This is a genomic window from Cocleimonas flava (genome assembly GCF_004339015.1).
Classification (GTDB): Bacteria; Pseudomonadota; Gammaproteobacteria; order Thiotrichales; family Thiotrichaceae; genus Cocleimonas; species Cocleimonas flava.
The window spans coordinates 115,344-173,014 of record NZ_SMFQ01000004.1 but is presented as its reverse complement, the minus strand read 5'-3'; the positions used below and the strand labels follow the sequence as shown (position 1 = coordinate 173,014).

At 40.6% G+C, this 57,671-nt stretch carries 51 protein-coding genes; 24 read left to right on the top strand and 27 right to left on the bottom strand.

Annotated elements, in window-relative coordinates; genetic code table 11:
• Nucleotides 1-19 precede the first annotated feature (19 nt).
• Nucleotides 20-820 carry a siderophore-interacting protein gene (locus EV695_RS12550; RefSeq protein WP_131906332.1) on the bottom strand — a complete coding sequence of 267 codons (801 nt, stop codon included), beginning with the start codon at nucleotides 818-820 and terminating at the stop codon, nucleotides 20-22.
• A gap of 34 nt (nucleotides 821-854) precedes the next feature.
• On the bottom strand, nucleotides 855-1,379 hold the full coding sequence (locus EV695_RS12545; protein WP_131906331.1) for a DUF2798 domain-containing protein: 525 nt from the start codon (nucleotides 1,377-1,379) through the stop codon (nucleotides 855-857).
• Nucleotides 1,380-1,483: 104 nt separating this feature from the next.
• Between EV695_RS12545 and EV695_RS12540 the strand changes: the two genes are divergently transcribed.
• Nucleotides 1,484-1,912, top strand: coding sequence for a MarR family winged helix-turn-helix transcriptional regulator (locus tag EV695_RS12540; RefSeq protein ID WP_131906330.1), 429 nt, complete (start codon nucleotides 1,484-1,486; stop codon nucleotides 1,910-1,912).
• Between the two features lie 116 nt (nucleotides 1,913-2,028).
• Complete coding sequence (locus EV695_RS12535; protein WP_131906329.1) at nucleotides 2,029-2,553, top strand: YaeQ family protein; 525 nt, start codon at nucleotides 2,029-2,031, stop codon at nucleotides 2,551-2,553.
• A gap of 27 nt (nucleotides 2,554-2,580) precedes the next feature.
• On the opposite strand, the gene EV695_RS12530 is transcribed toward EV695_RS12535, so the two are convergent.
• From EV695_RS12530 to EV695_RS12515, 4 genes are read right to left on the bottom strand one after another with little or no spacing between them, the layout of a single operon-like run.
• Nucleotides 2,581-3,078, bottom strand: coding sequence for a DUF3106 domain-containing protein (locus EV695_RS12530; RefSeq protein WP_131906328.1), 498 nt, complete (start codon nucleotides 3,076-3,078; stop codon nucleotides 2,581-2,583).
• Nucleotides 3,075-3,317, bottom strand: a complete 243-nt coding sequence (locus tag EV695_RS12525; protein WP_131906327.1) for a hypothetical protein — start codon at nucleotides 3,315-3,317, stop codon at nucleotides 3,075-3,077. The genes EV695_RS12530 and EV695_RS12525 overlap by 4 nt, the downstream gene beginning before the upstream one ends.
• Nucleotides 3,307-3,654 (bottom strand): DUF3619 family protein, encoded by a 348-nt coding sequence (locus EV695_RS12520; RefSeq protein WP_131906326.1) that lies wholly within the window; start codon nucleotides 3,652-3,654, stop codon nucleotides 3,307-3,309. Before EV695_RS12520 ends, EV695_RS12525 begins: the two co-directional genes overlap by 11 nt.
• The gene (locus EV695_RS12515) at nucleotides 3,651-4,220 is read right to left on the bottom strand and encodes an RNA polymerase sigma factor (protein ID WP_131906325.1); all 570 of its coding nucleotides are present in this window, start codon (nucleotides 4,218-4,220) and stop codon (nucleotides 3,651-3,653) included. The genes EV695_RS12520 and EV695_RS12515 overlap by 4 nt, the downstream gene beginning before the upstream one ends.
• A gap of 209 nt (nucleotides 4,221-4,429) precedes the next feature.
• Between EV695_RS12515 and EV695_RS12510 the strand changes: the two genes are divergently transcribed.
• A complete protein-coding gene (locus EV695_RS12510; RefSeq protein ID WP_131906324.1) occupies nucleotides 4,430-5,041 on the top strand; it encodes a hypothetical protein in 612 nt (203 codons plus the stop codon).
• A gap of 80 nt (nucleotides 5,042-5,121) precedes the next feature.
• On the opposite strand, the gene EV695_RS12505 is transcribed toward EV695_RS12510, so the two are convergent.
• Nucleotides 5,122-5,589, bottom strand: coding sequence for a hypothetical protein (locus tag EV695_RS12505; protein ID WP_131906323.1), 468 nt, complete (start codon nucleotides 5,587-5,589; stop codon nucleotides 5,122-5,124).
• A gap of 42 nt (nucleotides 5,590-5,631) precedes the next feature.
• Nucleotides 5,632-6,033 (bottom strand): OsmC family protein, encoded by a 402-nt coding sequence (locus tag EV695_RS12500; protein WP_131906322.1) that lies wholly within the window; start codon nucleotides 6,031-6,033, stop codon nucleotides 5,632-5,634.
• 297 nt (nucleotides 6,034-6,330) lie between these two features.
• Here EV695_RS12500 and EV695_RS12495 point away from each other — a divergent pair, with 297 nt between their 5' ends.
• Both EV695_RS12495 and EV695_RS12490 read left to right on the top strand, forming a co-directional pair.
• Nucleotides 6,331-7,878: a DEAD/DEAH box helicase gene (locus tag EV695_RS12495; protein WP_131906321.1), complete on the top strand. Its 1,548-nt coding sequence runs from the start codon at nucleotides 6,331-6,333 to the stop codon at nucleotides 7,876-7,878.
• Nucleotides 7,871-8,914 (top strand): CvfB family protein, encoded by a 1,044-nt coding sequence (locus tag EV695_RS12490; RefSeq protein WP_131906320.1) that lies wholly within the window; start codon nucleotides 7,871-7,873, stop codon nucleotides 8,912-8,914. Before EV695_RS12495 ends, EV695_RS12490 begins: the two co-directional genes overlap by 8 nt.
• 73 nt (nucleotides 8,915-8,987) lie before the next feature.
• On the opposite strand, the gene EV695_RS12485 is transcribed toward EV695_RS12490, so the two are convergent.
• Nucleotides 8,988-10,187 carry a HupE/UreJ family protein gene (locus tag EV695_RS12485; protein WP_131906319.1) on the bottom strand — a complete coding sequence of 400 codons (1,200 nt, stop codon included), beginning with the start codon at nucleotides 10,185-10,187 and terminating at the stop codon, nucleotides 8,988-8,990.
• Here EV695_RS12485 and EV695_RS12480 point away from each other — a divergent pair.
• The 3 genes from EV695_RS12480 to EV695_RS12470 all read left to right on the top strand — a co-directional run bounded on the left by EV695_RS12480 (nucleotide 10,182) and on the right by EV695_RS12470 (nucleotide 12,730).
• Nucleotides 10,182-11,177, top strand: coding sequence for a DUF4198 domain-containing protein (locus EV695_RS12480; protein WP_131906318.1), 996 nt, complete (start codon nucleotides 10,182-10,184; stop codon nucleotides 11,175-11,177). The genes EV695_RS12485 and EV695_RS12480 overlap by 6 nt on opposite strands.
• A 176-nt stretch (nucleotides 11,178-11,353) precedes the next feature.
• A complete protein-coding gene (locus EV695_RS12475) occupies nucleotides 11,354-12,214 on the top strand; it encodes a hypothetical protein (RefSeq protein ID WP_131906317.1) in 861 nt (286 codons plus the stop codon).
• A gap of 135 nt (nucleotides 12,215-12,349) precedes the next feature.
• Nucleotides 12,350-12,730 (top strand): hypothetical protein, encoded by a 381-nt coding sequence (locus tag EV695_RS12470; protein ID WP_131906316.1) that lies wholly within the window; start codon nucleotides 12,350-12,352, stop codon nucleotides 12,728-12,730.
• Between the two features lie 340 nt (nucleotides 12,731-13,070).
• Here EV695_RS12470 and purL read toward each other — a convergent pair whose 3' ends face one another.
• Nucleotides 13,071-17,024: a phosphoribosylformylglycinamidine synthase gene (purL, locus tag EV695_RS12465; RefSeq protein WP_131906315.1), complete on the bottom strand. Its 3,954-nt coding sequence runs from the start codon at nucleotides 17,022-17,024 to the stop codon at nucleotides 13,071-13,073.
• 616 nt (nucleotides 17,025-17,640) lie between these two features.
• Here purL and EV695_RS12460 point away from each other — a divergent pair.
• The gene (locus EV695_RS12460; RefSeq protein ID WP_131906314.1) at nucleotides 17,641-18,348 is read left to right on the top strand and encodes an OmpA family protein; all 708 of its coding nucleotides are present in this window, start codon (nucleotides 17,641-17,643) and stop codon (nucleotides 18,346-18,348) included.
• A gap of 187 nt (nucleotides 18,349-18,535) precedes the next feature.
• On the opposite strand, the gene EV695_RS12455 is transcribed toward EV695_RS12460, so the two are convergent.
• Entirely contained in the window at nucleotides 18,536-18,736 is a 201-nt protein-coding gene (locus EV695_RS12455; protein WP_131906313.1) for a hypothetical protein, read from the bottom strand.
• Between the two features lie 264 nt (nucleotides 18,737-19,000).
• Here EV695_RS12455 and EV695_RS12450 point away from each other — a divergent pair, with 264 nt between their 5' ends.
• From EV695_RS12450 to EV695_RS12440, 3 genes are read left to right on the top strand one after another with little or no spacing between them, the layout of a single operon-like run.
• On the top strand, nucleotides 19,001-21,823 hold the full coding sequence (locus EV695_RS12450) for a DEAD/DEAH box helicase family protein (RefSeq protein WP_165874705.1): 2,823 nt from the start codon (nucleotides 19,001-19,003) through the stop codon (nucleotides 21,821-21,823).
• Between the two features lie 4 nt (nucleotides 21,824-21,827).
• Nucleotides 21,828-22,451 (top strand): DUF4178 domain-containing protein, encoded by a 624-nt coding sequence (locus tag EV695_RS12445; RefSeq protein ID WP_131906311.1) that lies wholly within the window; start codon nucleotides 21,828-21,830, stop codon nucleotides 22,449-22,451.
• 8 nt (nucleotides 22,452-22,459) lie between these two features.
• Nucleotides 22,460-23,095: a hypothetical protein gene (locus tag EV695_RS12440; protein ID WP_131906310.1), complete on the top strand. Its 636-nt coding sequence runs from the start codon at nucleotides 22,460-22,462 to the stop codon at nucleotides 23,093-23,095.
• Nucleotides 23,096-23,197: 102 nt separating this feature from the next.
• Here EV695_RS12440 and mfd read toward each other — a convergent pair whose 3' ends face one another.
• The gene (mfd, locus tag EV695_RS12435; RefSeq protein ID WP_131906309.1) at nucleotides 23,198-26,716 is read right to left on the bottom strand and encodes a transcription-repair coupling factor; all 3,519 of its coding nucleotides are present in this window, start codon (nucleotides 26,714-26,716) and stop codon (nucleotides 23,198-23,200) included.
• Nucleotides 26,717-26,865: 149 nt separating this feature from the next.
• On the opposite strand from mfd, the gene minC reads away from it, so the two are divergent.
• The 4 genes from minC (at nucleotide 26,866) to EV695_RS12415 (ending at nucleotide 29,617) form a co-directional block, all read left to right on the top strand.
• Nucleotides 26,866-27,609, top strand: coding sequence for a septum site-determining protein MinC (minC, locus tag EV695_RS12430; RefSeq protein WP_131906308.1), 744 nt, complete (start codon nucleotides 26,866-26,868; stop codon nucleotides 27,607-27,609).
• Nucleotides 27,610-27,667: 58 nt separating this feature from the next.
• On the top strand, nucleotides 27,668-28,474 hold the full coding sequence (gene minD, locus EV695_RS12425; RefSeq protein WP_131906307.1) for a septum site-determining protein MinD: 807 nt from the start codon (nucleotides 27,668-27,670) through the stop codon (nucleotides 28,472-28,474).
• Between the two features lie 24 nt (nucleotides 28,475-28,498).
• Nucleotides 28,499-28,765, top strand: coding sequence for a cell division topological specificity factor MinE (minE, locus tag EV695_RS12420; RefSeq protein ID WP_131906306.1), 267 nt, complete (start codon nucleotides 28,499-28,501; stop codon nucleotides 28,763-28,765).
• Nucleotides 28,766-28,900: 135 nt separating this feature from the next.
• A complete protein-coding gene (locus tag EV695_RS12415; protein WP_165874704.1) occupies nucleotides 28,901-29,617 on the top strand; it encodes a lipoprotein N-acyltransferase Lnb domain-containing protein in 717 nt (238 codons plus the stop codon).
• Between the two features lie 71 nt (nucleotides 29,618-29,688).
• Here EV695_RS12415 and EV695_RS12410 read toward each other — a convergent pair whose 3' ends face one another.
• From EV695_RS12410 to EV695_RS12370, 9 genes are all read right to left on the bottom strand, one after another.
• The gene (locus tag EV695_RS12410; RefSeq protein WP_131906304.1) at nucleotides 29,689-30,015 is read right to left on the bottom strand and encodes a hypothetical protein; all 327 of its coding nucleotides are present in this window, start codon (nucleotides 30,013-30,015) and stop codon (nucleotides 29,689-29,691) included.
• A 430-nt stretch (nucleotides 30,016-30,445) separates the two neighbouring features.
• Nucleotides 30,446-31,822, bottom strand: coding sequence for a chromate efflux transporter (gene chrA / locus EV695_RS12405; RefSeq protein ID WP_131906303.1), 1,377 nt, complete (start codon nucleotides 31,820-31,822; stop codon nucleotides 30,446-30,448).
• Between the two features lie 2 nt (nucleotides 31,823-31,824).
• The gene (locus EV695_RS12400) at nucleotides 31,825-32,661 is read right to left on the bottom strand and encodes a chromate resistance protein ChrB domain-containing protein (RefSeq protein ID WP_131906302.1); all 837 of its coding nucleotides are present in this window, start codon (nucleotides 32,659-32,661) and stop codon (nucleotides 31,825-31,827) included.
• Between the two features lie 198 nt (nucleotides 32,662-32,859).
• Entirely contained in the window at nucleotides 32,860-33,501 is a 642-nt protein-coding gene (locus EV695_RS12395; protein ID WP_131906301.1) for a LysE family translocator, read from the bottom strand.
• Between the two features lie 162 nt (nucleotides 33,502-33,663).
• Nucleotides 33,664-36,456, bottom strand: coding sequence for a valine--tRNA ligase (locus tag EV695_RS12390; RefSeq protein ID WP_131906300.1), 2,793 nt, complete (start codon nucleotides 36,454-36,456; stop codon nucleotides 33,664-33,666).
• 119 nt (nucleotides 36,457-36,575) lie between these two features.
• On the bottom strand, nucleotides 36,576-36,821 hold the full coding sequence (locus EV695_RS12385) for a type 2 periplasmic-binding domain-containing protein (protein WP_131906299.1): 246 nt from the start codon (nucleotides 36,819-36,821) through the stop codon (nucleotides 36,576-36,578).
• A 192-nt stretch (nucleotides 36,822-37,013) separates the two neighbouring features.
• Nucleotides 37,014-37,505 carry a hypothetical protein gene (locus tag EV695_RS12380; RefSeq protein WP_131906298.1) on the bottom strand — a complete coding sequence of 164 codons (492 nt, stop codon included), beginning with the start codon at nucleotides 37,503-37,505 and terminating at the stop codon, nucleotides 37,014-37,016.
• Nucleotides 37,506-37,914: 409 nt separating this feature from the next.
• Nucleotides 37,915-38,748: a hypothetical protein gene (locus EV695_RS12375; protein ID WP_131906297.1), complete on the bottom strand. Its 834-nt coding sequence runs from the start codon at nucleotides 38,746-38,748 to the stop codon at nucleotides 37,915-37,917.
• 73 nt (nucleotides 38,749-38,821) lie between these two features.
• Nucleotides 38,822-39,181 (bottom strand): hypothetical protein, encoded by a 360-nt coding sequence (locus EV695_RS12370; RefSeq protein ID WP_131906296.1) that lies wholly within the window; start codon nucleotides 39,179-39,181, stop codon nucleotides 38,822-38,824.
• Nucleotides 39,182-39,337: 156 nt separating this feature from the next.
• On the opposite strand from EV695_RS12370, the gene EV695_RS12365 reads away from it, so the two are divergent.
• The 3 genes from EV695_RS12365 (at nucleotide 39,338) to EV695_RS12355 (ending at nucleotide 42,906) form a co-directional block, all read left to right on the top strand.
• Nucleotides 39,338-40,030: a hypothetical protein gene (locus tag EV695_RS12365; protein ID WP_131906295.1), complete on the top strand. Its 693-nt coding sequence runs from the start codon at nucleotides 39,338-39,340 to the stop codon at nucleotides 40,028-40,030.
• Nucleotides 40,031-40,325: 295 nt separating this feature from the next.
• Nucleotides 40,326-41,552 carry an SEL1-like repeat protein gene (locus EV695_RS12360; protein WP_131906294.1) on the top strand — a complete coding sequence of 409 codons (1,227 nt, stop codon included), beginning with the start codon at nucleotides 40,326-40,328 and terminating at the stop codon, nucleotides 41,550-41,552.
• 169 nt (nucleotides 41,553-41,721) lie between these two features.
• Nucleotides 41,722-42,906 carry a DUF4124 domain-containing protein gene (locus tag EV695_RS12355; RefSeq protein WP_131906293.1) on the top strand — a complete coding sequence of 395 codons (1,185 nt, stop codon included), beginning with the start codon at nucleotides 41,722-41,724 and terminating at the stop codon, nucleotides 42,904-42,906.
• 229 nt (nucleotides 42,907-43,135) lie between these two features.
• Here EV695_RS12355 and EV695_RS12350 read toward each other — a convergent pair whose 3' ends face one another.
• The 3 genes from EV695_RS12350 to EV695_RS12340 form a co-directional block, all read right to left on the bottom strand.
• Entirely contained in the window at nucleotides 43,136-43,519 is a 384-nt protein-coding gene (locus EV695_RS12350; protein ID WP_131906292.1) for a DUF3127 domain-containing protein, read from the bottom strand.
• 611 nt (nucleotides 43,520-44,130) lie between these two features.
• Nucleotides 44,131-44,607 (bottom strand): DUF2214 domain-containing protein, encoded by a 477-nt coding sequence (locus tag EV695_RS12345; protein ID WP_131906291.1) that lies wholly within the window; start codon nucleotides 44,605-44,607, stop codon nucleotides 44,131-44,133.
• Nucleotides 44,608-44,618: 11 nt separating this feature from the next.
• On the bottom strand, nucleotides 44,619-44,978 hold the full coding sequence (locus EV695_RS12340; RefSeq protein WP_131906290.1) for a DUF6152 family protein: 360 nt from the start codon (nucleotides 44,976-44,978) through the stop codon (nucleotides 44,619-44,621).
• 503 nt (nucleotides 44,979-45,481) lie between these two features.
• Here EV695_RS12340 and EV695_RS12335 point away from each other — a divergent pair.
• Both EV695_RS12335 and EV695_RS12330 read left to right on the top strand, forming a co-directional pair.
• Nucleotides 45,482-46,552, top strand: a complete 1,071-nt coding sequence (locus tag EV695_RS12335) for a CAP domain-containing protein (protein WP_131906289.1) — start codon at nucleotides 45,482-45,484, stop codon at nucleotides 46,550-46,552.
• Between the two features lie 57 nt (nucleotides 46,553-46,609).
• Nucleotides 46,610-47,209, top strand: coding sequence for a 2-hydroxychromene-2-carboxylate isomerase (locus EV695_RS12330; protein ID WP_131906288.1), 600 nt, complete (start codon nucleotides 46,610-46,612; stop codon nucleotides 47,207-47,209).
• A 445-nt stretch (nucleotides 47,210-47,654) separates the two neighbouring features.
• Here EV695_RS12330 and EV695_RS12325 read toward each other — a convergent pair whose 3' ends face one another.
• Nucleotides 47,655-48,929, bottom strand: a complete 1,275-nt coding sequence (locus EV695_RS12325; RefSeq protein WP_131906287.1) for a midcut-by-XrtH protein — start codon at nucleotides 48,927-48,929, stop codon at nucleotides 47,655-47,657.
• 524 nt (nucleotides 48,930-49,453) lie between these two features.
• On the opposite strand from EV695_RS12325, the gene EV695_RS12320 reads away from it, so the two are divergent.
• Nucleotides 49,454-50,263: an alpha/beta fold hydrolase gene (locus tag EV695_RS12320; protein ID WP_131906286.1), complete on the top strand. Its 810-nt coding sequence runs from the start codon at nucleotides 49,454-49,456 to the stop codon at nucleotides 50,261-50,263.
• An 85-nt stretch (nucleotides 50,264-50,348) separates the two neighbouring features.
• On the opposite strand, the gene EV695_RS12315 is transcribed toward EV695_RS12320, so the two are convergent.
• A complete protein-coding gene (locus EV695_RS12315; protein ID WP_131906285.1) occupies nucleotides 50,349-52,271 on the bottom strand; it encodes a B12-binding domain-containing radical SAM protein in 1,923 nt (640 codons plus the stop codon).
• A 306-nt stretch (nucleotides 52,272-52,577) separates the two neighbouring features.
• Between EV695_RS12315 and EV695_RS12310 the strand changes: the two genes are divergently transcribed.
• Both EV695_RS12310 and EV695_RS12305 read left to right on the top strand, forming a co-directional pair.
• Nucleotides 52,578-53,033: a YiiD C-terminal domain-containing protein gene (locus EV695_RS12310; protein WP_131906284.1), complete on the top strand. Its 456-nt coding sequence runs from the start codon at nucleotides 52,578-52,580 to the stop codon at nucleotides 53,031-53,033.
• Between the two features lie 217 nt (nucleotides 53,034-53,250).
• Nucleotides 53,251-55,065: a protein adenylyltransferase SelO gene (locus EV695_RS12305; protein ID WP_131906283.1), complete on the top strand. Its 1,815-nt coding sequence runs from the start codon at nucleotides 53,251-53,253 to the stop codon at nucleotides 55,063-55,065.
• A 17-nt stretch (nucleotides 55,066-55,082) separates the two neighbouring features.
• Here EV695_RS12305 and EV695_RS12300 read toward each other — a convergent pair whose 3' ends face one another.
• On the bottom strand, nucleotides 55,083-57,221 hold the full coding sequence (locus EV695_RS12300) for a S9 family peptidase (protein ID WP_131906282.1): 2,139 nt from the start codon (nucleotides 57,219-57,221) through the stop codon (nucleotides 55,083-55,085).
• Nucleotides 57,222-57,671: the final 450 nt, after the last annotated feature.

The following is a 57,671-nucleotide window of genomic DNA, read 5'->3' as shown; positions in this document are numbered from 1 at the left end:
AACACCTGAGGTTTTAAAACTAAGCGTTTGCTTGATCGGCATCAGTTTGTTTTGCCTTTTTGTGCTCCTCTTCGGTATTGCCTTTTTTCCAGTAACTGGAAACATACAGATGTGATCTTTCAATAGCGCATTCTTCTCTCAGGTATTGTCTGATTTTTTTCATCGTTTTAAATTCGCAGGCAACCCATGTGGATAGACCTTGCGTTTGCCTCAGGTCTTTCTCAATGGCATGAAACAACGGTGAGGCATCTGAGCCGGGGCTGTCATTGATTACCCACTGCAGCTTAATACCTTCGGGTTTAATTAAGTCCTGTATGTCCGACTCCGATAACACTTCAATAAACACCTGACCTTTGGCATTTTCCGGTAATCGTTTTAGATTCGTTGTAAGTGCAGGAAGTGCTGTCATATCGCCCGCCAGTAAAAAGTACTCTGCATCCGTATTGATGAATTTAGCCGGCCCCGGGCCTGCGATTGAAATTTCATCGCCAACGGCAGTGTCTAGCGACCAAGGCGCAGCAATACCGTGATTTGAATTGTTGTCGAGGCTACTGTGCAGCATAAAATCCACATCGATTTCATTCTGATCAGATCGTTGTTCTGCAACTGTGTAGGTTCTCATGACTGGTTTTTCTTTACCTGTTTGATTAAAAAGAAGCTTGATATAAGCACCTTCCGAATCTTTGGGAAAACTAGCCAGCGCATCGCCATGTAATGTTACCCGGCGCATATTGGGTGTCAGATTATTGGCTGACTTTACCTGTAGTGTTCTGGGTACACGACGGTTTTTAGCATTTTTAACTCTATCGATAATGTTCATGTTTTGTCCTGTATGTTTACTGGATTCATTAATTTTAGCTTTTAAGGAAACGCTCAATTTTTGGTTTTATTGTCATTGATGTAATAATCATTAGCGTGAGACCTAAAGGTAAAGCAGCCAAGAAACCTTCTAACCAACCCGTAAACAGATCACTGTGATTTGTAAAGCCAATAACGTTGACGGCTGTGCTGAACGCTAATAATGACTCCATAATTAAAGCCATGAGTCCACCTACAATTAGGTTACGTGTGTGCACGCCAGTGTTGGGCAGGAGTTGATTAATAAGCTTGGTGAACAATCCCATCAATACGAAGCCTATTGGCATCACTGCATAAGCTGTAAACAAGGCATTTCGCCAATTCGTCATAAACGTATCGGAATATCCAACATTCATATAAGTCATCACTCCGGTTAATAAGCCACCTATGATGCTCATCATTCCTAAAACGAGTAGTACCTTGTAAATCAATTTGGTTTTTTCATTGTATGTTTCATTGCCTTCTACACTGTCTTCTACATCGCCTTCTTCAAGACTAATAACTTTTACTTGTGAATTCATGTTTGTTTTCCAATATTGTAATAATTCTAAATATAGTTGATAATAACAACTATATAGCAATGTAATTGATAATGTCAACTATAATTCTTTTTGGAAGTGAATGAATGTCTGATCGAAAATCATTAGAAAGTCTTTTTCACCTGGTTCATGCCTTAAAACGGCAACTATTTGAACAAGCAGAACAACTCAATGTAAATCTCACTCCGATGCATATTCGGGTGATGAAAATTATCGATCGCAAGAAACCGTGTACGGCGATAGATATCGCCAGTTTTCTAAGGCGCGATAAAGCACAGGTAACGCGCTTGGTGAATACACTGATCGAAAAGGATCTGATAAGCAAAGAACCCAACCCTAACGACAAACGTAGTCACTATCTATGTGTGACAGAATCGGGGACTAGGTTAGTCGACGAAATTGCAAAAATCGATGCTAATACAATGCAGATGATGACGAAGAACCTCTCCGAAGAAGAACTCTCAGAGTTTCAGCGTATTAGCTCATTAATGTCGAAAAATCTTGAAGCCAGATAACTAGAACTCCGATAACTAGAGCTTCGATAAATAGAACCCAGAAAAAAGTGCCTGAAAGTAGGGGGGTGTGTTTTAATCTCGATTTCTCATTATTCGCAATCGCTCAGGACACCTGTATGGCAATCAGCGCCACCATCAATAAAGTATTACTCAATATTGCAGATATGGATCGGCATTATTATCAAAGTCACGAGCTTACTGCCGCGCAACACCCCTCAGAAACAGATTTCCGCTTTATGGTGCGAATTATTGCCTATGCGTTAAACGCGAATGAAGAACTGACGTTTACCAAAGGCTTGTGTGTCGATGATGAGCCTGAGATTTGGCAGAAGTCACTGACGGGTGATATCGAGCTCTGGATTGATTTCGGCCAGCTGGATGAGAAGCGAATTCGTAAAGCCTGTGGCAGATCAGATCAGGTGATTGTGTATACCTATAACAGTCAGAAATCTGATATCTGGTGGAATCAGATCAATGCAAAGCTTGCTCGATATAAAAACTTAAGCGTAATACATATCGAAGCAGAAGGCGTAGAAAACATGGTTAAACGCAATATGAGTTTGCAATGCAATATTGAGGATGGTGAGCTGCTTTTAAGCGATGAAGACCATTCTTATACGGTAACTATTAGCAAGCATTAGTTGCTTCCTAGATTAATAATTCTTTAGTTAATTGGCGAAATCCCTAAGAAATTGACGTCGTTGTTGCCGATCCATCTGACGCAATTCTTGGCGCAGTGATTGACGTTCTGATGGGCTCATAGAGCGAAATTTATTTCTTAACGCACGTCTTTGCTTATTGGGTAGATTATTAAACCACAGCCTTTGTCTGATGATTCTTTTTTTCTGTCTGGGAGTAAGCTTACGAAATTGTTTATAACGCTCTCGAGCTAGCTTTCTTTCTTCATTATTTAGCTTCTTCCAGTTTTTAAAGCGTTTCTTTAGGCGTTTCTTTTGTGCTGGTGTAAGTGTCTTCCAGCGTAATGCCGCTTTGCTCAGTTTTTGTTGGCGTTGCTCACTAAAGCCGTTCCACTGGTTCACAAATGGTTTAAGTGTTTGCTGTTGTTCTCGCGTAAGAGACTGCCAATCTAGCGCGCTCACTTGTGTACTCAGCACTAGAAATACACTGAGTATCAACGTTCTTATTAGTTGTGTATGGTTAATCATTGTAATGGGTCTTCCGTACTGCGTTTATCAAAATCACTACCATTGTTATATTCGGCTTCTGCCTCAAGCCAGTTTTCAAAGCCATCTCCAGTGACTTCTGTCATATCTGCGAGAAACTCAAGGAAGTCAGAACTCACCTGTTCATGACTTTGATTCTGACCTTCATTGCTGTTTGCATTCGCCTTGGCTGATAACATTGTCATTACCATGAAGAGTAAAATGGCAGATTTAGCTTTCATCCAGTGACTCATCCAACCATTGATAAAAATCGAGTTGCGTGTATAAATCCATATCTACATCAGCACTAAGCATATCAAGATCTTCAAGTGGTGAGAGCTTGCTAGCAGTTAACTGAGGTACAATCATAAAAGCCAGGACGCTGGCGATTGCCAATCCTGCACCTGCACCAGTCAGCCATTTTTTAGAAAGCCAAACACTTTTTTCTGTTTGAGATAAGGCTATATTGCGTGCTTCACGCAAGCGCTGCGCAGTATCACTATTGAGTGATTCGACTTGTTGGTCAAATGCCTGCTTTGCATGTTGACTAATATTTGATTGATTATCTTTGTTTGTCATAAAGAAAATTCCTCTAAACTCGCTCTTAAGCTAGAAAGTGCTCTTGAATAGTGTGTTTTAACGCTACCTTCAGAACATTTCATGGCATTAGCAGTTTCTTTTGTGCTCATTTCTTCCCAGGCCCGAAGCATAAATGCCTGTTGCTGCCTGAGGGGTAATGCGCTGACTGCCACCTCAACTTTTTCGCTAAACTCAAAACTACTTGTATTGTCCTCGGGTAATTGGTCATTTTCATTGCTTTTGTTTTCTAATGGTGAATCTCTAAAACCTTCACCTTGAGAGGACAATTTGTCGTTTCCTAACCAACTGCGCCAACGGTTTCTTACTTTTTGCCGGCGGTGCCAGTCATTAATTCTACTTTGCACAATTCGGTAAAACAAAGGTGGCCATTCATGGCTGTTTTTATTTGAATACTTACTCACCAGTTTGATCATCGCATCTTGAACGATATCTAAGGCAACGTCCTCATCTCTGGTTGCAACTCGCGCCATAATGAAAGCTCGCTTTTCACTATGGATTAAGAATTGCTCGAGATTCTCAAAGGTATTGTCGTTATCAGTATTCAAAAATTATTCCTGTTTATCTAGATAACGCACGATCTCAGTTTTGGTTGACAAACAAAGATAAAAAATTCTTTTAAAAAAAATTGTCAACCGAATTCAAGGTAACTCGTTGTAAAGGGCATAGGCGGATAATTCCACTCTATATAAATTACTTAAAGTGTTAAACAAGCTTCCTATTAACCACGCTTCCAATTAACAACGAGGATACTATTATGAAATTATTTAACAAAAACAAAATTGTAGCATTAAGCGCATTTAGCTTATTACTTACTTCCGCATTTTTTACCCAAGTGGCAGTTGCAAATACCAATAGCCCAGGCATAGATACAAAACAACAGAACCAGAAAGACCGCATTTTACAAGGTGTAGATTCTGGCGAACTTACCGGTAAAGAAGCATGGCGTCTGGGTAAACAACAAGGAAAAATTTACCATAAAGAGCAACGTTTTAAATCGGATGATCAATTTACACGTCGTGAACGAGCCGTAATTCACCGAGATTTACTCAAGTCATCTAAAAGCATTTATGTGCAAAAGCATGATCGACAAGTGCAGGGTGCAAATAGGCCAGGCATTAGAAACCCCGGAATAAACCATCGACAATACAATCAGACAAGACGGATTGGTCAGGGCATACGTTCGGGTGAGTTAACAAGAGGCGAAGCGTTTAGACTAGGTCATCAGCAAAAACGAATTAACCATCAGAAGCGCCGTTTAAAAGCAGATGGTACTTTTACCAAGCGTGAGCGTATAAGAATTCATAAACATCAGAATCGCGCATCAAAAAATATATATCGCAAAAAGCATAATGCTAGAACTAGATAATTAATTAGATCATTAATCAAAAAACGCCACAAATTTGTGGCATTTTTTGATTATTTATTAGGACTACAAATGGAGTCATTTTATATGACTGATGTTACTGCGTTAAAGATCAATAAAGCAACCGCAAAGATTCCCAGAATTTTAATCGCTAAATTGATTTTCTTTTTCTTTGAGCGAATCTTGTCAGCGTCTTGATTGATCGCTTCTAAGTCATTCTGATCAATTGCCGGATCCATCCAGATACGCTCATGGCGTAAATCACTTTCAGCCTCTATCACCGCTATGGCGTGAGTTAATTCAGCTCGATAAGTTTTTTCATTGATATCAACCAGTTGGCGACGCAAGCCGTTATGGAAGTGCATGCCAGCCGCCAGAATATCGTTGAATCGTGCCACATAATGGACATTTTCAGGGTAGTTTGCCTGATTCGTATCGTCCTGATTTGGATCAGCGGCATCAGGTAACTGATCCCAACTTAATAACTTTACCAACCCCGAATCGTCCGTACCTTTTGGTGGAGCTTCTATCACTAAATAGCCTGCTTTCATTGAAAATTCTCGAATGTATGTATAATCGTATTAGATCATGAATCACTCAAAACTACTCATGATATCGACATTCGATCGCAATGTTTTATGAATCGGGCAACGGTCCGCAATTTCCAGCATGCGGTGTTCTTGCTCATCGGTAAAATCACCTTCTAAATGAATCTTACGAATAATGCGTGAGCTACTGCCGTCTATTTCATTAGGCGGAATATAGGTTAAACGAACGGTGATTACATCGAGTTGAATATTTTTGCGTTCGGCATACATACTTAACGTGATAGAAGTACAACTGCCCAGCGCAGACAATAAATAATCGAAAGGCGCAGGTCCTTTGTCATCCCCACCCAGCTCCGTGGGTTCATCGGCAATCAGGGTATGATTTCCCGTTGTTATTGTTTGTGTATAACGTTTGTTGGTACTTTCTACAAATGCTTCAGATTTCATCTCTCGCCTCTTATGCTTGTAGTAATTGTTGAAAGCTTAGTAGAAATTAGACGTATTTTCAGTTGTTTGATTGTTTCTGTAATTAACAAGTAATTCTAAGTGACTGATAAATATGGCCTATAAGAAGGGGGGTGACCTAATTTAATGAGGATTAAATAATATTAGGATTTATAGGTCTTTAACGAGGTTTTAGTAATAGTTATCTTGGTTTTACGTTAGAATAGCGCTCTTATTTTGTTTTAGGTAGAAGTGACTATTCTCCCTTCTCCTAAATCTCCCCTGATACCACGAGCACCCATGAAAAATACACCCGCTAAAGCTGACTTTAAGTCGTTTACTCTATCTCCCTCGATTTATTCTGCAATACAGGAGGCAGGTTTCAAAGAACCTACCGATGTTCAGAATGATTCAATTCCTGCGATTTTAAATGGCAAAGATGTACTGGCGCGTGCCGAAACTGGTTCGGGTAAAACTGCTGCGTTTGTATTGCCATTGCTGGAAAAAATTCTGCGTCAGAAAGCCGCTAAAATTGCTAAGAAGCAACGTTTGGATAAATCCAATGTAGTGGGTGTTCTGATCCTTGTACCAACCCGCGAATTAGCGATTCAGATACGCGAAGAGTTCGAACGTTTCGCGATTAATATCGAACCTAAGGTCAAGTGCTTGAGTGTGTTTGGCGGGGTTAAAATTAACCCGCAGATGATAGCTTTACGCGGTGGCGCTGATGTTTTGGTTTCAACTCCTGGGCGTTTACTGGATTTAGAAAAGAATAATGCGATTCTATTGCATCAGGCGAAAACACTGGTTATCGATGAAGTAGATCGTTTGATGAAAGGTGATTTTGCGGAAGAAATTGATCAAATTATGGCTAAGCTTCCAGCTGGCAGACAGAATCTCATGTTCACGGCAACCTTCCCGCCAAGTATTCGTAAACTGGTACGTAGAATCATGAATGAGCCAGAAATCATAAACGTCGATGATTTATACGATGACGTGAATACCGAGCAACGCGTTATCACCGTTAATCATTCGCGAAAGCCCGAATTATTGGCGCATTTATTAAAAACCAATGACTGGAAACAGGTGTTGGTATTTTGTAGCGCGAAACGCAGTTGCGACAATCTGGTGATGAAGTTAGAAAAACTCGGCGTAGATGCAAGCGCCATGCATGGCAATCAACACCAATATGCACGCGCTGGCGCACTTCGTGATTTTAAAGCGGGTACGTCAAGAGTTTTGATTGCGACTGATGTCGCAGGCCGCGGTATTGATATCGAAGAATTACCCTGTGTCATCAACTACGAATTACCACGATCACCGAATGATTATACGCACCGCATTGGCAGAACAGGCCGAGCGGGTGAAGATGGAATGGCAATCTCATTGATTTCTCACGATGAATATCAGCATTTTAGTGTTATCGAAAAGCGCAATGGGATTCGATTAGAACGCGAACAAATCGAAGGGTTTGAAGCAGATGCAACGGCTCCTCAAATACCTGTGAGTGTTAAGAAAAAGAAAAAACCAAAGAATAAGAAAAATAAACTCTCTAAAAAAGCCCGATTAAAAACGTCTGGTAACAAGACAGATACAGCTAAGTCTGAATCCAAGTCTATGTCCTCTGACAATAAACAGGCAGAAAAACCATCCCTGTATGGCAAAACAAAAAATACGGATGTTGCAGATACCAAGGCTAAAAGTGTTGATAAACCTGCTTCTGCTGCTAAGAAACCAGCGGCAAAGCCAAAAACAGAGAAAGAAACGGCTAAGCCAGAAAAAGTAGACGGAAGCTCTTTATACACAAGGGTTCTACCCAAAAATAACAAAGGTGATTCTGATGAGTAAGAGTCATTACGGCGGAATTAAAGGCAAAAAACCATCTGACACTTCTTCGGCGGATAAACAGAATGATCACGAAGCTAGCGATCACGAAACGATCAGCCATGAACAAGACGACTATAAAAAGGCCGACTACAAACAGGCCGACTACAAACAAGCTGATAGCGAAGAAACGGTAATAGAAGATGATAATTTACATCTTTTCAAACGCGTCAGAATAGGCAGAACCAATGTTTTGAGTGTAGTAAAGCGTTTGCCATTTGGCGCATACCTTTCTGCCAGTTCGCAAAGCGATGAAATCTTATTACCAAAGCGCTACGAGCCAGAAAATTGTAAGGTCGATGATCTACTCAAAGTTTTCATCTATTACGATTCAGAAGATCGCATCATAGCAACTACCGAAATTCCATTGGCCCAGGTGGATGAATGTGCCTTTTTAAAAGTGGTAGATGTGAATAAAGTCGGCGCCTTCATGGATATCGGCTTGATGAAGGATTTGTTCGTGCCTTACGCCGAGCAAGACGTGAAGATGGAAAAGGGTAAGTCCTATGTGGTTCGAGTGTATCTCGATGAGCATAGCGGACGTATCATGGCGTCTTCAAAGCTGGATAAATTCCTGCTGGAAGAATCACATTCGCATCAAGCAGAACAAGCGGTTGATCTCATGGTCTACGCCGAAACAGAGTTAGGTTATAAGGCCGTTGTTGGTACAACCTATGTCGGTTTGTTGTATAAGAGTGAGTTACCACAACCATTAAATATTGGTGATAAATTCAAAGGTTATATCAAAACAGTACGCGCGGATAATAAACTGGATTTGAGCTTAAATTTACCTTCTGAAAAAACACGATCAGATTTGGCGAATCAAATATTGGATCATATTAAAGAACAGGGCGGCTCGTCATCACTGACAGATAAAAGTTCTCCCGATGATATTTACGCACAGTTTAGAGTGAGCAAGAAAGCCTATAAGAAGGCTTTAGGTGCTCTTTACAAGCGACGTTTAATCCTTATCGAGAAAGACAGTATTAAACTGGTTTAATTAACGTTTTATGTTAAGGCACCTTCCCACTTAAAAAAAGTGCCTCAAAGTGGGGAGGTGCCTTTGCTCTTTGCTAAATCCACCCAACGCGCTCTATAAACCAGTAAGCAGCGATAAGTGCAATCACAATAGACGCCGGAATGGTAATTCTGGCGTGATACCAGCTCTTTTTACCGAACCAGTAACCGAACAGAAGGAAACACGCGGCAATCACGCTGAGTTGTCCTAGTTCGACACCAATATTGAATCCGATGAGTCCGCTGACGAAATTACCCTGCGTTAAGCCAAATTCTGTCAGAACGCTAGCAAAGCCGAGCCCATGTAATAAACCAAATAGGAATACCAGAACGGGGCGTAGCCGACTGAGTCTTTCATGGAATATATTTTCCACACAGACATACACAATGGAGGCGGCTATCAGTGGTTCTACGATCGCAGGAGAGATCGAAATTACACCGAAAATACCTAAGGCAAGCGTGACACTGTGAGCCAGTGTGAAACTCGTGACCTGGATTAACAGTGGTTTTAATCGAGTGCTTAACAGAAATAAACCAACAACAAAAAGAATATGATCTAAACCCTTCGGAACGATATGATCGAAGCCAACAGCGATGTAATTGACGAGTGTTTGCCACCATCCCGTTTGTGATGCGCAGCCTGCCTGAGACTGGTTTTCCGCAATTGAGCAATCAAGACCAATAACCACCGGATCACTGCCTTTACCTTCAGTAAGATAGGATGAATATAAATCTGGATTGTCCTCCGAACTTACTCTGAAAACCGCATTACCAAAGCTTTTGTCCCATTGCCAACTGAGGCTTTTGACCCCTTCAGGAATTAATCCAGCAATATTGATGACCGAATCACGCGCTAAATCGAGGTCGCCAACTTCTGGAACTTCGATATCCAGAATACGAACGGGCTCTTCTTTGCCGTCGAATTTAAGTGTCATTTTGCTCAAGAAAGTTTCGCTAAATTTTTCAAATTCCTGAGTAAGTTCTTCCGCTGGAAGCTGCCTTAATCGATCGTATTTCGCTGCATTTTCAGATTGCTCGGTATCATCGTGTTGATCGCCTACCTGTGCTAACAGTGCTTCAATGTTTTGTTGAATGATTAGTTGGTAATAGCCGGCCTTATTAAAAGTGAAATCTACAATCGCCGGGCGTATTTCATGTGCGCTTGCTACAGAAGAAAAGAATAATAAAAACAGTAAGCTAAACTTAATTATGCTATTGAATATAGTGTCTTGCTGTGGGCGATGGAGTAAATGCATAATGCGTATCTTGGCTACTCATTAAAAACTAAAGGATCGAATCATACCGTGTTTTTGATTAAAAGAAAGAGACAATTCAGAGGTGGAGATGCTGCTTCTAAGTGTCTGATATTATTTGTTATATATATGTGCTTTAATAATGTTTTGGCGCATGAAATGTGGCTGGAACCGCTCAACTATGAAATTGCTGCTGGTGATAAATTGCTTGCTTATGAAAAGGTCGGGCAGGATTTCAAGGGGAATAACTACGCCTATTTACACTCCAGTTACCAACGATTGAATTACACCATTAATGGTAAAACGCATCTTTTATCGCCACGTTTAGGTTCTTTGCCCGCTATTCAAACGAATATTCAGGAAGAGGGACTATTGATTTTATCTGCAATGACGACTAGATCAAAATTGACGTATAAGGATCGAGAAATATTCGAGAAGTTCCTGAACGCAGAAGGGCTTGAGTGGGTATTTCAAGCGCATAAGGATCGCAACCTGCCTGAGTCAGGTTTTTCTGAAGTCTATCGTCGTTTTCCTAAATCGCTGGTCAAAGTGGGTAATGGCTTAGGTCAGGATAAGCCTTTAGGGATGCCTCTTGAATGGGTAGCTCTTACTAATCCTTATGAAATTAAAGGTAGTATCAAGCTGCAGTTATTATCGGAAGGTAAACCTTACGCAGGTATTAAAGTGAATGTTTTCAATAAGTTTACAAAGGAACCTTCATCTAGTGAAGCTACATCCAAAGAAACAAAAAACAAAACAACAAAAAGCAAAACAACAAAAGGCAAAACAACAGAAAACAAAAAAATTGATGACGTTGTGCACACTTCCTATTTCACGGATGAGAAAGGTATTCTTAATTTACCCTTGAAAGAGAACAGTGAGTATTTGATCAATGCTGTAAAAATGATTGAACCAGACACTGAGACAAGCCACAAATATAATGCAGTATGGGAAAGTTTATGGGCTTCGATGACTTTTCAGGCAATAAAGTAGAAACGGAATAATACAAAAACAGCTGCGCAATAAGTGCCCAGCATAATACCTTTATTTGTAAGGGTATTTGGTTTATTGTTCTGGGGTTGTGAGCCTATAAAAAATCTAAAAGAAAATAATAAACAAATAAAATCACAATATTTTTGTTAAAAAAATTATTATTCAAGGAAGAAGATATGAATTTAAAACGATTATCCACGACAAGCACTATCTTGTTTTCGGGATTAATGCTTAGCGCATGTTCTCAAACCTCAGGTACTCTCACTGGTCAGCAATCACCACAAGATGAAGTTACCTCTATAGCTCCTACAGGAATCGCACATACACACCCTGCTAATAAATGTACGAATTCAATCACACATACACATCCCAATGGCGGCAATGCCCATAAACATCGTTACGATTGTAAGCCAAACAGCAGAGTGATTACTAAAAAGCCTTCTGTTGCACATACACACCCTGCACAAAAATGTACACGTTCGGTTTCTCATTCTCACCCAAATGGTGGGAGTACCCATTCACACAGTTATAACTGTAAAGGTAATATGAGAAAGAGTGCGAATATGCACACGCATCCTGCGAATAAATGTACACGCACAATCTCGCATGCGCATCCAAATGGTAAACGTGAGCACGTGCATCGTTACAGTTGTCAGGGCAACGCTAAAATGAGCGCGAATAAGCATAAGCACCCAGCGAATAAATGCACACGTTCGATCTCACACGCGCATCCAAATGGCAAAGGCAAACATGCACATCGTTATAGTTGCCAAGGTAACGCAAAAATGAGTGCAAATCAGCATAAGCACCCTGCAAACAAATGCACACGCTCGGTTTCTCATGCGCACCCAAATGGCAAAGGCAAACACGCGCATCGTTATAGCTGTCAGGGTAAAGGCATGGGTCATAAAAAGGGTATGGGTAATGGTAGAGGCGTTGGTTACACACATACGCATCCAGCTAATAGCCTGACCAATTCTGTTACGCATACGCATAGAGCGGGAAGACGTCCACACACACATAACTATGGAAAATAAGACTATCTGAAAGTAATTTTCAGGGTAGATTCAAAAAAGCCTCGCTGTATTCAGTCGAGGCTTTTTTTATGGTAGTGAAGATTTTATAAAGTTGTCATATACTCGGTTACTTACTTTACTCAACTGATGATAGTTATGCGCCCAATTACAAACCCCTTAAACAGCAATTCTAAAAAACACTCTACGCACAATCCATCTGGGTATTTTGTCGCGATGTTTTGTTGTGTCTTAAGTGTGGTGTTAGTAGCGTGTTCTGGCTCTGGTGATAACTCAGGGAAGCCTGGTTCTGCGGCAGCAAAGTCGGGTAAAAACTTAAAACCACATATTCATCCTGAAAATGCCTGTCTTGGCGCAAGAACCCATTCGCATGTTGGCGGTGATAAACAGCATGAGCATTCAATTTCATGTGAAAGCACGAAGGTAAATGCCAATGCGCATATTCATCCTGCAAAAGATGGATATCCTGAGATGCGACATGTGCATCCAAATGGCGCTAATGAGCATTCTCATCGTTGAATGAGTTTGTTTTAATAGCATCAGTTTTTAAAGGTCTTCGATAGAGACATTTAAAAAACGGCTGTAAGTAGGGGGGGTGACCTTCTAGAATTGTTGCTTGCTTAATAAAACAACCGTGCCGTTTTAGAATAGCTTTTCTGCATGCTCTTTATGTCGAGCTTGAGCAAAAGCTGAAGTCATTCAATATCTAACTATTATCTCTAGACATGTTCTCTAGACTAATTCAATAGCAGAACGAAACCACTGCTTGAAACGATTCTTGTTTCAAGCCGTGGTGACGAGTGTAATGAAAAGTTGTGATGACTTGAAATAAGTCCCTCAAGAACGACTTTATTTCTATTTAATCAACCCAGACACGAGCATTTCTGAACATTCTCATCCATGGGCTATCTTCTCCCCAGTTGTCTGGGTGCCATGAATTACTCACTGTTCTCACTACACGTTCTGGATGTGGCATCATGATTGTATAACGACCATCAGTGCTACTTAGACCGGTAATAGCTTGTTCAGATCCATTTGGATTTTCTGGATAGTGTTGCGTTGGCTGACTGTTATGGTCGATATAACGCATGCTGACAAAGCTATTGCTTAGTGCGTTTTCTGCAGTATTCACTCCAGTGAAAACTGCACGTCCTTCACCGTGTGCCACCGCGATTGGCATTTTTGAGCCTTGCATATCTTTGAGCAAGATAGACGGTGAGTCCATGACTTCTACCATCGCAAAACGCCCTTCAAATTGCTCTGACTGATTGCGATAGAATTCTGGCCAGTGACTTGCGCCGGGGATTAAATCGCGTAACTGCGACAGCATTTGACAGCCATTACAGACACCTAAGCCAAAGACATCTTTACGTTCAAAGAAGGCATTGAATTCGTCTTTAGCACGAGCATTGTTGAGGATAGTCTTCGCCCATCCGCCGCCTGCGCCAAGTACATCACCGTAAGAGAAACCACCACAAGCAACCATGCCGTTGAAGTCATCTAATGAAGTGCGACCAGATATTATATCGGTCATGTGCACATCAACTGCACGGAAACCAGCGCGGTCAAATGCCATGCCCATTTCTTGTTGGCCATTGACGCCTTGTTCGCGAAGAATCGCAACCGAAGGTCTCACACCTGATTTGATGTAAGGGGCAGCAATATTCTCAGTAATATCAAAACTTGGTTCAGCGATTAAACCAGTGTCATTGTAGTCTTCGTCTAGTTTCTCGAATTCTTCCTTAGCGCATTGATCGTTATCACGTAAGGCTTGCATGCGATAACTGGTTTCTGTCCAAACCTTGTGTAAGGTTGCACGAGATTCTTCGTAAATGGTTTCATGTGCCCAGGTAAACGTGATTTGATCAGCTTGGTTTGAATCCGCTTCCTTAGTATCAGGTTTACCAATGACGTGAGAGCAATTGCCTAAGTCAGCTTCGCGTAATGCAGAAAGTACTTCTTCGGTATCGGTGTGATGAACTTGAATCACCGCGCCCAATTCTTCTGTGAACAATGCTTCAAGTGGCGTTTTGCCAATATCATCCAGGCGAATAGTAATCCCTGTTTTACCAGCAAACGCCATTTCACATAATGTAGCCAGCAAGCCACCGTCAGAGCGGTCATGGTAGGCCATTAATTTGCCTTCCTGATTGAGCTCCTGAATCACTTTGAAGAAATTAATCAACGCCTGTGGGTCATTCACGTCAGGGGTATGCGCGCCCATTTGTGAATAAACCTGTGACAGAGCAGAGGCAGCAAGGCGATTTTTGCCTTTGCCCAGATCGATCAGGATAAGGTCAGAATCACCTTTGTCCGTTCTAATTTGAGGGGTAAGTGTTTTGCGCACATCATCAACTATCGCAAATGCAGTGGTGATTAATGACAAAGGAGCCGCCATTTCGCGTTCGATGACGCCGTCATCGCTTTGCTGATCCCAAACGGTTTTCATCGATAACGAATCTTTACCCACAGGTATCGCGATACCGAGTTGCGGACAAAGTTCTTCACCTACGGCTTTAACCGTGTCGAATAATGCGGCGTCTTCACCTTCGTAACCCGCAGCTGCCATCCAGTTTGCAGAAAGGAAAATATCAGAAATACTGCCAATTCTTGCCGCAGCAATATTAGTGATCGATTCACCAATTGCCATACGACCCGATGCAGGTGGGTTAACCAATGCAATAGGAGTTCTTTCGCCCAATGCCATTGCCTCACCGTTATAACCGATATAATCGGCACAGGTTACCGCAACGTCAGCCACCGGAACTTGCCAAGGGCCAACCATCTGATCACGATTAACCATACCCGTAATCGTACGGTCACCAATGGTAATCAAAAACGATTTTGAGGCTACTGTTGGTAAACGTAAAACACGCTCAATGGCATCGTCCAGTTCGATTCCATCTAACTCTAATTCTGGCTTGTGGAAGGTTTTGTGATGTACATCACGTAGCATTTTGGGTGGTTTACCGAGTAGCATGTCCATCGACATATCTACGGGGTTATTTTCAAACAGTGCATCACCAACGAGTAAATGTCTTTCTTCAGTCGCAGTGCCAACTACCGCATATATAGCGCGTTCACGTTCACATAAAGCTTTAAAAGCATCTAAACGATCAGCGTCAATTGCCAATACATAACGTTCCTGAGCTTCATTACACCAGATTTCCATCGGTGACATGCTTGGTTCGTCATTAGGAAGCATACGAATTTCGAATTTTCCGCCGCGTCCTGCATCATTTACAATTTCAGGGATAGCATTAGAAACGCCACCAGCACCAACATCGTGAATCCACAGAATAGGGTTGTCATCACCCATTGCAACACAGCGGTCGATAACTTCTTGTGCACGGCGTTCCATTTCAGGATTGCCACGTTGTACCGAAGCAAAATCGAGGCTTTCAGTACTGGTTCCGCTCGCCATAGACGAAGCCGCGCCACCACCCAAACCAATCAGCATTGAAGGTCCACCCAATACAATAATCGGTGTTTCTACCGGGATGTCTTTCATCTCGATGTTATTCGGGCGGATATTGCCTAAACCACCCGCAAGCATAATTGGTTTGTGGTAACCGCGTAGTTCTTTTTCTGAACTTGCGCCAGGTACTTCCGCTTCATAAGTGCGGAAATAACCAGTGATGTTTGGACGGCCAAATTCATTATTAAATGCAGCTGCACCTATAGGACCTTCAAGCATGATGTCAAGCGCGCTATCGATACGAGATGGTTTGCCATGATCGATTTCCCAAGGCATTGGGTATTCTGGAATTTTTAAGTTAGATACTGAGAACCCACACAAACCTGCTTTGGGTTTAGAACCGTTGCCTGTTGCACCTTCGTCACGTATCTCACCACCAGAGCCAGTAGCTGCGCCCGGGAACGGAGAGATTGCCGTAGGGTGGTTATGTGTTTCCACCTTCATCAGCATGTGCACAGCTTCTTCTGAATAGCCGTATTCCTGATTGGCACTGTTCGGGAAGAACTTAGTCGCTTGTGAGCCTTCAACCACAGAAGCGTTATCGTGATACGCAGATAACACACCTTCAGGCGATTGTTTGTAGGTATTTTTGATCATGCCGAACAGGGTTTGATCTTGTTTTTTACCGTCGATAACCCAGTCAGCATTGAATATTTTATGTCGACAATGTTCAGAGTTTGCCTGTGCAAACATCATTAACTCTACATCGGTAGGATCACGGTTTAAATCGGCGTAGTTGTCTGCAAGATATTGAATCTCGTCTTCTGATAATGCTAGACCTAAATCGATATTCGCACGGCTTAATGCAGCTTGCGCATTTTCACCCAAAGGAATGGTTTTAAGTGGTGCAGGTTCAGCGTCATTGAACAGGATAACGGCATCTTGTTCGTCTTCCATCACTACTTCGATCATACGGTCGTGGATGCGGTTAGTAATAAATACGCGCTGGTCTTCAGATAGATTCGTAAAATCGTCTTTATACTCGACAAAGTAAGCGATGCCACGTTCTGCTCTAACGACTTTGCTCATGCCACAGTTATGTAGAATGTCTGTCGCTTTACTCGACCACGGAGAGATAGTTCCGGGACGTGGAGTGACCAGGAATAATTCTCCTAGGGGTTTTTCATCGGACTCTTTCTCTCCTTCCTGCTCGCCGTAGTGCAATAATTCGGTGAGGGTGTCATTTTCTTCATCCGTTAAAGTTTCTGCAACTTTAACAAAGTGCCAGTAACGGGCATGAATATCCGTTAATTCTGGAATGGAATTTTGTAATGATTTTAGGAGTTTAGTTTTGTTGAAATCAGAAAACGCACGACTACCGGGGAGTATTAACATAGCGAATAAATTATCTTCTAAAAAGTAAGAAAGGGGGTAAGGGTGTATGATAAGTTTGCTGGCACTTTTTTAAAAGGCTTAATCAGATTTTATTCACGTTTATTTGGGATTATTTTCCTTTAGCAGCGTTTAATCTAATTCATTTATTTTTATGTGAGCTTCCGATTGAGTTTTAATTCGTTTTTAACGTCATTTTTATGTGTTATTTCTAAGTAGTTTTCTGGTCTGTTCTTGACCCTTTTAAAGTTTTTATCCCTCTTTTACAGAATATTAATTAATTTTAATGAAAATAAATTGCTCATTTTTTAATCAATTTGCTGAGTCTTTTTAACGATAAAAATAAGCATTTTTATGAATTTTTAGAATAATAGTTTCAATCACTTATAAGCACTATCCGATCATTTTCATAATCATTTTGAACAGCGTGATTGGGTTGAATTCGAAATTTAAATCACTTTTTAAGAAATTAATATTCGGAACTTTTCCTGATACAGCGTGTTCTTATCTACTGTGTGGCAAAAAAGATACATTGTATTATTTTTGATACAGATAACATGCAAGTGCAAGTGAGAGATCACTTTTAAAAAAATTTTATTATGAAGTATGGAGTACCAAAATGAATATCAGGAAGTTGACTTGTAACAAAGCTTATAAACATTTAGTGATTGCGAGTAGTGCAGTAATGGTGACTTTAACCATGACTTCTACAGCATCAGCAAATATCGGTGGATATGTAACCGATGGTTCCAATCATGGTGTAACAGATGGTTCTGGCGATTGTGTTACAGCTTCTTTAGGAAGTAAGGTTTCTGGTTGTGGTGAGCTCTCAATAGCTGCACCGATTAAGGCTGACCCGGTTCCAGTGGCAGTTGTTCCGCCAAAACCTGTATACGTTGCGCCACCTAAGCCAAAGCCAGTGTATGTACCACCACCAAAGCCTATTGTAAAAGTGTTAAGACTCAATGAGGCTGGCGGTTCTAACTTTGCGTTTGATAGCGATAAGCTAAGTGATAAAGCACGTGGGGAACTTACTAGCTTTGCCCAGACGGTTAAATCTTCAAACGTAACACCGAATAACGTTACTGTAGTGGGTCACACAGACAGCATCGGTGCAAAAACGTATAACCAGAAACTGTCAGAAAGGCGCGCTAATTCAGTGGCTAACTTTCTTGCAGCGCAGGGCATCGATCGTGGTGTAATGAAGGTGTCGGGTCAGGGTGAAATGAATCCTGTAGCCAGTAATAAAACTAAATCGGGGCGCGCTGAAAACCGTCGAGTAGATATCTCGGTATCGGGTCAGCGCAAGGTAACTATTAGACGTTAAGTCTTTAGGTAGTTAAATAACTACCGTAATAGTTACATTTTTAAGGCCGGAGCTTGCTCTGGCCTTTTTTGTGCTTGTCGTTAATATCACTTGTTGTTTAAAGCTATATAACAAGGCGCTTAAAAAAAGCCTCCTAAGTAGGGGGGTGACAATTGCTTTTTAAGTAAATGGCGTTTTTAAGAAGAGATTATTGAGACATGCTTTCAATCGCTTTGCGTTGATTCTCCGCCGCTTCATCTAATTGTCGCTGTAGATCTTTCGCTTTTTCTAATGCTTTTGAATGTCCTTCTAGTGGATTTTCAATTTTGCTTTTTGGTGGTGATTGACTATCACACCCTTGCGTTAAAAATAATCCGCATAATAAAAACAGGAATGTGAAAAGTTTCATGGTATTACTCTGTGAATTAATTAATATTGCTTAATTATAATATAAAAGCTCCATAACGCTTAAAGCTGTTCGTTTTAAATACATTATTTATATAAACAGTCTTTATAAAAAAACAGCACTATAAAAAAACAGTTCTAGAAAAACAGCCTCAAAGTAGGGGGGTGACTTTCGTTTATTTTCGCTATGATGGTGTCGTTTTACTATCAATTATCGTATGTATAATTAAGTTAATGATGAACAAATATCTCAGGAAATTCTAATAATTTGAACGCTAGCACTGCTGATTTAAGTTTTATTCATCCATGGCGACCTGAGCAATTAAAAGTGTTGAGTCGTTTAAATGATTATATGGTAGACAAGCGTGTCCATATCGTTGCCGCGCCTGGAGCGGGCAAAACGGTTTTAGGTTTAGAAATATTCAATCGGCTAAACGTTAAAACCCTAACCCTGTCGCCTACTGTTCTAGTCAAAGATCAATGGATCGAACGACTATCTTTATTTATCGATAGTGATGAAAGTGTCCTTGATCAAAATAATAGTGTATTGCCTGACTGGGTAAGCTCGGTTTTAGATGAACCAGAATATTTCACTTCAACGACTTATCAGGCCTTGTACAGTTTCGATAAGCAGTTAAAGAAAAAACAAATAGAATCTCCAGCTAATCAACTGCACGATTTAAAACAGTGGTTTCGCTCCCAAAAATTTGGTCTGATCATTTTAGATGAAGCGCATCATTTAAAAGCGAGTTGGTGGGCAGTGCTTTACGATCTGGTTAAAGATAATGATGATTTAATCGTCGTAAGCCTTACAGCAACACCCCCTTATGACTCGAACACCACGGAATGGTCACGTTATAAAAAGTTATGTGGTCCAGTAGATGAAGAAATCAGCATTCCGGAACTGGTTAAATCACGATCTCTTTGTCCGCATCAAGACTATATCTGGCTGGTGAAAACCGATGAGAAAAACATCCAGTCATTAGAACGTTACGAAGATAATCTTAAAACGTTTTTAGCAGAGCTAACGACAAATGATGAATTGAATTATCAGCTTCTGTTACATGAGTTCTTAGTTGAAACGGAGGGATCAACTACCATCAGCGAACGGGAGTTGTTACTCAATATTGAAACAGTCATCGCTTTATTGCAGTTACTGAAACATTGGCAAAAATCATTGCCTCCGCATTTATTACAAGCGTTGGATATTAGCGCTGATGATATTCCACCTCTTGCGGTAAATAATTGGCAAACCCTGATTGAGTCTTTTTTGCAGGGTGATTATTACCCCAAGTCAGAGCCGGTAGAATCATTTAGAAACACGTTGACCGCCTTGTTAAAAAGAAAGCGTTACCTCAAATATAATCAGGTTCAGTTCGATAATACCCAAAGCAAACTAGATGCCTTTAATAAAACAGAAGAACGTATTTCCGCCTGTTTCGAAATTGCAAAAATAGAAATAGCTAACCGAAAGTCATTATTGAGAATGGTGGTTCTGGCAGATTATATAAGGGATGAAGAGCTGGCTTTATCGCTCGATACCAGTGCCGGTTCAACGGGAGTGACAACGGGCGCATATCCGATTTTTCATCATTTTATTCACAAGTTTGATGGCCTCAATGACAGCGATAACCGCGGTGGCATCAATGGCAAGGTAATATCAAAAATTGCTTTGTTAACGGGGCGACTTTGTATTCTTCCATCTCACTTGGTTGATACATTATTTAGTCACATACCATCTCATGCTCAACCCACGATAAAGGCTTTTAGCGAGCATAAAGATTTTGTGTTGTGCGGCGGTGCAACGAGTTATCTTTCTGCGGCTTATACGCGTTTACTTGAAGCAGGTGATTTGCAGATAATTGTAGGAACCCGAGCATTATTGGGAGAGGGTTGGGATGCACCATTTTTAAATGCTTTGGTGATGGCAACCCAGACAAGGGCTTATGTTGCGACTAATCAATTACGTGGCAGAGTGATGCGTGTTGATCCACAGGATGACTTTAAAACTGCCAGCATCTGGCACATTGTAGCCACCGCGCCTGAGCAACGTTTGAATGGACTGATTTTTGAAAACCTGCAAAAACGTTTTCGAACCTTTGCCGGATTGCATGCTTATGATTTGAAGATTGAGTCGGGCACTGAACGATTATCCCTGCGAACCATTGATGAGATAGAAGGAACAAACGCTGTAGAACCGGAGCTAAGGAAAGAGAAATCACCCGAATCCAAACAAGATGTTATCCAGACGAACAATCAAATCATGCAAACACGTTTAACGGATGATCTCTTTAATCTGCAGGCACGTTGGCAGAACGCATTAGCCAAAGCAAAGCATCAGGTTTTTCAGGTGGGTTTACACCATCAAGTAGATGATCACGCTGAGCTGTATAGTCTGGAACGTTTGCTAACAGTAGTGAATGAACGTAGACGAAATCATGGTAAAAAATACAAATTAGCCGCTTTAGGGTTGATGGGCCTGGGTTCCGCTGCCGCTTATACATTATTCAATAGTGGTTTCAGTAGTTATGCTTATGCATTTGGTGGGTCAGCAGGTGGCGCAGTATCGTTTGCTTTAATCAAAGCCAAAGGACTGAATGACAAACGTCATTCAATCGATATTGGGCAAAAAATAGCTAAAGTAATTTTGCTAAGTTTGCATAACAAAGGGGTCATGAAAACGGCGCTACAAAAAGATAAGATTAACGACGCGATAAATATCCGCTTTGTAGATAATGGTATTTTAAGGTTTTCATTGAATGACTATACGCGTCAGGAAAATGAGAACTTCCTCGAAGTATTGAATGAGTTTTTACAACCATTGGGAAGCAGTCGTTATTTATTGGCATTATATGCAAAACCCACCATACAGGATTTATTTAGTATCCCTAAATTGATCGGTAATAATAAAAGCGATGCGAATGATTTTCTCGCAGAATGGAGACGAGTCTTTCCCGAATTCAAAAAAGCCAATCTAATCACGGCTAACAGTGTAGTGGGTGAAAAACTGTTGTTAAAAGCCAGCGTAGAAAGGGTCTTGAAAAGACGCAATGTAGAAACTCCGCTTCAAATGATAGAAAGATGGGAGTAAGCCAATGACGCATTCATGCCCTCAATGTGGCTATTTACTCGATACTGGTGCAACAAAACTATTGAGTTGCCCGTCTTGTAATTCGAGCATCTATATTCAGAACAATACGACGAGTCTTTCCGATATCAATGTGGTGAAAAACACAGATAAATATTTGTTCGACATTGGCCATTCAGTCCAGATAAAAAATGCGTCCTACATACCCAAAGGTTATAGCCTCTATGAGTATGAAGATGGGTTTAGAGTCGAATGGGAATTAATGGATAATGATCAGAACACGTACATTTTAAATCAGGAAGAAGAGAACCTTTTCTTTGTGAAACAGATTCCCAAGATAGAAGCCTCATTACCCGCATGGAGTTCAATGCAGCCTAATACTCAGTTGATAATTGAAACTTCAGATTGGTTGGTCGTAGAGAAAAGGGAAGTCAGTTTCGTCGCTTTTTATGGCGAATTACAAAATTTACCGTTACAAAATAGTCAAATCCAATGCAGTTATTTGAGTAATACCGAAGGCGAATGTCTGGTATTGGTATCTACTGGCCAGCCAAAAAGTGGAAGTGCACACTACCCATATACAGCCTATCAAGGTTGGTGGTTAGACCCAATGGATCTTGTGCAACCATGAAACAGCTAATGAATACAATAAAAAAAGCTCAACCGGTTCAATGTACAAATTGTCATGCTCCTTTTGAAATTATCGGTAACCCAAAGCGTTGTCAGTTATTGGTTTGTGGCTATTGCGGTACAGTCATGGATTACAAAAATGATCTGCGCGCGCTTTACGCTTATACAGAGGTTCAGAAGCCCGCTAGTCACTTGCGTATTGGCATGCAGGCCAATATCGAAGGAATTGCTTTTACGATTAGCGCTCTGGTGGTTTATGAAACCCTACAAGGCAAGGAAGAAGATTGGGTGGAATATCAGCTGTACGCTCCCAACTATGGTTATGCCTTACTCATCATTAAAGATGGGGTATGTTGTTTCTTGAGAAAAACCTATCACTTACCCAAGCCAAATGTTTGGCTGCTTAAAGCGGGAGATTCGTTTTTATCAAAGGGACAACAGTATATTATTGATCAGTTTTCTTTAACCAGAGTTCTACACAGTGAGGGCGCTTTATTAGACAAGATTAAACAAGACAAGCGCGATAAACAGGTTTTTGCCCGTGTTGGAGATCAGTGTTTTTACTCAAAGTATAATTTGAATAAAGTTATTTACTATCAGGGGTTTTATATCGACAAACAAAAGCTTGAAGATATGTTTGTCTAAAAGACAGCCTTATAAGCGCCAAGGTCTCTTATACACAGTCGTCTTGCAGACGAATTAATCCCGAGTTTTGACATACATGAGTAGAGAGGGACTTTATGTTAATTATTCCCCATTCTTAATATCATTAAACAATCTTTTAACCCATTGTACGCGCTGGTCTAACTCCATCATTGGTTCGTATTCAAAGTACAGTTTATCCTGTCCTTTAATGGTGAACTCCCAAGGGCGTTTCTGAACCAGTTGCATGATTTTTATTGGGTCGATATTGGGTTTTTCATTAAAGAGTACACGTCCGCCTTCTTCGCCGACATCTAGTTTTAAGATGCCTAATTCTTGAGCGATTTGTTTAAGTCTGGTTGCTTCAAACAGGTTCTTAACTTCGTCGGGTACTAGTCCAAAGCGGTCGATCATTTCAACACGTAATTCACGCAAGGCATCGGCATCTTTGGCGCTGGCAATGCGTTTATACATAATCAAGCGATTGTGAACATCAGGTAGGTAATCGTTAGGAATTAACGCAGGTAAGCCAAGGTCAACGGTAGTGCGAGTTTCACGACCGTCAAGATCAGGCAATTTGCCAGATTTGAGTGCTTTGACGGCACGCTCTAATAAATCGTTATACATATTAAAGCCGATTTCCTGAATTTGACCACTTTGGTCATCACCCAGTAATTCACCCGCACCACGAATTTCTAAATCATGTGAGGCCAGAGTAAAGCCAACACCCAGATCTTCCAGTGATTCGATGGCTTCCAGACGTTTTTTAGCATCGGCTGAAATCAGTTTTTTGCCGGGAATAATCAAATACGCATAGGCTTTATGATGCGAGCGACCGACACGACCACGAATCTGATGCAACTGTGCCAAGCCTAATTTATCGGCACGATTGATCAAGATGGTATTAGCAGTAGGGACATCAATACCACTTTCGATAATGGTGGTTGCGACTAGTACCTGAAAGCGTTGATGATAGAAATCACTCATGATGCTTTCGAGTTCGCGTTCTGGCATCTGGCCGTGGGCAAAACGAATTTTAGTGTCAGGCAAAATAGCGGATAAATCATCCGTCATTTTCTGGATGGTTTTCACTTCGTTATGTAAGAAATACACCTGACCACCACGTGCCAATTCACGCGCACAGGCTTCCTGTATCATTGACTTGTCCCATTCGTGAACGAAGGTTTTTATCGAATGACGTTGCGTTGGTGGGGTCGCAATAATGGATAAATCGCGTAAACCAGATAACGACATATTTAGTGTGCGCGGAATAGGTGTGGCGGTTAAGGTCAGCATATCGACGTTTGCACGTAGCTTTTTTAGCTGTTCTTTATGGCGCACACCGAAGCGGTGTTCTTCATCGACGATGACCAATCCAAGGTCTTTAAAGTCGATGTCTTTTTGTAATAACTTATGCGTACCGATGACAATATCAATATTGCCTGATTTCATTTGTTCGATGGTTGCTTTGGTTTCTTTCGCTGTTTTAAAGCGCGATAAAGAACCAATTTTAAACGGCCAGTCAGCAAAACGATCACGGAAGTTTTTCGCGTGTTGTTGTACCAATAATGTGGTGGGTGCAATCAGTGCCACCTGTTTGCCCGAGTTGGCGGCGACAAAGGCAGCGCGCATCGCAACTTCTGTTTTACCAAAGCCCACATCGCCACAGGTAACACGATCCATCGGCTGTGCTGATGTCATATCTTTGATTACAGTACCAATCGCAAGCGCTTGATCCGGTGTTTCTTCAAACGGGAAGGTATCTGCGAATGCCAGGTATTCCAGCTCATTAAACGGAAACGCATGGCCTTTTTGCGCCGCACGGCGTGCATGAATTTCTAATAATTCGGCGGCGATATCGTGTGCTTTTTGCGCTGCTTTTTTGCGTACTTTATCCCAGTGTTCGGTGCCTAGTGTATGCAATGGCGCGTGTTCTGCACTCACGCCGGTATAACGACTGATCAGGTGTAATGAAGAGACAGGAACGTAAAGCTTGTCGCCTTTGGCGTAAGTGAGCAGGATAAATTCCTGTTCGATACCGCTAGTGGTGAGCGTTTGCATGCCCTGATAACGTCCCACACCATGCTCTTCATGGACGACCGGATCGCCTTCGGTTAAATCGGTTAGATTTCGAATGATGGTATCAGCATCACGCGTTGGTTTTTGGCGACGTCGTTTTTGTTGAACCTGTTGTCCGAACAACATCGCTTCAGGAATAATGGCTAGCGGACCAGAATTTTCGTTGCTTCTAATCCAGACACCATTTTCCATCGGTGCTACGACTAATCCCATTTCAGCATCTGATTCGATGAACGCTTCCCAGCTTTTAAACGAGGAAACATCAAAACGGTTGTCTCTTAGTAAGCCAAGTAAGTTTTCACGTCGACCTGCGGAATCCGCGGTAAATAATACGCGTCCTTTGGATTCGCTATTAAACTGCACCAGAAATTGGTTGAGTAAAATCAGTGGCGTTTCAGAACGACCTTGAATCAAAAGAGAAGGAAGCGTACTTACAGGGTAATTGTAGTTAGTTGCTTCGTTATTCGCGGTTTTTGCCTGTTCGTAATGATGTGTTTCAATCCGACGGTAATCTGAAATCTTATCGAACAGCGTTTCCGTATCGAGGAATAAATCCTGCGGTGGTAATAATGGCCTTTCAATATCGTGACGACGTTGTTCGTATCTGTCATTGATTGACTTATTAAACGCTTCTGCTGCCGCTACCGTACTGTCTGTATTAATCAGTAAGGTTTTTTCTGGCAGGTAATCAAAAAGGGTTGCGGTTTCATCAAAAAACAGCGGTAGATAATACTCGATACCAGATGGCGCATTACCGTTACTAATATTGTCGTAAATCTGGCTGCGTGCGAGGTCACCCCCCACCTTTAGGCTGTAATTTTCGCGGAATTTAGAAATGCCTTCAGGGTTTAATGGAAACTCATGCGCAGGTAATAATTCTATCTTTTGGATCTGTTCAATAGTGCGTTGATCTTCCGGGTTGAAGCTGCGAATCGTTTCAATATCTTCGTCGAATAAATCGATTCTGTAGGGTTTGTCGTTACCCATTGGAAATAAATCAATCAACGAGCCGCGGGTACTGTATTCGCCATGCTCCATAACCTGAGTCACATTGCGATAACCCGATTCATCAAGTTGTCTGCGAAACACTTCGATATTCAGTTTATCGCCGACTTTAAACGCTAAAGAATTGGCGCGAATATAATCGACGGGTGCAAGGCGTTGCATCATAGTCGATACCGGTACAATTAAGACACCGTGTTCGATACTACTGAGTTGGCTTAAAGTTTTGAGTCGATCTGAGATTAAATCTTCATGCGGAGAAAACACATCGTAAGGCAGTGTTTCCCAATCGGGGAAGATGTGGACCGGAATATGGTTATCCGTTTTGTTTTTATCACCCGTATGGTTTCCAAGAAAGAAATTAATATTCGCTTCAAGACTATATCCACTGTGACTATCTGGTGTGATTACAACGATCAGTCCCTTATATTCTTTGGCTGCATTGGCTATTAATAAGTCTTGAGAGCAACCATGAAGCTGACTCCAACTGGTTTTATTAGAAGCTTTATCGGGGTAGTGCGGATGTAGTGTACTTACAGGCATTTTATAAGGTGATAGTTGCTGAATAGGGAGTAAAAAAAACGCGTAATTGTAACGTTAAAAAGTAAGATTAGCGATGATAAAAAATTCTGTCTCGTATATGATGCACGAGATCAACGCCGTAATTTAAACCAGTCTAATGAGTCGAAAATATGAAGCTAAAGGGTGAGATGTCAATGCTCAATGTCTTGCATGTGCAAGAGCTTGATTTAGAAAAACTTTGTGCTGAACTAGAGCAAAAAAGAGACGAAGCACCCCAGTTTTTTATGAAAAGTCCAATCATTGTAGATTGTGCAGATTTGGGTGATGCCGCTGAGCAATTAGATTTTTCATTACTTCGACAAAAACTGTTAGAACTTGGTTTTATTCCGGTTGGAATTCGCAATAATCCTGTAGAAATGAATGCCCGTTTAGTGGATGCAGGCTGGGCAATTATGCGCGAAAGCAGACCCTCAACAGCTTCGACTGAAGTGTCTGGTGATGTAAGCGCAGAAACAAATCAACAAGCAGAAGTGGCGCAACAGGATGAACCGCAAGCTGCACCACAGGTAGCACCAGTTGGAATTAAATCATTGACCATCGATCGTCCAGTACGTTCTGGACAACAGGTTTACGCAGCAGATGCAGACATGACAGTACTCGCTCAAACCAGTGCGGGCTCAGAGATTATGGCTGATGGCAGTATCCATGTTTATGGGCCATTACGCGGTAGGGTGCTGGCAGGCGCCAGAGGTAACGAACAAGCACGTATTTTCTGTCAATCACTACAAGCAGAACTGATTGCAATTGCTGGTCGTTATCAACTACTGGATGAAAGTGATACAGAATTAAAAGGAAAACCAGCCATGATTAGATTGGATGGTGAAAAATTAATTATTGAACCTTTGGCGCATTAACTCGCCAAACAAATGAATTGAAATAAAAGATCTTAATCGATAAAAGGGAGATTAGAAATTGAGTAAAGTAATTGTTGTTACATCTGGTAAAGGTGGTGTTGGAAAAACCACCTCAAGCGCAGCGTTTGCCGCTGGCTTGGCAGCAAAAGGCCATAAAACGGCAGTTATCGATTTTGATGTGGGGTTACGTAATCTTGATTTAATCATGGGTGTTGAACGCCGCGTGGTTTATGATTTTGTTAATGTAATCAACGGTGAAGCGACATTAAAGCAAGCACTAATCAAAGATAAGCGTGTAGATAATCTCTATATTCTGCCTGCATCACAAACACGTGATAAAGATGCCTTGAGTAAAGAAGGCGTAGAAAGCGTTATCAATGAATTAAAGAAAGAATTTGATTTCATTGTCTGTGATTCGCCAGCCGGTATCGAAAAAGGCGCATTCATGGCGCTTTATTTTGCCGATGAAGCAATCATTGTAACCAATCCAGAAGTATCATCTGTACGTGACTCTGATCGTATTCTTGGTATTTTGCAAAGTCGTTCTAAAGCAGCCGAAGATGGAAAAACAGTTAAAGAACATCTGTTAATCACTCGTTACTCTCCAGACCGTGTTGAAGGCGGTGATATGTTGGGTATGGACGATATCGTAGAAATTCTATCGGTTCCTTTAATTGGCGTTATCCCTGAATCTGGTTCTGTATTACAAGCGTCAAACAGTGGTAACCCTGTAATCATGGATAAGGACAGTGAAGCTGGTCAAGCTTATCAAGATGTCGTTGCGCGTTTCCTCGGAGAAGAGGTTCCTTTGCGTTTTATTGATGTTGAACCAAAGAAAGGCTTCTTCCAGAAGCTGTTTGGTTAACCACTAGATTAGGGAGATAGAACAATGGGACTTTTTGATCTCTTTAAGAAAGAGAAAAAGAAAAACACGGCAAACCTCGCTAAAGAGCGTTTGCAAATTTTAATTGCGCATGAACATGCTGACAAATCTAAAAAATCACCTGACTACTTACCAAAGTTACGTGATGAAATTGTACAGGTGATCCGTAAATACGTGCACGTTGCAGACGATGACGTAAATGTGAATGTGGAAAAGGGTGATGATTTCGATGTGTTGGAATTAAATATTACCCTGCCAGAGAGCGCCAAGTAAGCCAAAAATGCTAAGTAACTATTTCAATTGAAACAAACTTTAGCATTTAGCCTTAAATTCATTAAATATATCGTTGTGCTAATGGTGATTTTAATCGCTGTTAGCATGATGATTTATTTCGTTAAGGCCCCTTCAATGAGCAATAGCTGGTCTGTAGGTAATGCTCATAGCCCATCGGTAACCATCAGCGGAGATCAGGTTGAGATACTAAACTTCCGTGATATCGATTGGGTCAAACTCGATAAAACACCGACTGATTCTATTCAAACGAGAAAACAGATAGAGCAAGATGGCTATCGCACACTGAATTTTCCTTTATCTGATATTCAAACACTTAAAGTAGCAGTGTCACACTTCTCGGCAATCAGTGAAATTGCGCATTTATTTATCCTTTTTGAATTAAAAGATAAGACGGTTATCGGTCTTTCTGTTGAAGCACGCAAAGAGCAGGGCGAAGACTATACGTTAATCGGTGGTTTAACCGCTAAATTTGAAGTGATCTATTTATTGGGTAGCCATAATGACTTGGTCGGCCTGCGCCAACAGCGCTATGAAGATGTGTATATTTATCCGATTAAGGCAAAGCCGGCAGAGGTGCAATCATTATTTAAAGTAGCGGCAGCGCGAACCAATCAGCTCGATAAAAACCCTGAGTTATATCATTTATTTTTCAAGAACTGTACCACTGAAATCGTGAGCCTTGTGAATCAGCTATCCGATCAAAAATACCCATGGTTTGTGCAGCATTTAGCGCCGGGTGATGCGGGTAAAACGCTTTATGAGCTTGATATGATCGATGTAAAAGCTGATAGTTTTGAAGAGTTGCAAAAGCTCACCTTATATAAACCGTAACGGTTTAACTACTCAAAGCTTCATTGTTACTTGTATATTGTTTAGTTATTTCAAACATCTAAATGCACTGTTTAAAATAGATTTCTAAAAATCTGAGACACCGTGTTTTGCATTGACTGATAGGTAACATTAATAATTCTTCCCGTTGAAACATTTGGATTAAATTTATCCATCGCGTGAAAACAAACTTTTATCTTCTTATTCTCTTCATCGACTTCTAGTACGCGTAATTCAGCACTATCCATACCCCTAAGAACTTCTGGCTGACGAATACTGGCGGTGTACTCTTTATATCCCTGAATCTTAGAGATTATCGGGTCGCCTAAAGAATCAATCACCGTAGCGATTACAATATCGTTTCTTTTTAGTGCCTGTAGTTGATCCATTTGTTGAGTCATAGAGAAGTTCGAAGTCAAGGTGACAAAATGTGACTTATTACCGTTTTTGATTATATGTTATGAGTATAGTCGGTTCGGAGGGCTGCAGTTTTATTGTGTCTGCAGAACTTTAATCACTTGGGGAAGTGATAGAGCACTCGTTCTATTGATGGGGAACGAGTGTTCGTTTTTCCCAGTTCTAAATTCAGATCTAAATCCGATTCTAAACAAAGTATTGGATTATCTAAAAGCCACCCCCTTACTTACCATGAGCTTGCCATTTCGTTTGTTGAAATGGACAACTCAACCGAGGCATTGCCGAGACAACGTAGGAACACAGTGACGACGACCCGTAGGGTGAGGCTTCAGCCGAATATTTATGCGAAAGCTTAAAGCTAGCTCGCTGATAAGCGATACTAGGTTTTAGCGTGTATTAAGGGCACTTTTTTCGCTACTGCATAAATTGATAGCCGAGTCCAAGAAGCGCACAAGCAATGATCACCGTCATTACACCTTGTTTGAATTTCACCAAAGCGATAAATGCAGCAGTGCCGATTAAGGCAGCGACCCATTCAAATTGACCAGAAAAATCCAGATTTTGACTTTGCGGCCATAACACATGCAGCGCGAAGAAAACGGCAAGGTTTAAAATAACACCCACCACCGCTGCTGTAATCGCCGTTAAAGGCGCAGTAAATTTCAAATCATCACGTGTTGCTTCAACCGCTGGACCACCAACAAGTATAAACAAAAATGAGGGCAAGAAGGTAAACAGCGCTGCGATGGCTGCACCTACAGCACCTGCCCACGGTAACATTTCTGGGCCAAATACCTCTTTAGTCCATGCGCCAACAAATCCCACAAACGACACCACCATAATCAATGGACCCGGGGTTGTTTCACCCAGTGCTAAACCGTCAATCATCTGGGTACCTGTCAACCATGAGAATTGCTCAACGCCTCCCTGGTAAACATAAGGTAAAACCGCATAAGCACCACCAAACGTCACCAATGCCGCTTTGGTGAAAAACCAACCCATCTTGGTTAAGGTTCCATCCCAGCCATACGCCATGGTTAACGCCAGCATAGCGCCTGCCCAGATCATAAAGCCGATCACTAGAAACGAAATCACACGACTCCATTTAAAGCGCGCATGTTCAGGTGCTGGCGTGTTGTCATCAATCAGTGCAGCGCCGTATTTAGCATTCGCATCACCGTGATGTCCGCCTGCCTGGAATGCCTCTGGCAAAACTCTTGAGCCAAAGTATCCGATGATTCCAGCGCACAAAACAATGTAAGGAAAAGGAATATTCAGAACGAAAATAGCAATAAACGCGAGTACAGCGATTGCCTTTAATATTGTGTTGGGCAATGCTTTGGAGCCGATGCGGTAAGCCGCGAATAACACGATTGCGGTCACAGCAGGCTTTATGCCGTACAAAATACCTTCAATGGCTGGTACGTTGCCATAGGCTAAATACACCCAGGTAAGACCAATCAGGATGAATAAAGAGGGTAATACAAACAGCACGCCTGCCATGATTCCGCCACGAACCCCATGCATTAGCCAGCCGATATAGGTCGCGAGTTGTTGTGCTTCGGGTCCGGGTAAAACCATGGTGTAGTTAAGCGCATGGAGAAAACGTTGATTGGAAATCCAGCGGCGTTTTTCAACCAGCTCCTGATGCATCATGCTGATTTGACCTGCAGGTCCACCAAAACTGATAAATCCCAGTTTTAACCAGTAAAAGAATGATTCCATAAGGCTGACTGATTCCGGTGCGGATGAATCATCGATGGTATTTTTATTAAGCGTCGTTTCTGTCATGACTATTTCCCCTTTGCAGGTTTCTGGCCAGTAGTTGCTTGTGGCCAGTCATGATTTTCATTCGTTGCATCACGCGCCCAGCGATAAAATGCATCGTAAATCAACATGCCCGCATCAAGTTGTGCGTTATCATCGCGATACATTCTCGATAATCCCAAAGATGTCGCAAGTAAACCGGCTGATTCTGGTGCAAGCTGGTGTTGATTGGTGTCTGCGCCACGGACGATTGTGGCTAAATGATCGAGCGCTTTGGTTTTTAAATCGAATTCTTCTACCATGATATCGAAGGTACAAAGATCGCCACGATGAGTCCAGAAAACATCTTCAACATCAAACGGTTCTGCGTTGAATTTTTCTGCGACGGCTAATACTTCCGAGGGTGCAACGAATAGGAATTGCGCCTCAGGATCAATGAATCGGCGAATCAACCAGGGGCAGGCAATACGGTCAATTTTAGGTCGTTGTTTAGTGACCCAAACAGAACGCCCATGAGAATTATGCAGAGGTATTTTGTTAAAGGGGATTAAAGGTTTTCCTGCGTCTCTCCATGCAAAATGACCGCCTTCAAGGCTTTCGGCTGAGATGCCCATTTCGCGCAAAATGGCTTTTACACCCTGGCTGATTTTCTTGCCTTTTTGGCAATAGACCACAACGCGTTTGCCTTTAAGTGATTCGGCAAGAGAAGCGATATCATCAAAGGGCCAACGTTTAGCCGTGGGTAGTAATTGTGGGTCTGCATCAAAGTCTTCATCAATGCGTACATCAATGATTGTCGGGGAATCGGGTGTACCGATTATGCGTGAAAGTTGAGCTACAGTAATTTCTGTCGGTGAGGGCATTACACATCCTTTTTCTAGTTAAGCTGTTTCTCTTAGAGGGAACATCGCTTAGTTAAGTTTAGTTAGATTTTTGGATGCGAAACTTGGGCTGTCGCCTCACGGGGTGTTCGCAACCCCATGATTCTATTCTGCCTATCTGAAAAACCATCGTCAATATCTACTATGAAAAAGCGGTTTATTAAATGACTAATGAGTATTCTATAAATTAAACGCTAATTTGGCTCCCATAAAAGCCAATAAGCCACTAGCGACTCTATTGATGGATTTTTTGAAGCGGTTATAGGCCTTCTGAGCACTTTTTGTTGAAAGCGCCACCACTACAATACTGTACCAGGCCCAGTCACTAAGAAACATCAGAACGGTAATGATGATAAAAGTGTAGGGTGGTGTTTCAGTAGGTAAAAAAGCCATGATGATACTACCAATCACAATCGCTGTTTTCGGATTGCTCAGCTGAGTCATTAAACCAAGAAAATAAGAGGCACTAATGGATATATCTTTATCCCTACCATTGTCAATTAAGCCACTTTCACCGCTGTCATCACCCTTCGAAGAATTCCAGATTCGATAAGCCAAAAACAATAAATACAAACCACCTAAAACTTTAAGCGCACCATATAAAAAAGGAGCCGCTTCTAGTATCACAAATAAACCTAAGCAAGAAAGTATCGCAAATATAGCTGCACCGGTTCCAAGTCCTAAAGCGCTAATAAGACCATGCTTACGAGAGGTGGTTAAAGTCCGTTGTGCGATGAATATAAAGCTGGGACCAGGGCTCATAACGCCCAGCAAATTAGCGAGAATAATCGGAACAATGAATAAGTAATCGTTAATGTTCATACGGGACCTATTTGTTTATGTATGTATTCACTTTCGTTAGTGAATGCTATTCACAAGTAGCTAAATAGAGAGCGGAACAGAAAGCTAAACAAAAAAACACGCTTAAAGTAGGGGGGTGCCATTATGATTAACACGTTAATCATAATGGCACCAAACCAGCTATTACATAGCTTTGATCTTTTCTAATTGCTGTTGCAACTGCGTTAACGCAGCACTTTGCTCTTCAGCTTGTTGACGCACTTGATTAACCACGGCTTCAGGGGCTTTATCGGTAAAGCTTGGGTTCTTCAAACGCCCTTCAACACCGGCAAGATTCTTTTGTACCTTTTCGATTTCCTTCGTTAAGCGCGCAATTTCCGCATCTTTATCAATCAGACCAGCCAATGGAATCAGAATCTGCATATCGCCACATAAAGCTGTGGCAGATTCAGGTGCATCATCACCGTCTGTTAACCATTGCGCAGACTCTATTTTTGCTAATGAGTTAATGAAAATTGAATTGGTCTCGAAACGCGTTTTATCGGTCTCAGTCCAGTTTTGTAACAAAATAGGTAGAGGCTTGCTCGGTGGAATATCCATTTCAGAACGGATTTTACGAATACCGATAATGAATGTTTTCACCCACTCTAAGTCATCGCTGGCAGTTTGATCAATCTGGCTTTCATCTACAACCGGATAAGGTTCTAGCATGATTGTATCGTTGCTATTACCCACAAGCGGCTTAATCGTCTGCCAGATCTCTTCGGTAATAAACGGCATGATTGGGTGTAGCAACTTCAATAAAGTATCGAATACACGAACCAAGGTACGACGTGTTCCACGCTTAGATGCTTCACTGCCATCGTCGTTAAACAAAACCGGTTTAGAAAGCTCTAAATACCAATCACAATATTCACCCCAGGTGAATTCATAGAGCGCTTTTGATGCTAAATCGAAACGGTATTTTTCAAAATGTTCGGAGACTTCTGCGGTAGTCTTCTGTAATTGAGAAAGAATCCAGCGATCAGCCAATGATAATTCAATAGCGTCATCAGCATTGAGGCCAACATCTTTATCTTCAGTCTGCATCAACACATAACGCGCCGCATTCCAAATCTTATTACAGAAATTACGATTGCCTTCAATACGTTGTAAATCGAAACGCACATCGCGACCTGTAGACGCCTGTGTGGCAAAGGTAAATCTCAAAGCATCCGTTCCGTATGCCGGAATCCCGTCTGGGAATTGCTTTTTAGTCGCCTTGCTAATCTTTTCTGCAAGGTGTGGCTGCATCATATTGCCAGTACGTTTCTCCAGTAAATCTTCCAGAGAGATACCGTCGATAACGTCCAGAGGATCAATCACATTTCCTTTTGATTTCGACATTTTCTGGCCTTCGCCATCACGTACCAAACCGTGGATATACACTTCTTTAAACGGCACTTCGCCGTCCATAAACTTCATGCCGAACATAATCATTCGAGCAACCCAGAAGAAGATGATATCGAAACCGGTTACCAACACATTTCCAGGGTAGAAAGTCTCAAGGTCTTGTGTTTTTTCAGGCCAGCCGATAGTAGAGAAAGGCCACAGGCCCGATGAGAACCACGTATCTAAAACATCTTCATCCTGACGCAGCGCAATATCATCAGCAAGGCTGTATTTCTCGCGAACCGCCGCTTCTGATTTACCCACGTAAATCTTATCGTTCTCGTCATACCAGGCAGGAATTCTGTGACCCCACCATAACTGACGTGAAATACACCAATCGTTGATGTCGTTCATCCAGCTGTAATACATATTCTTGTAGTTATCCGGCACAAACTTGATGCGTCCATCATCGACTGCTTCAATCGCAGGCTTAGCTAACTCTTCAATCGCCACATACCACTGATCTGTCAGGTAAGGCTCAACCACCGCGCCCGAACGATCTCCGCGTGGTACCTGTAAGGTATGGTCTTTAACTTCATCGAGTAAACCCAAAGCATCAAGATCAGCAACGATAGCTTTACGCGCATCATAACGATCCATACCACGATATTTTTCAGGGGCGTTATTGTTGATAGCCGCATCAATGGTGAAGATATTGATCATCTCTAAGTTATTACGCTGGCCAACTTCATAGTCATTAAAGTCATGCGCTGGCGTAATCTTTACACAACCTGTGCCTTTTTCAGGGTCGGCATGTTCATCAGTCACAATCGGAATTAAACGATCAACCAATGGCAATAAAATATTCTTGCCCACTAAATGCGAGAAACGCTCATCCATAGGGTGTACCGCAACACCCGAGTCACCTAACATGGTTTCAGGTCGAGTCGTTGCAACAACTAAATAATCATCCGTCGCGTTGCCATTGTCATCCGCGACAGGATAACGGAAGTGCCACATGTGGCCTTGCTCTTCCTCGTTCAATACTTCCAAATCAGAAAGTGCTGTATGGAAAACAGGGTCCCAGTTTACCAGGCGTTTACCACGGTAAATTAAGTCCTCATCAAACAACTGCTCGAATACTTCGGTCACCGCATCCGACATGCCTTCATCCATGGTGAAGCGTTCTTTAGTCCAATCAGGTGAAGCGCCTAAACGACGTAACTGTTGCGTAATCTGTCCGCCAGACTCTTCCTTCCATTCCCAAACGCGCTCAAGGAATTTTTCACGACCTAAATCATGACGGTCTTTGCCTTCTGCATTAAGCTGACGCTCAACCACCATCTGCGTCGCAATACCCGCATGGTCAGTACCCGGTTGCCATAAGGTATTATGACCCAACATACGGTGATAACGAATCAGCGCATCCATAATCGTATCCTGGAAAGCATGACCCATGTGCAAGGTGCCCGTGACATTCGGCGGCGGAATCATAATGCAATAAGGCTCAGCATCAGGATCTTCCGAAGGCTTAAAATAGCCATTAGATTCCCAATGTTGATACCAATCTTGTTCGATGTCTGAAGGTGTGTAGGTCTTATCCATTATGTGTAGCTATCCGCGTTTTGTGTTTATGTTCGTGGGGCGGGATTATAGCTTGAAATGAGGTGGGGTAAAAAGGGGAAAGTTGGGTGATTAGTTAGGTGAGGATTGGAAAGGTGAGTTTAATTGAGTTTTAAAAGACACCCCCCCACTTTTAGGCAGTTTTGCTTATTAAATATAGGTAAAATATAGCTTTGATAATTCAGTTCTTTATAAATTAGATAGAACCCTAAATCATCTAATTGAATATCACTAAATAATTCAACTAAATCACCACGTTCACATTCATCTTGTAACAATGGATTTGCGAGTAACAGGTCATGACCGTCAATCGCAGATTGTATACAAACATTTGGATTAACAATCACTGGAGCATTACTTAGATCAATATTGTTTAATCCTGCTTTATTAAACTATTCTTTCGAATAATTATTACTGGTTAGGTCTTTGTTTAAAAACCTACTAACAGATATGAAGAGGGTTTGTTGTTCTTTACCTGTAACAATAAAACAATAGATAGGACATCCAAAATTAAGTCTAACTTAAAGTTGCTGTATGAATTAAAAATAATCAAGAATGCTATATACATTTTCTATATGCTCATATTCGTCAGCCATGCGGCTGACTTTATCTTTATGGTATTGAACGTCCATTTCAGCAAGTTCATACTCCTCAGACGTTTTGTCGACGTTAGATTTAAGCTTTAGAGTGTCTAGCTTATAAGTAGCCGAATCAAGGAATGATTGCCACTCACTTTCCTCCTTTTTAACTTTTTGAAGATCTTTTAAGTAAGATTCTTTAATTTGAATCTCTAAAGTTTTCAAATCTTGATCAGAAATGTTTTCGACAACACCAAACTCAATGCATGTGATTTTGTTTAAGAGATCGTCATTCCATGAAATCTCAAGAAATGAAGTTCTGATAGCATCAGCAAAGCCTTCTTTCTTGGACGAATGGTCAACGCCTTCACAAGCTTTTTTAAACTCTGGAGTGTAATTAGCAAAAGCTGGAGCGTTCATTAGGATGAAAGTAAGTAAGAAGATGTATTTCATTAGAGCCTCCAGTTGTAAGTGTGAGACGATATAGAGTCTTTTTTTAGTTCATGGCTAAATTAACACAGAGTTTAACTTTTGTATAATGGGTATCAAAAATAAGGAAACCTTTCTAATTTGATTCATTACTATTATTAAGACCCACAATAAATAGGACATCCAATCTTTCGTACTAAAAAGCCTCGTAATATAATGAGGCTTTTTTATGTTTGAGACCCTCATGCTCATTTTTAACTAAAAGAAATTTACGACCATCAAAAAGTGGGGTGTCAAAATAATTAAAAAATTATACTTTAATGATCAATAATACAGAAATGAGTTATCGGCTGTATTTGTAGAATTAAAAGTTAAATGTCCTAATTTATTATTTAACCCAATATCATTAGTCTAAGTAATTACTTGTTATCTACTAATTAATCGTAAGTGGAAGGTTATTTTCAATTGAAGTAACCTTTGATTCACACTGTATTTTTTGAAGTGTGATATCACCAGACTCAGCACGAATTATTTTTAAATCTGAGTTTATTATTGTATGAATTTTCAGGTCTTGATACTTCTTTAGATACTCCTGTGACAGAAGATCAACATCTGTATTTTTTGTAAAACTAATGAGATAGCCCTTAGCAATCTCCCTTTTTTCAGAATTGAATATATCAACAGGGTTTTCACAAGGTATCTCATCAACCATCTCGTTAACAGTCCTGCCATAAGATTCACAATCGAGTTTTGCAATAGTAAAATTAGATCTTGTTTTGCCACCAGCTATTTGAAGGTATTTAATAATTCTACTTAGATCGGAGTCAGGTATATTTCTGCAGCTGTTACGCTGGATTGCTTCTTCGAGAACATTTAAGCCATTAGCTCCACCAGGCATATTGATGATTTTAATTAATTCTTCTTTACCAAATTTTTTATAGAAGGTCAGGACAAAGTCTCTTACGAATAGGGCTGATTTGTTCTGAAGTGTATTATGTAGAATTAAGTTACCTTTTCTACATGTTGCAACTTTATAAATATTTGCATTAGATAGTTCAATACCTATTTTATTTATATGCCGAATGAATGTTTTAAAATCATTATTATAAGCGGCATTACAAACCAATACCCTTAGCTTGTGTAGTGCTTTTTGTGATCTCTGCATCTCTAGAAATGAGAATTCATTACTAGTTTCTGATTTATTGCTTTCAGCTTGAATAGAGAAACTTAAGAAGAACGCCATAAATATTAGTATTAACTGCTGCATATGTTACAAACTCCAATATTTATATTCACCTTTGCAGGGTAAGTACACGTATATTTAACCACCTAGTTATATTTTACTTGGAATAATTTTCCTGAGAAACGATTCTAAAATTAGGTTTTTTATCTAAATTAGTATTAAGCATTTCGACTGTTTTAAAGTGTCCACTTATATTGAGTAGAAGCTTACAGTCTCTATATTTATAATCAACGTAGTAGTATTCTTCTGGCGCATCCTTAAGGTTAATACTTGGGTCTATATTTGAACTAAGTTCAACGTGCAACTCTGGATTTTCTAGATTTAGACGCCAAATTAATCCTTTATTTAGATCGTCACTTGTTTCAAGTTTCTTATCAATTAGAGCTTCGATATACTCGATAATTGACGTATGACTCTCGCCAACAACAGCATATTGTGTATTTAGATATTTTTTCACAAGGTCATTATTAATATATTATGGTGTCAATGTCTTGCTATTTGTGAGACTTATTATTAATAACTCGGCCAGTAGAATGTTCGAAAATTTAATTGTACCTATCAACGACTCACTGAACACGGAGACGGATTTACTAATTAAACGAAAAAGGAAAACATGAAATTTCCTACTATTTTTTGTGTATTACTCTTATTTAATGTTACTGCTATTGCTGATAAAAGTGGTTTGTATAACAACTTAAAAGATAGCTACTGGTTAGGTCCATACATGGAGTCATATATTACGTTTGATAAAAATCATATGATTTCTTATAGAATTTCTGATCACACAGTACGAGATAAGATAAAGTATTCTATTCTTTCTGAAAATTCTTTTAAAATAATAGCTCCCGAGTTTCCTGAAGATGGAAGTACTGGGACTTTGAGTAATGATCTGCAAAGCATTAAATTGGTTAATGATAGTGAATCATTTGTTATCAGAAAAGTACCATACCTGACTCAAACAAAATTGGAAGGTATATGGGAAACTGTACCATATAAAAAAGATGATTCCGATACTCAAGTTGAAGTTCAATACACTGGAAATCAAGTAAAATTTAAAAGAATAATTGTAAATCACTCTAACAATACACATTCGCAGTTTTTATCTGATAGTGAATACTCAATAAGTAAAGGCTTTATATTTGATACTGATGAATTCAAGTATTACGCTATAGAAAAAAAGGGGGATAAAATTTTATATAGTAGTGAAAATGGTGAAGATGATTCTATGTGGTTTGAACAAAAACTTTCAAAACCACTGGCTTTTAAAATACCAAGTAACTCTAAACTTATTAAGGAGAATCAATAAAAGGCAAAGGGATTAAGCTTTACGCATAATCCCTTTGCCTATTCAATGACTTGTTAAATATTGCTCTCACCTTTGGTGCGACTATTAGAGTGATTCGATACCAGCATTTAGTCTTTCTTTTTGATGTTTCAGCAATATTTATGACACCCACAATTTGATCTTTGGGCATTCACTATCTTCAGTTATCTTATTAATAGCCTATTAAAGAGAGTGTTATTATGATTTTAGTTGCGAGCTAAATATAGGTTACAGTTTATCCGTTCTTCAACTGAGGTAAACAAACAAGGAGAGAAAAATGCGTATAAGTAAGTTGTGTCTTTATTCACCAATAGTTTTACTGTTGTTCATATCAATGTCACAAAGCTATGCTCAACCACATTCTCATGGTGGCCGTTCTCATACGCATGCTTTACCTACTCAAGGTATTGGCCATAGGCACGGTAATAGTGCTATTGGTGAATCAGCTAGTAATAGAGTTACTACTAGTGCACCAGCTAATTACATTGCTGATAAAAAAGGGTGCTTTCATTTTAATGAGAACCCAATGCCAAATGAATCACTTACATGGACAGGTAAGTGTATCAAAGGATATGCCGAAGGAGACGGAGACCAAAAATGGTTTTTAAACGGTAAGCCAAATGGTGGCGGCAATACTTCCTTAAAAAGAGGTAAGATGTTTTTTGGCGAACCTGAAATAGTTAACTCAAGTAATTTGAGACTGAGTAATTCAAACTTAGCAAATTTATGCGATGAACTAGCAGGTAACCCAAATGATCCACACAAAGTGGGGGAAGGAATATTATTTGATAAAATTAATGGCAGTAAGGCCGTTATGGCTTGTAAAAGCGCACTTGTGAAAGAACCTAGCAATGCACGTTATCTATTGAACCTTGGGCGCGCTTACAATAAATTAAAAGATTACGATAAATCTTACCGTTATACGAAGGATGCCGCTGATTTATTCTATCCTTATGCTTACCATGCACTTGGGCTTCACTATTTATATGGTGAAGGAGTTAGAAAGAGTGAAACTTCTGAAAGGAGGTATATTTTAAAAGCTACTGAGTACAAGGTAGCAATAGCGTTTGCGAGGATGGCCAGCATTTTAATCGAAGATTGTAATGGAGAATTTTCATTTTGTGGTCGTGAAGAGTTCAAAAAGGTTAAAAATTATCTAGATAAAGCGCGTTCACTTGGATATGTTTCAAATCAAATAATCGGCGATTACTACTATTATCTAAGTGAGATGCCTTTACGTGGCCTTTTCCCTATAAAGTTGTCGTCTATGGCTGGCTCTAAGGTAAGAACCTATCGAAAATATCTTTTGAAAGCAAGTTCACATTACAAGTATTACCTTCTTAATGAAAACGAGTCAGATAAAAAAATTCAGAAAAGATACTCCAAGATTATTCAAACACTTGGTTATATAAGTGAGGGAGATATAGTTCATGAAGAACAGTTTGAGCTGCAAGAACACAAATCAAAAGAACTTAGAGATAGTAAAGATATGATGCTAGAGTGAAAGAATATTTAAAACGAGTCAAAGAGTAATTAGGATATATTGAAAGAACAATAGAGTTAAAGAAAAAATAAAGCAAATTATATAGAACATCAAAAATAATAGCTGCGTGCTAAAGGTTGGTTTCAGTTTATCCTTATTTAAATAAGGTAAACAATCAAGGAGAGAAAAAATGCGTATAAGAAAATTGTGTCTGTATTTATCATCTATCGTGTTTTTAATTACAATTTCATTTCAAGCACTAGCTGGCTTATACCGTTGGGTCGATGATAATGGGAAGGTACATTTTTCGGACAAAATACCAGCATCAGCAATTTTATTAAAGAAAGGACTTAATAAACAACTTAATAAACAAACAGGTGATACCCATCATTCTCATTCTGGACGATCTCATTCACACCCTTTACCTGTTCAAGGTGTGCAACACCAACATAACGGTGGTGCTGTAGGGAGTTCGAGTAGTAGTCAAACATCAGGAGAATTGAGACAGCGAAATGATACAAATGATTATCTGAATAATTTTTTATCAATACATAATAATTACTGTAGAAAAGAGTTTGATAATAAAGAAGCGCTAAATGAATTCTTAAAAAATTCACCCGAATTATCACTAGCAAAAGACTTTAAAGGGGTTTATGAATTTAAGAAACATGAAATAAGTTATGCTGTATCCCCTGTAGATGATGGCTGTACTATTGATGTAATGATTCACACACCCAATGACATCGAACTGTTCAGTTTTGAAGAAATAAATAAAGCATTGATTGATCTAGGTTATGTTGAAACTGGTGAGCCAGTACCACGTAAAGATGCTGCTATTGATGATTCTGAACTGACCATTATAGAAAAGAAATATGTTTCTCCTAAAGGTGAAATCACAGTTCTAGATTTTCCACTCGAAAAGAAAGACAAATATTATATGACTCTTTTTACTGAAAAATTTTCAAGTGAAACTAACAATATAAGCACACAAGTAAATTTAGAATCGAAACAGAAGAAATTAGATTATATAAAGACACTAGAAACATCAGAAAGAGACGATACCTTGCTATCAACTTATGAAAACGAAGATGAGCTGGTCAGTTTTTTCGAAAGTAAAATAAAGGAGCTTAAAGGCAATAAAAAAATACTTAATAAACAAGTGACAGTACTTAAAACGAAAATTTTAAGCTTAGAAAGTAAGTCTAAAAGTATTACAGATGAGGCATCCTATATGAAAAATTCTAAGAAAATTTTTAATATAAACAAGACTATAAAACAATATATAGAGGCGATAGGGGATACTGATAAAAAAATTATTGATATTAATTATGATTATAAAAAAGACTTAGCAAGATATAAAATATTAACCGAATAAATTAAGACTTTGATCATAGATTATAAAAAACTCGGTATCTTTGGATGAAGTTAGGAATCCTAACAACTCTCAAACCTATTAAATACATAGGACATTCAATCTTTCGTAAAAAAGCGTCATCCCAGAATGAGGCTTTTTTATACCTGAGATTCTTATGCTCATTTTTGCTAAACAAAAAAAGAACAACAGCTAAAAATTTGGGGTGTGTCTTATTTATTTATATTAAATGCTAAAACGGACACTCATCATCAAACGGAGGTGCGCCATTATCAGCCCAGCTTTCTGGTGGTGCTTCCTGGTTATCAGCTCCTGAAACAGCGGAAACTTTCCAGGCCTGTAAACTGGTAAAGCACTTCTCTGGTTTATCGCCGCTTGACCATAATCGCCCTGACAAATTAAACGTTACCTGTATCTCATCGCCAATGTTGTGTTTGTCCATAAGCTCACACTTATCTTTGATCAACTCTAGCGCCACATAGTTTGGGTATTGGCTGTTTTCATCTGGTCCAGTTAGCTGGATAACGAATTCGCGTTTAGTAAAGCCATTGTTCCCATATTCAGTCGTTTGACCAATAGAGTGAACAGTACCTTGAGCTTCATAGGATTTAGACATGCAGTAACCTTAATTCTTTGGTGGAAGTAATAGGTTGCGGATTATACGTGGAAATTTATTAAATAGGACACCCAAAATTATCTAGTTAATTAACTGACATATATTCTTAAAAAAGTGCCCTAATACACGCTAAAACCTAGTATCGCCTATCGGCGAGCTAGCTTTAAGCTTTCGCATACATGAGTTGTCCATTTCAACAAACGAAATGGCAAGCTCATGGTAAGTAGGGGGGGCTTTTATAATAGTTTAAACGATTCTTTCAAGGAATAACGGATAAGGATCAAGGTTGTTTGAGCGGATTCTTTGCAAAAGAAGTAGCGAGTTCCCTTGTATCCCCGTTATGACCATCGATGAATTAAACTTGGCAACGGTTTAAAGGATAAAGCATTTTTGATTCGACTACGTCTCTCCCTTCGGGCCAGCTAAAGCTGTTGTCTCGTTCCACTCGGCTGGTTACTTTCTTTTTGCTTTTCTGAAAAGAAAGTTACTCGGTGCTGTGAACAAATATCAGAGGAGAGTTTGCATTTAATAAAGCAGCGAAACAAACAATTACAAATTTAAAAAAGTGCTCATAAGTAGGGGGGTGACATTTAGACGACAATTTAAAAACCCTATCGATACGCAATCAACCGTCCTAAAAATAATATTGTAAGCCATAGCATTAACGATATTAACGCTTGCGCTTTAACTTGAAACCCCCAATTATTGTCGCTTAATGCGGTTTTCCAGATGTTTGAATTTCTTAATATAAATGCGTTTGTTAAAGCGACTACAATTAGTGCCAGTTTAGTTAAGAATACGTCAGAGCCTAAGTAATCGACTGGGCGGGCTATAAAAAGTAATAGGCCAAATAGTGCTGTCAGGATTAGCCCTGTTATGGCGAGTGTTTGAAATACGGTTGCCACCGATTGTAATTTGACTCTAGCCCATAAGCCTAATAGGCGGCAGTCGATTGCCAGGGTTGAACCGACTAATAATATGATCCCTAATATATGTCCGGTATTGACTAATGGATAGAGCCATAGTGAGTTGCGTAATAGTTGTGCGAGTCCACTTTGCTGGATCAACTCGGCTGTTTCTAGTATCAATGCTAGTTGCGTTAGTTGCGTTCGGGATATAGAACATAGCGTTTGCCATCTATGACGATACGTTCTGCTTTTACTCGTAATTCTTTCGGGTCGGCAGAGCGTTGTCCGTCAATAGTGATTTCGGTGCCTTTTGACATCATTTCGTCTTTAAGACCTGCACGTTGATTTCGCCAAGGCTGACCGACTTCAGCTGTCCATTTTTGTCCCTCAACATCTAATATGAGGACTCCATGCGGGTTGCCAAGTGTTGCAGATTCGATTACGCCTATGACTTCAACATTGGTGTCTGATGTCCAGCGCCAACCATGATGTGCCAATGCAGTTGTGAAGCTGAGTAGAAATATCGAGAGTGTTAGTAACCATCTGTTCATAATAATGCTACCTCATTGTTCATTTTCGAATAGGTAAGGAATCACTGAATAAAGCTGTGTAATTGCTCGCGTGTAAAACTCGCGTATAAAACTAACGTGTAAAAGAAATTTCTCTGTTTTTATTATAGCAGTTGATTTTTAAGTATGGATTTATTCAATTGTTGTAAGTTTATTAAATTACTTCTGCCAATAACGATATAGGTAATTGAATTTTTCGTTTAGCAAATACTTATCTTAACGCTTAGACAGTATATATAAACGTGGTTCGAATTAGGTACGCTATTAGAGATGATAAAAACTATGGGTGTTTTAATAATTTTTCTACGTGTAATGACAGACGAATATTGGCAATACAGGTACTGAGATAACAACATTCGCGACGAAAATGAATTACAGCGACACATGTACTAGACTAAGCATGTATTAGCCTGAAAATACGTTTGTTGTTTCACTAAACTAATACATGAATCTAACTGCTAACGTATTTATTTGGGAGAATACATATGAAATCTAGCTTAAAGGTCGCATTAAAACTAAACATCATTACTTGTTTATTTTTTGTTAGCACTAAATCGGTTTTTGCCGCAGGTGGTACAGTCACCTTTAGTATAGCTAGTCCAACTCAGGTGCCCACGCTTTCAGGCACCATGCTACTACTATTAAGTTTGTTGTTATTTGTTGTAGCTGTAAGGACGACTAAGCAAAAAAATACTAATAAGTTGTTTATAACACTTTTGGGGGCGGGAGTTTTAGTAACAGCAGGCAGTGGTATTAACTTAGTATCGAATGTGAATGCAGGCGGTGGCTTAACTATTGTTGTTGATCAACAATCAAATTCTATTACGTATCCCATAGATGAAGGAACCCCTATTAATTATGAAAATAATGCTAATGGGAGTCCAGCTCTTAATTTTACCATTACAGCAGATGCTGAATCAGTCTGTGCTTTTGCTTTAGGAAGTGACGCTCTTTCTTCTTTTAATACAAATCATTCGGGTATTTTGCCTGCTGGTTTCTATATGAGAATCGAATGTTTTGATGAATTAAATTTGCTGGATAATAATCAAATAGGGGTGGAAGCGGTTAATAGATTGATAAGGCGAAATGTCGAGCCGCCGTGTGACCCAAGTGTGGTAGTAGAGGGAGGTGGTTCATGCAATGAAACCTCTAATGGCTTACTTCCACCGCTGAGTTTTGATGAAAATTTGTCAGCCATAAGTCAGGCGTATGTTGACACTTGCCCATTATTATATTCATCTGAAATACCGCCTGATTCATTTCAAACGGTATTTCTTTTTCCGGGTCAAATTAGCGCATTTCAATTGGCAACATCTGCTACAAGAAAATGGCAGTTTGATAGTATAGAATATGACCCAGTTACGGGTGAAGCAGTCGCCCGTGATACATTAACTTATAAAGCATTAGTACAGACCAAAGCTAAAAAAATGGGCTGCGCCATGAAGTTAGATTGCTCAGGAGGTCCGACAGGGACATTTTCAGTTTTACATTGCCTTATTGATTCAAGTCCTTCAGAAGGTCCAGCGTATCCTCCTTTAATTGAAGCGCCTGAATAACACCCCATATACCTTTTTTAAAATATTTTAATCGATCCATCCAAACGAGACTTTTACATGAGCAAAACTATTAATTATTACCACTTTTTAATTTCACCTTTCAGCTATTTGGCAATTGAGCGTTTTAATGCGCTTGCTGCCAAGCATGATCTTACTGTTAATTACTTACCTATATCTGTTATGGATGTATTTTCCGAGTTAGAGGTGTTGCCACCGGGTAAACGTCATCCTTCACTACAAAAAATGCGTATGGATGAATTAAAACGCTGGTCTGGTTTATTAGATTTGCCGATGAATTTTACACCAGCACATTTTCCTGTTGATCAAACATTAGCGGCTCAAATGGTATTGGCAGCAGGTGGTGCTTCTGCAAACCCAGATGCGGGTAAATTATCTGATGCGTTGCTTAAAGCAGTGTGGGAACAAGAGAAGAATATTTCAGATGAAGCAACCTTAATTGCTATCGCAGATAGTGTAGGGCTTGATGGTTCGAACTTGTTAGAGAGTGCGAGAGACGAGCAATGGGCAAATGCCTATGCAAACACCACAAAAGAAGCCTTAGAAGGTGGCGTTGTAGGATCACCTACTTACCAATTAGATGATGAATTGTATTGGGGTCAAGATAGATTAGATTTCTTAGAGCGTGCCATTGGTTAAAGGTTTACGTTTAGTTTTAGGAAGCCTCATCATTGTATGAGGCTTTTTTGTGCCTTGGATTTTCAGGATTAATTTGTCTAACATGAACTATATGGAATACTTACCGCAATTATTTGGGTCACTGAGTTCATAATTCCAGAAATTTTTAGAAAAAATAGTGACGGTGTCTGGAACATTACTTGTAGCACAAGGTCTTCCTGATCCAGTAGGGTCAGCGACTAAGTTATTAGTTGGTAACGTATTTTCCCAACCAGATTGAGGGGTCTCACACCATGTGTATGTACCTGCTGGGTGGCTTCCTAAATCAGCCTCGCCATTTGCACCCTGAGCAATTTGAGCGTTTGAAGAATCATAAAGCGTAAACTCCCAACCTGAACGTCGATCGTCATTCGCAAAACTGACAGGACCAACTTTGTCGTCTCTCAGTTTGCTGCCTTAAATTAAATCATGGGGCAGTGTACGTATTGGTAAAGGTGCAGGTGATATTCTCACCAGCTACAAGAAAAAATGTAATTTCGCCCTGTGCAAGATCAGGCGTCAGCGTAGAATCTGGAAAACTGCTAACACAATTAATATCTGTTAACGCATAATTCTCTGGTACATTCTGCTCTCTAAGCCTCACGCCTAAGCCTTCCGGAAGTCCGGTGTAGACTCTTGGAGAGTCATTTGCAGACATTGTATAAAATTCAACGGGTAATGCTGCACTACTTGTGCTGTTCGTGACGAAATTAAAGGCGAGGTTAGGGTCAGCATCGTCACCAATTACGTTCTTAATAACTGTAACTGTGCTAGTTGTCGGAGCGGGCGCATTAACTACAGTGGTTTGTGTAGCTGTGTTATTGCTTTGGTCCGGATCAACAGTGTCTGAGCTCACTTCAACTGTGTTTGTAATAGTACCAGCGTTACCAGAGATGACTTGCATTTCAATGATAACTTCTTGGCCTTCTGTTAGGTTACCAAGATCGCAACTGATGTCTTCACCACCCGAAACTGGGACTATTGTGCAGTTATTTACGAAAACGGAATTACCCACACCATTCGTGGACGCTAAAGTGAAGCGTAGTTCATCTGTTACAACAACGTTTTCTGCAATACCGGGCCCTATATTATTTACGGTGAGGGTATAGGTGACTGAATCACCAGTTTGTATTGGATCAGCACTATCTATCTTGGTAATTGATAAATCAGCTTCTGGTGCAGTACAATCAACAGTACAAGATACGCCTGAATTCACCACCAAACCGGTGGCGCATTCACCAGAGTTAGAACCATCTCCCACATAGTTATCACATTGGATACCCGACACGTCTACTCCTGTAATTTGTTGGGTTAATCCACTAGTATTTACATAGGTATTCAGTCGATTCTCGAAGATGTCTGCATCGCCGCCATTAGGATTTGATAATTCTGGAGCAGGGGCAGCAACCAGAGTGTTTGCCAGTTGAACGCTACCAGAACCCAGTGCCAAAATAGAAACACCCAGTAAGCTTATGAATAATTTGTTGACACCTGAATTTTTATTTTTAGCACTGCGAAATGCCACTAGCATTAGTAACAAACTCAAAATGATTAACATCATTCCACTAAGTGTAGGAATATTAGCAGCAGCAAAAGGGGCATAGCTAACTGTTCCTGTAGTCCCGGCAAAAACCTGAGGGCTTGTTAATAACAATAAAAAAGCAAAGAATAAATGAAATATTTTTTGATATGCATGATGCATATGTTCTCTCCCTGAACGTATTAACGGTTAGTTATGCTCTAAAAAGTCGTTCAATATTAATCATAGCGGAAAATTATGTTTAGAAAATGTGACATATTACCAATTTGGTACTTCACTATGAAATGTATAACGTTTTTGCGATGCTTGGCGCTGCACATATATGACCTAAGATTGTGTTTGGTTATTAAAACCTTGGTGTTGTTTAAATTAGTGTATAAATTTAGAAAGTCTCTTAAAGGTAGGAGTAATCTTCTATTAACAAGATGCGAGTGGCTCCATCACAACTCAAAAATTGACGCGGTTTTGTAACTCACTCGTACCTTGTTCAAACAAGCAAAACCTTCATCGTCAATTTTCTGCGTGGCTCGGCTTGTTAAATGGGATAGAAACATCGCTAGAATTGAAAAAGTTACTTCGCAAAACATAAATTTTTCTGCTGCGACTCAACCTAAAGGGTCATCTGCATAAATATCATCCAATAGTGGGGGGGTGTATTTATCCAACCCTATTGATATGCTTTAACAATGTATAGATCATTTTCATCTGCCATCTCATTTACGTTTTTAGCGATATTCCTCTCAGCGTGTTCAAGTTTGGGAACCAATACCAAGACTTCGATAGCAGAGTCTATTCAAAAAATACCGTTTTCCAGTCCTGCTTCTAAACAACGCGTTATTATTTATAACCACGGTATTACCAGGCCACAGCAACTTGAGCCTTGTTTTATGTCTTATAACAATCCTCCTGCATCTTTGGCTGCGTTAAGCGATAAACGAACTCTGGTATATAAACTGTGTTCGACGGCAACCGAAGCACCCGCAATAACATCGGCGGGTAGGCAGGTTTATCTGCGTAAAATAGAAATCAATTACGCGATAGATGCTTTTTTAGCGCGGGGTGTTTTACCCAAAAATTTGTTTTTGGCAGGGCATTCAAACGGTGCCTGGACGTCATTAATGATGATGCGTGATGTCAATAAACGCTTTAATGGGGCGATTGCTTTTGCGCCTGCTTTTGCAGGTAAACGCAGTGAGGTTAAGTTTGCTCCCTGGTGGAGAAAAACGGTTAGGCCTAAACAGATTAAAGAGATGTTAACGTCGCCTGACATGGATGCTTTGGTGTTTGCTTATGAAAATGATCCCTACAATCGTCCTCAAGAATTGCAATTTCTGGCAAATAATTATCCCTTGGTGGGTTCGAGTGGTGTTGATTTAGTCTCTTATGATTGTGGTTTACGAAATGCGCATCAAACCTTTAGAAAGGATTGTCGATACGCAGAAACCACGCAACGTATTCAACGCTTTATCAATAAGCAGATTGCTAGTTGGAAGTAGTAGCTGTTTATAGTCATTTTAAAAAGCAAAAAAAGTGCCCCAAAGGTGGGGGGTGTCATTAAAAGACCTAGTATTTATTAAATCCTTACGCCAAGGCCTGCGCAATAAAGTCCGGTTTAACCCGAGTACCACCAACCTGTAGATTCGTTTTCTCATCAAACCAGAATTGCATCGGCTGTTCATAACCTAATCCGTGCATATAGTTATACAGCGCCTTTTTTAGTCCTTCTCCTAATAGATCATGATCGACATTCTCAGGGTCACTAAAGGCAACATCGTTATTGGCAAAGGTGATATTTTTATTCGGGTGCAATGTTATCTTATATTCATCAGGCTTTAAGCCTACAGGGCTATGAATAGTGGCTGAGAATCGATGCCAGTATGCCGATTGGAAACAGCCATGAAACATTAACTGCCTGACGACTTCTAATGAGTCTACGGTTTCTTCAGCTGTTTGTGTGGGGAAGCCATACATTAGATAGGCATGCACGAGAATTCCCGCATCGGCAAAACCACGGGTGACGCGTGCGACTTTTTCGATGCTTACGCCTTTTTTCATTAGCGTTAATAGCCTGTCTGATGCGACTTCTAAACCACCACTAATGGCGATGCAGCCTGAGTCTGCCAGTAGCTGGCACTTTTCGGGGGTAAAGGTTTTTTCAAATCGGATATTGCCCCACCAGGTAATGATGAGGTTCTTTTCAATCAACTTTTCTGCCATTGCAAACAGCACTTTGGGGGGCGCGGCTTCATCGACAAAGTGAAAGCCTGTTTGACCTGTTTCTGCTATTAACTGTTCTATTCGCTCAACAATGATGTCGGCACCGGCCTCGTCATAGCGACCAATATAATCCAGACTGATATCGCAAAACGTACATTTGGACCAGTAACAACCATGCGCAACGGTCAGTTTATTCCAGCGACCATCACTCCAGATTCGATGCATGGGGTTGAGCATTTCACACAGTGATAAGTACTTATCTAACGGCAGGCCGTCATAACAGGGGGTACCAATATCTTTGTGGGGCACATCGGGTAATTGCTTATTATTGCTATAAACGAGTTCGGCTTTTTCTAAATGTTTGTTTTTCAGGTGGTATGTACGTACCAAGTCAGCTTCCGTCGCTTTGCCTTGCAAATAATCAAGCAAACTCAATAAGGGCTGTTCGCCATCGTCTAATAAAATGTAGTCGACATATTCAAACAAACGAATGTCTTTTAATGTGCGTAACTCTGTATTGACGTAACCGCCGCCCATCAGCACGGGCATATCAGGTTTGATTTCTTTGCAGTATTTAGCGATCTGCAAAGCACCCAGCATATTCCCCGGAAATGGCACGGTAATGCCGATGACATCGGGAGATTCCTGCGCCAGATAATCATCGAGCAAACTGCGGATATGTTCTTCTGTAAAGCTTATCTCGCCGTGCAAGGTTTCATACAAGTCATCAAAACTTGGATTTGATGCGGCGAGGCGTTCGCCGTAACGCGATACTTCAAAGTTAGGATCTACGCCGTCATGAATAACTGCGACCAAGTCATCAATGTACAAGCTTGCCAAATACTTGGCTTTATCTTGCGTGCCTAAATCACCGAAGGCCTGATGCAGAACATTCTCAGAAATCTCCTGCATCTCATTGAGGTTTTCGAATGTGGGCCCTTCCGGTAAAAATTGTCGGGACACTATACGAAGCGCCAAACTAGGATCTTTACCTTGTAAGAAACGCAGCACAGGTGCTGTACAGCGACGGTATGCATCTACATGAACGAGGAAGTGATAGATCGAGTCGGGTAACTCATCGTCTTCAAAATCGGCGTAATTATCTTCAACTCTATCCAGTATCGTATCAATGCTTTCGGTTGTAAGCATCGACAACAACACCTCGATAGCCATGTCACGCTGGACTACGTCATAGCCTTCTTTACGCAAGAAGCCAGTGATGTAAGCGGTGGCAGGATAGGCAGTATTCAACTGCGTCATAGGAGGAGTAAGGAAGAGGGATTTCATTTTTCGATTATAACGTGAAAGGCTAGAAGTGCTACAGTGGTACTGGGCTCTGAATAGTTATTTTTGCGAATAGGGTGTAGCTGGTTTGTCGTGATAATTTCACTTCTTGTTTTAACGCTTAATCAATCAGAAAAAAACAGCCCATAAGTAGGGGGGTGGCTTTTAGTTTAGTTTATCGATATCGGTTCACTCAGCTTAGAATGTTAATATGTTCTTTGCACTATGTTGTCGAATGATATTTGTATATTCGACACTTTATTAATTCCAGTCATCGAACCAAGCTAAAAAAGAGATAACATAATTATTATGTCAGACACATCTGAAGCACGATTAAGAATACTCAATAAAATAAGAGAGACCATTCCACTAAGCAACGCGATGCAATTTTCTATAGCGTCCTTAGAAGCTGATTCAATTGTTGTGAGAGCGCCATTATCTGAAAATTTTAATCTCCATGGAACAGGCTTTGCCGGTAGCATTTATTCAACAGGAATTCTGGCTGGCTGGGCATTGTGTTACTACAATATGGAATTATTTGAGATGTCGGGTGACCTGGTAGTTGGTAAAGCCGAGATTATGTATAAGTCTCCCGTCACTGACGATATAGTCTGTAGCGCATCAGTTAACAATGAAGAACGTGAAGCTTTTCATCAGAATTTTAAAGATAAAGGGAAAAGTACCCTGCATTTAACGATTAAGATTGGCGAGTCAGAAAATGCGATCTTAAAAGCGCGTTATTTTACCATTGCATCAAAGTCTTAATGTTATCTGTTATCTGTTATCTGTTATCTGTTATCTGTTATCTGTTATCAATTAGGTACTCATAAGTTGGAAGAAATTTGAAAGAAACTTGAAAGAAAAGTCGTAAGAAATGAGAAAGACAAAAACCTTATAATATTGACTCGTTATATCTATTGAGGCTGACCCCTTTTATTATAATCGTTTCGATTAAAACTCCTTAAGACAATAAGAGCATTTCATGCAAACATCGGATCCTAGCCACACTCAACACCCAGGCCACAATCAGCAACTTAGCAACAATCAAGATCCCGCAACAGAAGTAGCGTTCAGTTCGGCTGCCAGTGCTGAGAGTGATGAGAGTTTAAATATAGAAACGCTTAACGATCTTGCAAGTCTGGCAGATTATTCGCTGTTGAATACGCTCGATGCAGATCCTGATGCGAAAACAGACGGAGCGAACCATTCACCTCGTCAGGTGCTCTCAGGGCACTATGTACTGGTTACTCCGATGCAAATTGAAAACCCTGAATACGTCACGCATAGCAAAACCTTTTTTCGTGAATTGGGCTTCGCTGACAACCTGGCGCAATCAGCTGACTTCAAAAGACTATTCTCTGGTGATCTTTCAAATCTTCCACACCCGATGCGCAAGATAGGGTGGTCAACGGGGTATGCGCTTTCTATTTACGGTAACGAATACACCCAGCAATGCCCTTTTAAAACCGGTAACGGCTATGGCGATGGACGCGCAGCGTCAGTGCTTGAGGCTGTTATTAAAGGCCAACGCTGGGAAATGCAACTCAAAGGAAGCGGACGAACACCTTATTCTCGTGGCGCAGATGGGCGTGCGGTGTTGCGTTCAAGCGTGCGTGAGTTTTTGGCACAGGAGCATATGCATGCGCTGGGCGTTCCCACGTCACGATCTTTAAGTTTGTACGCATCGAAAACAGAAACGGTTAAGCGACCGTGGTATTCGGAAGGATCTCGACAGAAAGATCCGGATATTATGGTTTCCGATGCAGTGGCTATTTCGACTCGCGTTGCCCCATCGTTTATTCGCGTGGGTCAACTCGAACTCTTCGGTCGTCGAGCGCGTGGTAATGAGCATCCAAAGGCCATGGCGGAGTTAGAGAAGATTGTGTTGCACTTGATTGAGCGCGAGTACGCTTACGTGATCGATCAGCAATTAACTCGTGATGACAAAGTCGTGTTGCTCGCGCGCGCGTTTCGCAGTCGGCTGACGTCACTTATCGCAAACTGGATTCGCGTCGGCTACTGTCAAGGCAACTTCAACAGTGATAATTGTGCAGCCGGTGGTTTCACACTTGATTACGGGCCTTATGGATTTTGCGAACTGTTTGATCCACGTTTCCAGCCCTGGACGGGCGGAGGAGAGCACTACTCCTTCCTCAATCAACCAGTAGCAGCGGAAAAGAACTTTGGGAGTTTTTGTACTGCTTTAAAGCCTTTACTGGCTTCGAATCCAGAAGCTTTGCAACAACTCAACGACATTGACGATGGTTTTGCACTTGAGATGCAAACCGAAATGGAAAAGATGTGGGCTGCCAAACTTGGGCTTTCAACATTTGACCCCGTGTTATTCAGAGAGCTATTTACGCTGATGATTCAAACCTCTGTTGATTACACGATTTTCTTCCGCGAACTTTCAGAGATACCTGACAATATTGACCCACTCAAAAGGAGTTTCTACTCGAATTCGAACTCGAACTCAAAAGAGTTGGATGAGCGTTGGTCAGCGTGGCTTACAAAGTGGAAAACGTTAATAAACGGTGACTCATCTTCTCAGTCAAATGAAGAGCTTTCGAGGCAGATGAAACGTGTTAATCCCAAATACATTTTGCGAGAGTGGTTTGTAGTGCCTGCTTACAAAAATGCTGCGGTCGGGAACTACGATTTAATTCGTGAGCTACAGGACATCATGACGCAGCCTTACGCAGAACAGCCGGAAGAAGTTGAAGAGAAATTCAATAAGCTGAAACCATCGCAATTCTTTAATGCCGGTGGGACGTCTCATTATAGTTGCTCGTCATAGCTTTTTGATTCGCTGGTTTATTCTTCAATGCCATGCGCTAAGAACATAAACGCGTATTCCTCTGCGTAATCTTTTAAACGGCCATAGCGACCACTATTTGAAAAATGCCCAGCACCCATATTAATTCGCATCACTAATAGGTTCTCATCCGTTTTTAGTTCGCGCATTCTGGCAGTCCATTTAGCAGGCTCCCAGTAAGTCACTCGAGGGTCGTTAATCCCACCACTTACAAACATGGGTGGATATTCACGTTTCTCGATATTGTCGTAAGGGGAATAGCTGGCGATCAAGTCATAATCTTCAGGACTTTCAATTGGATTTCCCCATTCTTTCCATTCTGGAGGCGTTAATGGCAGGCTGGCATCGAGCATGGTATTTAATACATCAACAAACGGCACACCGAGGTTAACTGAGCGCCATAACTCTGGTGCCTGAATGACCGCAGCACCCATTAATTCGCCACCCGCACTGCGTCCTGAAATTGAGATATTGCCAGCACTTACGTATTTTTCATCCACCAAATGACGTGCGACATCAACAAAATCATTAAATGTATTCGTGCGTTTTTTAAGTTTACCGTCTAAATACCATTGGTAACTCATCATTGAGCCACCGCGAACATGCGCGATTGCATAGACAAAACCACGATCAAGCGCACTGAGTAACCCAGATGAAAACGAAGGTTCGATAGTTGCTGCGTATGCACCATAGCCATAAAGCCACATTGGATGGCTACCGTCTTGTTTGAAGCCTTTTTTATACACCAATGACACGGGAACCATCACGCCATCTCGTGCTGGAGCCATAATGCGCTTGGTTTCATATTGGGATTTATCGTAACCCGATGGAATTTTTTGTACCTTACGGGTGCTCAATTGGCGCTTGGTTAAATCGTAATCGAACACGGTATGCGGTGTGATCATCGACTCATAAGAGAGGCGGATAAAGCTTTGTTCAAATTCAGGGTTAACGCCTAAACCAGCGGTAAATAAAGGTTCAGGAAACTCGATAATATGTGCTTCTAGATTTTTTGAGCTTGTATTGGGCGAGACATCAGGCGAAACATCAGGCGAGACATAGGGCAGAACATGAATTTTTTCTAAACCCAGATCACGGGTTTTAAGCACAAAGAAATCTTTAAAGGTTTGTAGTCCCAATAAATAAGATGCGTCAGAACCGTCAATAATCGTTTTCCAATTTTCTTTAACGGGGTTTTTATCACTGACTGTGACTAAACGAAAGTTTGAGTGTGTATCGTTAGCAAGAATATAAAATTCACCATGCGCATGGTCAACCGACTGGGTAAAACCTTCACTTCTGTCTACCAAGGTGACAAGATCTCCAGAAAAATCACCAGCTAGAACATGCGATTCTTCTACTTCGCCTTGTGAAGATACAATCACCATAAATTCTTCACTGCTGGTTTTATCGAAACCGATGTAAAAGCCATCGTCTTCTTCTGTATAGACGCTTATGTCGTTTTTCTGCTGTTCACCAATTGTGTGTATTTTTATGTTTTTAGAATGCCAACGACCTTGTTCAAGCAACGCATACATGAGTTTTGTGCCATCAGCATTGAACTCAAGTTCGCCTTGAACGTCATTCAATACGTCATCTAAATACTCATCAGTCTCAAGATCTTTGATACGAAGCTGATAGCGCTCGTCACCATCAGTATCGAATGTGTACGCTAAAAAGCGATTATCGGGGCTGATATCCCAGTCCCCAATCACAAAATAATCATGGTCTTTCGCTAAGGCAGTTTCGTCCAAAAATATAGCTTCTTCACCCGTTGCTAAATTCTTGCGGGTTCGAGTGCGGTACTCTTCTCCCGCACGAAAATACCACTGATATTCATAACCGTTCGACACGTATGGCACAGAGGTTTCTTGCTCATCCGTACGTCCTTTAAATTCCTCAAAGATAGTCTCGACTAAAGGTTTATTAGGTTTCAAAAACGATTGGTAGTAAGTGTTCTCTTCTTCTAGATATCCGATAATGTTTTTATCATCAACGGTTGGATAGTTCTGGTCTTTTAACCAGTGATAAGGATCATCCAGGGTACGAGAATGATGCTTTTCTGTATGAGGAATTTGCGTTGCGATAGGTGCTGCTTGGTTTAATTGGCGCAAGCGCTGGTATTTTTGTTCGGGCATTTTAGTGGTAGATAATAGCTAGAAGTGGCAGGAGTCTAACATAGTATTTCATCGTGAATTCTTGTCTTCATACTAAATAAATTGGAGGGTAAATAACAACGATCATCCAGCGTTTAGTTGTTGCCAGCGGCTAAAAATGGCTCCAATACACGCTAAAACCTAGTATCGCTTATCGGCGAGCTAGCTTTAAGCTTTCGCATAAATATTCGGCTGAAGCCCACCCTGTGGGTCGTCGTCACTGTGTTCCTACGTTGTCTCGGCAATGCCTCGGCTGAGTTGTCCATTTCAACAAACGAAATGGCAAGCTCATGGTAAGTAGGGGGGGGGGGGTGGCTAAAATCCTGTACAAGTTGCGGGGTGTTCAATTATTCTGGCTTATGCTTTAGTTTGTTAGAATGTCACTTTGTTATCTGGCATTATGTCGTCGAATTACATTTCGACTGCATCCGC

Coding starts and splice junctions, on each gene's coding strand:
- EV695_RS12550 (WP_131906332.1), bottom strand. CDS start 820: ATGAACATTATCGATAGAGTTAAAAATGCTAAAAACCGTCGTGTACCC.
- EV695_RS12545 (WP_131906331.1), bottom strand. CDS start 1,379: ATGAATTCACAAGTAAAAGTTATTAGTCTTGAAGAAGGCGATGTAGAA.
- EV695_RS12540 (WP_131906330.1), top strand. CDS start 1,484: ATGTCTGATCGAAAATCATTAGAAAGTCTTTTTCACCTGGTTCATGCC.
- EV695_RS12535 (WP_131906329.1), top strand. CDS start 2,029: ATGGCAATCAGCGCCACCATCAATAAAGTATTACTCAATATTGCAGAT.
- EV695_RS12530 (WP_131906328.1), bottom strand. CDS start 3,078: ATGATTAACCATACACAACTAATAAGAACGTTGATACTCAGTGTATTT.
- EV695_RS12525 (WP_131906327.1), bottom strand. CDS start 3,317: ATGAAAGCTAAATCTGCCATTTTACTCTTCATGGTAATGACAATGTTA.
- EV695_RS12520 (WP_131906326.1), bottom strand. CDS start 3,654: ATGACAAACAAAGATAATCAATCAAATATTAGTCAACATGCAAAGCAG.
- EV695_RS12510 (WP_131906324.1), top strand. CDS start 4,430: ATGAAATTATTTAACAAAAACAAAATTGTAGCATTAAGCGCATTTAGC.
- EV695_RS12505 (WP_131906323.1), bottom strand. CDS start 5,589: ATGAAAGCAGGCTATTTAGTGATAGAAGCTCCACCAAAAGGTACGGAC.
- EV695_RS12500 (WP_131906322.1), bottom strand. CDS start 6,033: ATGAAATCTGAAGCATTTGTAGAAAGTACCAACAAACGTTATACACAA.
- EV695_RS12495 (WP_131906321.1), top strand. CDS start 6,331: ATGAAAAATACACCCGCTAAAGCTGACTTTAAGTCGTTTACTCTATCT.
- EV695_RS12490 (WP_131906320.1), top strand. CDS start 7,871: ATGAGTAAGAGTCATTACGGCGGAATTAAAGGCAAAAAACCATCTGAC.
- EV695_RS12480 (WP_131906318.1), top strand. CDS start 10,182: ATGCATAATGCGTATCTTGGCTACTCATTAAAAACTAAAGGATCGAAT.
- EV695_RS12485 (WP_131906319.1), bottom strand. CDS start 10,187: ATGCATTTACTCCATCGCCCACAGCAAGACACTATATTCAATAGCATA.
- EV695_RS12475 (WP_131906317.1), top strand. CDS start 11,354: ATGAATTTAAAACGATTATCCACGACAAGCACTATCTTGTTTTCGGGA.
- EV695_RS12470 (WP_131906316.1), top strand. CDS start 12,350: ATGCGCCCAATTACAAACCCCTTAAACAGCAATTCTAAAAAACACTCT.
- purL (WP_131906315.1), bottom strand. CDS start 17,024: ATGTTAATACTCCCCGGTAGTCGTGCGTTTTCTGATTTCAACAAAACT.
- EV695_RS12460 (WP_131906314.1), top strand. CDS start 17,641: ATGAATATCAGGAAGTTGACTTGTAACAAAGCTTATAAACATTTAGTG.
- EV695_RS12455 (WP_131906313.1), bottom strand. CDS start 18,736: ATGAAACTTTTCACATTCCTGTTTTTATTATGCGGATTATTTTTAACG.
- EV695_RS12445 (WP_131906311.1), top strand. CDS start 21,828: ATGACGCATTCATGCCCTCAATGTGGCTATTTACTCGATACTGGTGCA.
- EV695_RS12440 (WP_131906310.1), top strand. CDS start 22,460: ATGAATACAATAAAAAAAGCTCAACCGGTTCAATGTACAAATTGTCAT.
- mfd (WP_131906309.1), bottom strand. CDS start 26,716: ATGCCTGTAAGTACACTACATCCGCACTACCCCGATAAAGCTTCTAAT.
- minC (WP_131906308.1), top strand. CDS start 26,866: ATGAAGCTAAAGGGTGAGATGTCAATGCTCAATGTCTTGCATGTGCAA.
- minE (WP_131906306.1), top strand. CDS start 28,499: ATGGGACTTTTTGATCTCTTTAAGAAAGAGAAAAAGAAAAACACGGCA.
- EV695_RS12415 (WP_165874704.1), top strand. CDS start 28,901: ATGAGCAATAGCTGGTCTGTAGGTAATGCTCATAGCCCATCGGTAACC.
- EV695_RS12410 (WP_131906304.1), bottom strand. CDS start 30,015: ATGACTCAACAAATGGATCAACTACAGGCACTAAAAAGAAACGATATT.
- chrA (WP_131906303.1), bottom strand. CDS start 31,822: ATGACAGAAACGACGCTTAATAAAAATACCATCGATGATTCATCCGCA.
- EV695_RS12400 (WP_131906302.1), bottom strand. CDS start 32,661: ATGCCCTCACCGACAGAAATTACTGTAGCTCAACTTTCACGCATAATC.
- EV695_RS12395 (WP_131906301.1), bottom strand. CDS start 33,501: ATGAACATTAACGATTACTTATTCATTGTTCCGATTATTCTCGCTAAT.
- EV695_RS12390 (WP_131906300.1), bottom strand. CDS start 36,456: ATGGATAAGACCTACACACCTTCAGACATCGAACAAGATTGGTATCAA.
- EV695_RS12380 (WP_131906298.1), bottom strand. CDS start 37,505: ATGAAATACATCTTCTTACTTACTTTCATCCTAATGAACGCTCCAGCT.
- EV695_RS12375 (WP_131906297.1), bottom strand. CDS start 38,748: ATGCAGCAGTTAATACTAATATTTATGGCGTTCTTCTTAAGTTTCTCT.
- EV695_RS12365 (WP_131906295.1), top strand. CDS start 39,338: ATGAAATTTCCTACTATTTTTTGTGTATTACTCTTATTTAATGTTACT.
- EV695_RS12360 (WP_131906294.1), top strand. CDS start 40,326: ATGCGTATAAGTAAGTTGTGTCTTTATTCACCAATAGTTTTACTGTTG.
- EV695_RS12355 (WP_131906293.1), top strand. CDS start 41,722: ATGCGTATAAGAAAATTGTGTCTGTATTTATCATCTATCGTGTTTTTA.
- EV695_RS12350 (WP_131906292.1), bottom strand. CDS start 43,519: ATGTCTAAATCCTATGAAGCTCAAGGTACTGTTCACTCTATTGGTCAA.
- EV695_RS12340 (WP_131906290.1), bottom strand. CDS start 44,978: ATGAACAGATGGTTACTAACACTCTCGATATTTCTACTCAGCTTCACA.
- EV695_RS12335 (WP_131906289.1), top strand. CDS start 45,482: ATGAAATCTAGCTTAAAGGTCGCATTAAAACTAAACATCATTACTTGT.
- EV695_RS12330 (WP_131906288.1), top strand. CDS start 46,610: ATGAGCAAAACTATTAATTATTACCACTTTTTAATTTCACCTTTCAGC.
- EV695_RS12325 (WP_131906287.1), bottom strand. CDS start 48,929: ATGCATCATGCATATCAAAAAATATTTCATTTATTCTTTGCTTTTTTA.
- EV695_RS12320 (WP_131906286.1), top strand. CDS start 49,454: ATGTATAGATCATTTTCATCTGCCATCTCATTTACGTTTTTAGCGATA.
- EV695_RS12315 (WP_131906285.1), bottom strand. CDS start 52,271: ATGAAATCCCTCTTCCTTACTCCTCCTATGACGCAGTTGAATACTGCC.
- EV695_RS12310 (WP_131906284.1), top strand. CDS start 52,578: ATGTCAGACACATCTGAAGCACGATTAAGAATACTCAATAAAATAAGA.
- EV695_RS12305 (WP_131906283.1), top strand. CDS start 53,251: ATGCAAACATCGGATCCTAGCCACACTCAACACCCAGGCCACAATCAG.
- EV695_RS12300 (WP_131906282.1), bottom strand. CDS start 57,221: ATGCCCGAACAAAAATACCAGCGCTTGCGCCAATTAAACCAAGCAGCA.